Genomic DNA, 41,773 nt, shown 5'->3' on the forward strand with positions numbered 1-41,773 from the left:
GAATAGCGCCCAATCGCCGGGTTCTCCGCCCCGCGTCTCTCGGCCGTTTTCAAAAGTGTAGGTTTCGCCCCCAGGGTCCGGATTTCCCTGCTTGCTGGGAATCTACAGGGAATTTGCCAACGGCCGGTGCCTCGACAGGCATCGCCCGCCGGGGGAAGCGCAACACCTTCAATGCCTTGAGAAGCTAATTCCCTACAGCCCGAACAGGGAATTTTCCCCGGTTCAGCGCGGAAGCTGCAGGGAATTCATCGGCGCCCAGCAGGGAGCCAGAATCGCCGCCCCGCTGGGCGCGGCGATCGTCAGCCGACGGCGTCGAACAGCCGCCGCTGCTCGTCCCAGTCCAGCGGCAGCGGCTGGCGCGTCAGACCGGCCAGCGTGATCGCCGGCGGCTGCCGGCCTTCAAGGATCGCCGCCGTCAGATCCGGCGCGAGCCAGGCGAGCGGCAGCAGCTTGGCAGCGTAGTGATTGCAGAGGCCATGGCGGATCGCGAGGTCCCGCGTCGACGCCGCCTCGCCGTTGGCGAGCAGCTCGGCCCAGCGCCGGGCCAGGCAGACCGCCCGCACCAGAGCGCGATCGATCCGTGCCTTGGAGAGCGAGGCCCCTTGCGGAGCTTCGATCAACACCGCGCCCTGCCGGCGCTTCAACCGGATCGCCACCGCGACCTCACAGCCGTCGTCCCCATCGCTGCCGGCGGCCACCTCGCTGATCACCGCTTCAGGACGCAGCGTCATGACGATCCGGTCCTCGCCCACCGTCACCCGCAGGAGCGCTGTGCGGGTGCGATCCTCTATCGCCGCATCCGGCTCCCACCCCCGGGCCAGAAGCGGGCTGACGCGATCGACGACAAAGCTGTCCAGCACGCCCATGGCGAGCCTGGGCAGGCTCCCGGCCGTCCGCCGCTTATCGCGCAGATCCACGGCGTAATACCGATAGCGCCTGTCGCCGCGCTTGGTGTGGATCGCCCGCATGGCGTTGCCGCGATCGTCGAAGGCCAACTCGCGCAGCATCACGTCCGCCTCCGTGCGCGGCGATTGCGGATGATCGGGACAGTTGGCGGCCAGCTTCGCCTGGACCGCCGCCCACGTCGCCTCGTCGATGATCGGCGCATGGGCGTCAGGATAAAGCCGGTCGCGGTGCCGGATGGCCCCGCGGTACACGGGGTTGCTCAGCAGGTGATAGAGCGCGCCGCGGCTGAACTCGCCGCCGCCGACGAGCTGACCCTGCTTGCTGACCCAGCGCTTGGAGACCACGCCTCGGGCCCGCAGATCCGGCTCGAGCGCCGTGACCGATCCCAGTTCCAGGTAGCGGCCAAAGATGTGGCGGACGACGTCGGCTTCGCCGCTGTTGATCACCAGCTTGCGGTCGACCCCGTCGTAGCCCAGCGGCGGCCGGCCGCCCATCCACATGCCCTTGGCCTTCGAGGCCGCGATCTTGTCGCGGATGCGCTCGCCGGTCACCTCGCGCTCGAACTGGGCGAACGAGAGCAGCACGTTCAGGGTCAGCCGCCCCATGCTGGTGGTGGTGTTGAACGCCTGGGTCACCGACACGAAGCTGACGCCGCGCGCGTCGAACAGCTCGACCATGCGCGCAAAGTCGCTGAGCGCGCGGGTGAGCCGATCGACCTTGTAGACGACGACGATGTCGATGAGGTCGCGCTGGATGTCGGCGAGAAGCGCCTGGAGGCCCGGCCGCTCCATCGATCCGCCGGAGAAGCCGCCGTCATCATAGGCCATGGGGAGCGCGCTCCACCCCTCCCCGGCTTGCGACAGGACATAAGCCTCGCAGGCTTCGCGCTGGGCATGCAGGCTGTTGAACCCCTGCTCCAACCCCTCCTCGCTGGATTTGCGGGTGTAGATCGCGCAGCGCAGGACCTTGCTCATGCCGCCCTCGCCGGCCGGGGCTTGAGGCCGAAGAAGACGTGGCCGTTCCACTTCGTGCCGGTGATCCGGCGCGCGACCTGAGAGAGCGAGCCAAAGGTCTGGCCCTGATAGATGAAGCCGTCGGCGGCGACCGCGACCTCATGGCGGACCCCGCCCCATTCCCGGATCAGCGACGCGCCGTGCGCCAGGTTCGGCCCGGCGACCGGCGTGAACTTGCGGTCAGCGCTGAAACGATCGGCATAGTCCCTGGCCTTGCGTCGCACCGGCGCAGGCAGGTCGCCGAAGGCCGCGGTCTGGATCTTGTGGGCCATGGCCCGCGCCAGCAGGTCACGCGACCGAAACCGCGGCGGCTCCCCCCACTTTCGCCGCCACTCCGCCCGCAGCGCCTCCAGCTCGAGGAAGCCGAGCGCCCGCACCTCCTCGGCGATGCGGGCCTCGAGCGCGGCCTGAGCCACCGGCCGGCTCAAGCCGCCGCACCCGCGGCCCGGTACACCCGCACGCCACCGACCTTCTCCGAGGTGACGGCGATCCCGCGTTGCTTCTTCAGAGCGCCGGAGATCGCGCCGCGCACCGAGTGGACCTGCCATCCGGTGGCGGCGGAGAGCTGATCGATCGTGGCACCTCCAGGCCGCTGCAGCAGGGCGATCAACGTCCCGAGCTTGCCGCCAGGCCCCTTGAGGTTGGAGGCCGGAGCCTGGGGCGGTGCGAGTGCAGAGGCCAGCACGATCGTCGCCGCCGGCGTAGGCGCCAGGGGCGTCTCGCCTGCCAGCAGTGCCCGCCCCGCCGTGGTGACTATGACGCGCCCAGGCCCGTCGGCGGTCGGGACCCGCATCATCAGGCCGCGGCGCACCAGGCCGGCCACGGTCCGGGCGTCGCCCTCGAAGGTGTCGGCGGCGCCGTCCTCGACGGCCGCCGCCCGGGTCAGGACGGCGCGTTGGCCGTCGGTGAGGTGGGGTTGGGTCATAAGGGCTCCTTTCTCAGGGCGGCGGGAGACGCCCGCCGCTACCGAGAAAGGCCCCGACCGGGGCTGTGCGCGTCTCCGCGCCGGACCGTTACCGCTCTGCCGGCAATTGAAGTCCAGCGGAATATCGGGCGCCCGAACGCCTTTCTGGACGACTGGACTTTCCGGCCGACCAGAGCGCCACAGCACCCATGCCGAGACGCCCGCCGCCCCCCTCCCAGGACGAGATTCTGACCCGCCTTTGGGCCGTGCTGGAAGCGGCGCTGGCGATGGCGACGGAAAAAGCTGCGGCAGACCGCCGCAGGGAAATCGAGGTTCTGTGCCGGAAAGCGGCGGCTTTGGCCCGCGACTTGGGCGAAGATCCTGAATAACTTATTGTTTTATTAGACCTTCGAGGCGCGCGTCATTGACGCCTATCGGAAACTGCAGCGCCCTTAATTCCTACCATTTTTATAGGTGTTAAACACGTGATGGCCGCCATGGGGGTCAGCTGAACCCCCTCGGGACAGCTGGCGGGAACACGACGCCTGCTGACAGGCGCCCCCGCCGGCTCCCCATCGGAGCATCTATATGTCTCTCATCTATAATGTGCGTTTGATCTCGAAGCGCCTGCGCAACTCCCCTTACGCCTTCGCGGCCTACTTCCTGGACCAGCTCTACGGCGTCCGCCTGACGGACGGCGTGCTGGACCGCGTGCAGGCCGAGCTCATCGCCCACCGCGCGACGACGCACGGCCGCCGCGACATCATCAACGCCCCGCCGTCGGCGGGGGCGTTCATGGAGGTCGTCGTCCAGCCGGCCTGGCGCCTTGGTTGGAACCCCAGCATCCAGATCGAGGTGATCACCCCGCCCGCCATGGCGGACCTGACGCGGACCCTGATCGAGCATCCGGACTACGCTCAGATCTTCCCTGAGGTGAAGCTGGCGCCGACGGATGATCCGTCGGTGCTGCAAACCACGGCTGGCGGCCGCATCGTCTACCGCACGCTGGAAGAGCGCTCCGTTGACCGTCGCACCAAGCTGCTGGTGATCGACACCCCGCAGGCCCAGGCCGACGTCGCGACGCAAGCCGCCCGCGACGCCTCCTTCGCCCTGATCGAAGCGGCCTGCGCCAAGGTCCCGGCGATCGGCTCGATCGTGCTGGTCACCCATCGGCTGCATCCGGACGACGCGACCGCCCGCCTGCAAGGTCAGAAGCGGTACACGACCTGGCGCTTCCCGGTCATCGCCCAGGAGGACGTCATCTTCCAGCTGGGCGAGCGGGGCGTGAAGTTCTTCACGGGCAAGCTGCTCGATCCTGTGGCGTGGCCCCAGATGCGGATCGCCATGCTGCGCCACCAGCTGCCGCCGGCGGTCTTCGCCGCCCACTATTTGCAGGCGCCGTTGGACCCGTCTGACGACGACGAGTCCTAACCCCGGTCGTCGGCCTGGGCGGCCCTGCGCCGTCCAGGCCCGGCTCGTCCCTTCCCCATCCCTTCATTTATCCGGCCGCGGCGGGCCTCCGTCGCGGCTGGCGGAACTCCGAACGCCCATGCCCAACACCCTGCAAATCGACTACCGAAAGCTGGCCGAGCTCTCCGGCCTGGATCAGACGCTCCGCGTCCATAACCGCGCCCAGCAGCGCAAGATCGCCGCCTTCACCCGCGCCTATGGTCCGCTGCGGCCGATCCTCATCGACCCCGCCGGCCGCATCGTCGACGGCGTCGCCCTCGCCCAAGCCCTGCAGCAGCAGGGCTACGACGAGGTCCCGGTCGTCGTCGTCCACGGCCGCAGTCCCGAGGAGCTGCGCCTGATCCGCCTGGGCCTGAACCGCCTGGCGGAGGACGCCGCCTGGAACAAGGCCGCGCTGGCCTCGGAGTTCCGCGAGCTGCTAGCGCTCAGCTTCGACGTCGAACTGGCCGGCTTCGACGCCGTCGAGATCGACATGGCGCTGGCCATCGAGGACGAGACCGGCTCCGGCGAAGTCGAGGACGCGCCGCCGGCTCCCCGGGCAGGAGCCACGGTCGCGCAGTCGGGCGACCTCTGGCTACTCGGCGAGCACCGGCTGGTCTGCGGCGACGCCCGCGACGCCGCCGCGCTCGCGCGCCTGATGGGCGAGGACCGGGCGCGGATGGTGTTCACGGATCCGCCCTATAATGTCGCGATCGACGGCTTCGTCGCCGGCCGCGGCCGCCATCGCGAGTTCGAGATGGCCTCGGGCGAGATGACCGAGGACGAGTTCGTCGCCTTCCTGACCCAGGCGCTGTCGGCGCTGACGCCGCACCTGGTCGACGGCGCGATCCTCGACGTCTGCATGGACTGGCGCCACTCCGCCGAGGTGCTGGCGGCGATCGCTGCGGCGGGCCTGACGCTGATGAACCTCTGCGTCTGGGCCAAGACCAACGCCGGCATGGGGACCTTCTACCGCTCGCAGCACGAGCTGGTCTGGATCGCCAAGCACGGCTCGGCGCCGCACACCAACACCTTCGAGCTCGGCCAGAAGGGCCGCTCGCGCTCCAACCTCTGGACCTACCGCGGCATGAACGCCGTGGGCGGCGAGCGCGACGAGCTGATCAAGCTACATCCGACGGTGAAGCCCGCGGCCCTGGTCGCCGACGCCATCAAGGACGTCTCCAGCCGCGGCGAGATCGTGCTCGATCCCTTCCTGGGCTCCGGCACCACCTTGATCGCGGCCGAGCGCACCGGCCGGCGGGGGTACGGCCTGGAGCTCGACCTGGCCTACGCCGACGTGATCTTGCGCCGCTATCTGGCCGAGACCGGGCGCATGCCCATCCTGGCGGACACCAGCGTGCGCTTCGATGCGCGTGAAGAAGCCCTCCTCGCCATGGAGCCCGTCCATGACGAAGCCTAAGGGCGACTACGCGGTCGGCTACGGCCGGCCGCCCCAGGCCAGCCGCTTCAAGTCCGGCCAGTCGGGCAACCCCAAGGGCCGGCCGAAGGGGACCAAGAACCTGGCCACGGACCTCACCGAGGAGCTTGGCGAGACCATCCGCATCCGCGAGGGCGAGCGGCAGCTCACCGTCTCCAAGCAGCGGGCTATGCTGAAGGCGCTGGTGGCCAAGGCCCTGAAAGGCGATGCGCGGGCCGCCAGCCTGCTCATCGCCCTGGTCGCCAAGGCGACGGAGGAGACGCCCGGGCCTGCGGCGGAGGCCCAGGCCCCGCTCGCCGAGGCGGACCGGCAGATCCTCGACGACTTCCTCGCGCGCGCGGCCGCGCGCGAGGCGCCGGCCGCGTCCGTGCCCGGGGTAAGCGACGAGACTGAGGGCAAGGCATGACCTCGCCCTACTCCCAGGACACCCTCGACGCCCTGCTGCGCGAGGATCTCTACGCCTTCACCCTAAAGGCGTTCGAATACCTGGAAGGCCAGCCGCCCCGCCCCGGCCGGCACATCGAGCTATTCGCCGCGGAGATGCAGTTGGCGGCAGAGGGTCAGACCTCGCGGCTGATGATCAATGCGCCGCCGCGGTCCCTGAAGAGCTTTGTCACGGTCGTGGCGACGACCGCCTGGATGCTGGGCCGCAGGCCGAGCTTCAAGGCGATGATCATCACCCACGCTGAGACCCTCGGCCTGACCCACACCGAGGCGATCCGCAAGCTCTTGGCCGCCGACTGGTATCAGCGGGTCTTCCAGCAGACCCGGCTGGACCCCGCGCACAACCGCGCCGGCGACTTCAAGACCACGGCAGGCGGCCACGTCTTCGCCCGTTCCCTTGAGGCCGGGGTGACGGGCCACGGCGCCGACTGGATCATCATCGACGATCCGCACGACGCCGGCGAGGTGCAGTCCGCCGCCGCCCGCCAGCGGGCCTATGACCTGGTGGTGCAGAAGTTCATGTCGCGCCTGAACAGCCAGGCCGAGGGCGTGATCGTGCTGGTGATGCAGCGCATGCATCCCGACGACCTCGCCAGCCGCCTGCAGGCCGCCGGCGAGTTCAAGGTCATCTGCCTGCCGCTGGTGGCCGAGCAGCCCCAGACCTTCGACATCGGCGGCGTGCCCTGGGTGCGTCCCGCGAGCCATGTGCTGGACACGGGGCACTACGGCGAGGGCGGCGTCGAGGCGCTGCGCCGGCGGATCCCGGCCTTCGTCTGGCTCTCGCAGTACCAGCAGGCGCCCGTCGGCGCCGGCGAGGGCGTGCTAGAGGAGCGGCACTTCACGCCTTATGAGATTCTGCCGAACCTGCCGTTCGAGACCTACTTGAGCTTCGATCTGGCCGGCGGCGGGCTCGGCGAGACCAACTCCTACAGCGCCTGCGCGGTCGTCCACCGCTACAACCACAACCTCTACATCTCGCAGATCTGGCGCGGTCGGCTCGACTACGAGGCCCTGAAGGCGAAAGCCATTGAGCTCATCAATCAGCACCCCCAGGCGCGCGTCTTGGTCGAGGACGCCGCCCTGGGCGTGGCGCTGATCTCCTCGCTGCAATCCATCGGCGTGCGGCTGGTGCGTATCCCCAAGCCCAGCCAGTCGAAGCTGGATCGCTTGCTGTCGGTGTTCGAGGTGTTTGCCGAACGCCGCGTCCACCTGCCCGTCCACGAGCCGTGGCGCCGCGCCTTCATCGAGGAGGCGCTGCAGTTCCCGAACGGGCCGCACGACGACCAGGTTGACACCGTCGTGCAGCTGCTGCGCTGGTTCAAGGAGGGCAAGAACAGCCCGCCGGCGAACTTCTGCCTGGGCGGCGTCGCGCCGACCCGCCTGCCCGGCTCAGCCGCGTTGCGGCAGTCCCCCCGGCAGGTCGCGCCCAACCGCATGCCGCGGCCGGGCTACGGCCCGCTGCGCGGGCGGCCGCGGTGGTGAGGTCGGCCGCGCCCGGGGGTGTGCTGGGCGGTCACGTCAGCCCTGGTTCGTGGCGATGAGCAGGGTGACGTTATCCGGCGCGCCCCGGTCGCGCGTGAGGCGCAGGAGGTCGCGGGCCGCCACAACGTCATCGCGCCCGGCTTGCAGCACCGCCTCGAGCTCGGCGTCGTCGACCACGTCCGTCAACCCGTCCGAGCACAGGAGAATGCGGTCGCCGGGCCCCCAGGGGGCGACGCCGGAGGCCGGGACCACCTCGGTCAAATGGTCGGCGCCGCCGAGAGCCTGGGTCAGCGCCGAGCCAATGGCGTGGTCCACCGAGAGCCTGCGCAGGCCGGAGCGGGTCACCAGGTAGATCCGGCTGTCGCCGGCATTGACCCAGAGCACCTCGGCCGCGCTGGCGACCGCAGCGGCGATCGTCGTGCCCATCCCGCGGAGCTCGGGGACCCGGTCGGCGGCTTCATAGATTCTGCGGTTCGCGGCCTGCACAAGCGCCGTAACGGCTTCCCGATCGGCCAGGTCCGCAGCCTGCGCCTCCAGGATGCGCACCGCTAGGTCGCTCGCGACCTCGCCGCCTGCATGGCCGCCTATGCCGTCGGCGACGAGCAGGACATGGCGACGGCGGACCCAGGTCTTCGCCGCCAGGGCGCCCACCCGTTCGCCGTTCACCGAGGCGACATCCTCGTTCGGGCGCCGAACCAGGCCGACCCAGCTGACTCCCGCCGCGCTCAGCCGAAAAGACCGATGCCGCGCGCGACGATTCGGTTTGGTCCCAGGACCATTTTGCAGGGTCATGTCTCGCGCTCACCTCCGGCTTCAGGAGGCCCACCTAGTCCCCCCAATAGGTGGAGCGGCTGCTCGAAGTTCCGGCCCGCGCTGCCGGCGTGGCGCGCGACGTTCGCCCGCCCCGCCGATCATCGCCGCCCGTGCTGCGGCAGCGCAGGCCGAGGCTGTCGTCGCTATGGCTTCAGGAGTTCGTAGCCGGGCACCGCCAGCGCCCCGGCCAGCCGCTCGATGTTGTCGATCGAGACGTTCCGCTCCGCCCGCTCGATGGCTCCGATGTAGGTCCGGTGCAGCCCGCAGTCGTCGGCGAAGGCCTCCTGGCTCAGCCCCTTGGCCTTGCGCAGCCGGCGGACGTTCGCGGCCACCACCCGCCGAAGCTCCCCGATCTGCGCGCCCGACATGGGGCGATGGTTCGAATGGTGATGACTTTACGGCTACAGCCGTTAAGTAGCATTTCGTTTAAAATCGGAGGCGGCATGAAGTCCCAGCACAACGAGACGTCGGGTCCATCGAACGAGCACGCGCCTACGCCCAGCGAGGTACGCACCGCAGGCACGGTCGCGGTCGGCTACCTCCTCGCGTCCTGGGCGGTCGAGACCTGGCCCCTGATCGGCGCGAGCTCGGCCGGCGCAGGCCTGAACCCGGTCCTGGCGGCCTACGGCGCCCTTGGCGTCTTCTTTGTCTGGCTGGGGGTAGAGATCTGGATCTCGCAGCGGACCTGGGCGGTGCTGCTGGTCTTCGGTCAGACCACCCTCTTCACGCTCTGGGATTTCCTGAGCTTCCTCCAGGGGAAACAAAGCAAGTGGTGGGTGCTGGGCGGCGTGGCGGGCGCCTATTACGCCTTCCAAGCGCTGAAGGGCGCGCGGCGGCTAAAGGCCGAGCGGCGCAGGCTCGCCGTCCGCCAGGACGGACCGCCCCGGGGGCTAGGACCGACGGCGGCGGAGACGGTTCGCGGCCACCTGCATGTCGTCCTAGCCGGGGTACTCCTCATCGCCGCCGCGTCAGGACTCAGCGCCTGCAGCAACAAGGACGGTGCGGCGAACAACGCCGCGACGGCGGTGGAGGGCCTCGGCGTCCCGCCGGACCTGGCGTCCGCCTGCATCTTCTCCGCCGCGCCTGCGGGCTATCCGTCGATCTTCGGGGCGAGCCTGACGAACCTCGTGCAGGCCATGACAAAGCCGAACGCCACCCTCTCCTGGGAGAAGAGCGCGGCGGGCTACATCCTGCGCCAGACCGTCGCCGACCAGCTCTCGGGGACCACGACGGTGAACTCGATTTCCCTGCGTCCCATCGATGAGGCCCAGACCAAGGCCTGGCTCAGGGGCGTGACCGACAATCCGTTCCAATGCGGCCCCAAGGGCCTCTACGCCGACCGCTCGATCATCGCCGGCCGGGAGCTCGACGCCGCATCGACCTGGTCGCTCCTGACTGAGGTGATCAACACTTTACCGTCGAAGCCGACGCCGCCGGCGCAGGCTGCAGGACCGACCGCCGCGCCAGCCTCAGCGGCGATCTCGGCGAGCGAGTTCCCGAAGGACCTCGACGCCATCTACGTGCCCGCCGACAAGACCGTCGCCGGCGTCGTGCGCATGGCGCTGGACGTCTGCCATCGCACCGGGACCGACGACGCGCCGGCCTCCTTCCAGGTGATGAACGAATGGGCCGGCGCCAAGATTGAGCTTTATGACCTCGCCGTAGCGCACGGCTATAAGATGAGCCCCGCCGACCAGACCTGCTACCGCGACGGCAAGGAGCAGTTGCAGCAGGCGGCCCAGGACCAGCAACTCCCCGACGGGGCCGACGCCAACACCCCGGCCCGCCCGGGGCCGCAGTAGGCGCGCCCTGGGGCGACAAATTACGCCTGGTTCACGGCGTAGCTGGCGGCGTCTCGTCGAGGACGACGAGCGCCGCCTCTCTGGCGACTTCCAGATCCGTGCCGTCCGTGGCCGCGACGATCTTCGCGCCAAGCAAGTGCGGCGACGCCACTGTGTCGGCGAGGGCGCGGAGGCGCACCAGCACCTTCGCAGCTTCACGATAAGCCTCGGCGATGCGCCAGCGATGACATGCTGAACCAGGAACTCCCGGCAATCGTCGAGCAACTTCGTCACCCCGTCGGCCTTGGCCTTCCCGAAGACGATCCGGCGCCCCTCGATCATGACCAGGTCCATGGCGAGCGCGGGATTGCGGCGCCCCCAGGGCGGCAGTTCCGTCTCCACGTCGATGACGTTGGCGTTCCTGGCGACCAGGTCGTCGATCAGCCGCTGTTCCGGGCCGGCATAGCCACCGTCGATCAGGCGGATCCACGCCCGCAAGGTGCTCAGCCCCTCGTAGGGGACGTCGTCATAGAGGCTCCGAACCCGCGACTCGCGGAAATAGCCATAAAGCCGACCGCCGCAGCCCCGGCCTTCCTCGCTGAAGTACTTGGCCGGGACGTGGCCGCGCAACTCGCCGTGGGCGACCTCGTAGGTTCGTCGCGGACCAGGAGGCCGGCAAGTTTCTTAGTGAACCGGACAGAATTACGTCCAATTCTGACGTAGGAAAGCTCCAAGATTTGTGTCGCACAAGGAAGGCGGACCGCATGCGTCTACGCGTGATCGACATCGAAACCACCGGCGCTCAGCCACAGGAAATCATCGAAATCGGCACGGTCGACGTCGTCGCGCACGAGGGTACCTGGCGCGTGGAGGCACCCCGTTCGCGGCTGTTCCGCCCACAAGGCGCGATCTCGGTGCACGCCATGGCCATCCACCATCTGACTCCAGATGACCTCGCTGTCGCCGACGCGCCCTGCACGGACGCCACCCTGATCGAAGCCGTCAGATCCTCGCCTGCGCCGGATGCGCTTGTGGCCCACAACGCCTCGTTCGAAAGCCAGTACATCTCGAGGAACGTCACCGGCCCCCTCGCCTGGATCTGCACCATGAGAGCGGCGCGACACGCCTGGCCGGACGCACCTGGCCATTCAAACCAAGTGCTGCGCTATTGGCGTGGTCTCAGGCTCGACCCGCAGCTTGCGATGCCGCCGCACCGGGCTGCGCCGGACGCCTGGGTGACGGCCCACATCCTCATCGAGCTACTGCAGCAGGCCTCGGTGGAAGATCTGCTGGCCTGGAGCAAGGCCGCTCGCCCACTCCAGCGGATTCCGTTCGGAAAATATAAGGGGAGGGACTGGTCCGCTCCTCCCGTCCACTATCTCAAATGGCTGGTCGAAGAGCCCGAAATGGAACGCGAAGTTGTGGACCGCGCCCAAGCTGAGCTGCAGATGCGGGCGCTCCCTTCCCGGCCCGTGCAGGCGTCGCCCCTCTGATCTTCTTGCCTGATGGGAGCCCACGGAAAATCGCGATGCGCCGCCAATTCTCTGACGCTGAACGACTGGAGCGTGCGAGCTTGCGCGTCGCCCAACACATCCGCGGCCTTTATGAAGAGAAGGGCAGTTCGGATACGCGGCTGCTCGAAGCCTTGCTGTTGCCGGACGAGCTAACTGTCATGGGCCGTTCGAAGGCCTGGAGCGGCGGAGGTCGACGAGAACACGTCGTCCCGCGGCGAGTCGTCATTGAGCATTGCCACAACATGATTGAAGCGGGGGAGAAGGACGCGGCTGTCGCCGCGTTCATCCGTGAGCACGTCAAGATCGTCCTGATTACGAAGGATGAGGCGGCACGGCTCGATTCCAGCGCTCAGCTTGGGTTGCGGCAGACGATGCCAGCGGGATGGCAGGTGGGAGACGACGTCTACGCTCGGCTGCACGCCGCCGGCATTGAGTGGACGCCGGCTTCGGCAGACCATGAGTACCTGAAGCCCGACCACGCGCGGTCTTAACGCTTCGGCGTGCAGCTCGCGCACTCGCCCCCGGGAGGGCACCCCGGACTTTCCGGATGCAGCTTTCACCAGCACCTCGGTGCCGCGCGGGGCTATAGATAGGATGGCACGGACCACCAGGGACTGCAGCAGAGCAATATCGACGACATGAAAGCCCAAGTATGACGCCGACGTGGACAGATTACTGCAGCAATGAAGGATTCGCCGGCCCTTTCGAGAATCAAATTCTCTACGCCATGTGTCGCGACCACCCCGGCCATGACAGCTCTTATGTTGCTGCGGGCAAAGTGACAGCCATTGGCCGCATCTACGCCGCCTCTCCAGCGCGGGGCGCAGGTAAACCTATGACCGACACCCCGCTCGTAAGAACCATCGGGGAGTATCTCGCGAATTCGAAGTTGGACGAGATGCTGGCGAGCATAGATTTTGGCAGTCGGTTCTCGCCGGAGATTCTGGAGTCCGTAGTGAGTGCCCACGGCTACTTGGTCAGCGAAATCGTCGCAGCCACCCGTTCCTGGTCACGCGAGGCGCAGGACGGGAATTGGAGGCCCCGGAACCACGATTCTTTCGCCTCAAAGTATCTTCACTTCCATCGCCCGAACGCGTTCCCGATCATGGATAAGTTCGCCAGGGCCGGACTCAAATGCGTTGGTCAGACGGGGAACGTTTCGACCTACGCAGGTTTCTGCGACGCGTTTGCCCAATACGCGCAAACGCAAGGAGACGATTGGACGCCGCGCAGCCTTGATACGGTCCTGGTCGCGCGCGGACGAAAACATGAAGCGAGGGGGGAGAAGAATTGCGAGGAATGCAAGAAGCCCAAAGGGCATCGAACAAGAGCCGGCCTCGCTGAGATCTACGCGCCAGCCGCCACCACGACCGGATCTGACCCAGTGTAGCGGATGGGACCTGACGCCAGCCTGCCGATCGAGCTGAGTTGGGCCATCGAGCGGACGGAGTCGTTCTGCTGACCCGCAGCTTCCTGCGACCAAACCTGTCGCAGCACTCCTCTAAGCTCTCTCCCGAACCTTCGCCAAACGAGGTGCCTATGAAGCTCGTCTTCGGCCTGAACGCCGACGCTAGAACCTATCCGGACTTCCCTGGCGCAGGCCAAGGGGTCGTCAACGCGTCCGTCGCCGGGCCCGCGGGACTTGCGCAGGCGCTGGAAGTCCAGCTTGGCCTGACCGAGCCGTCGGCCAGCCAGACCGTCCGCATCGCCGCCTATGTGAAGAAGCTTCGCGAAGCGATTGCTGAGCGACCGAGCGCGTTCTACGCCGCCTCCTTCGCCCGTGATCCCTGGGCCACCGCCCGCCTACTCCTGGGCTGGCGCGACGAGCTCACCCTGGCCGGTTGGCGCGGCGAGTCCGTCGGCGCGCCGCGCCTCGACGATATGGCTCTCGCCGAACACGCTGGCGGCGCTCTTGCGCGCGGTATGGCGGACCGCGTTCGGCGCCTGATGGACGTGCTCGAGAGCCGTCCGAAGCTTGAACTCTGCGCGCTTGAGTTGATCGAGCCGATCGACCTTCTACCCCACGCCTGGAGGGCCGTCATCGGCGCGCTGGCGCAGTGCGGCGTCACCGTGCGCCAGCTCCCCGCCGCGCCCCTTGCGCCCGACGGCGATTTGGGCCGGCTGCAGGCCTTCCTCTCTGGCCAGGCGCCACAGCCGCTCACTGGAGACGGCAGTCTGACGCTTCTCGAAGCCGACACCGCACTCATGGCGGCCGAAGCCGTGGCCGAATGGCTGGTCGCCGGCGGTGAAGGCGCACTCGATGGCACCGTCATCCTCTGCCCGGATAACGACTCCGCCCTCTTGGATCAGGCGTTCCGCTCGCGGGGGCTGCCCGCGCTCGGGCAGTCGGCCTCATCGCCCTGGCGCGGCGCGCTTCAAATCCTGCCGCTGGTGTTCGCGATCGCTTGGCGGCCGTTCAATCCCAAGCCGCTCCTCGACCTCCTTCTCTTGCCACGACCGCCGATCGGGCGTTTCGCGGCCGGGCGCCTCGCCAATGCCCTGAGCCGCGAACCGGGCCTGGGCGGCGCGAACTGGGCCAAGGCTTGGACCGCGATCGAAGACAACCTCGCCAAGCGGTTCGAGGGCGCGGCGGACGCCGAGGAGCAGGTGCGCAAGCGCCTTTCCCGCTGGCGGCGATGGACCGAGGGCGGTCTCTTCGATCGCAAGGAGGGGATGAGCCAGGCTGACGCCCGCGCCATCGCGGCACGCGTATCGGAGTGGGCGATCCAGGCGGACGCTGGGGGGGGCGATCCGCTGCTTCTCAAGCTCGCCAGCGCGGCCAGCGCTCTCATGGAGGCGATCGGCGAGCTGGGTGAGGCACAGCTTCCGGGCCTCCTCCTCGACCGCATGATCGCCGAGGCCATGGGCGAAGGAACCCGCAATCCGGGCCACATCGCCGAGGCCGGGGCTCTGCGCTCAGTGCAAGCCGCCGCCAATGTCTGGCGGCCCGCCCGCAACATCGTCTGGTGGGGGTTCGTCGGCCCTGGTCCGAAGATCCCTCCGTCGCCCTGGGACCAGTCCGAACTCGCCAGGCTGAAGGCTGCAGGCTGCGAGCTCGATCCGCCCAAGCTCGCCGCCGAGCGGCTGAGCTGGAGCTACGCCAACGCCGCCCACATGGCGACTTCGCGCCTCATCTTCGTCAGGCCCGCGCTCTCGGCCGACCAGGAGACGGTGAGCCATCTGCTGGCCCACCAGCTCCAGCCGCTTTTCCGAAAGGGCGGTGAGGCCGTTCGCTGGCGCGCCGAGCAACTCCTCGAGCAACCGCAATCCATATTGGCGGGCCGAACCCTCGCTCGACGGGCCACGCACGACCTTCGCCCGCCGCAGCCGCAGCCGACCTGGGCCCTTCCGGAAGGGCTCGTCGCACGGTTGGCGGAACGTCAAGAAAGCCCCACCACGCTCGAGCATTTGTTGGACTGCCAGCTGCGCTGGCTGCTGCGCGACGTCGCCTATCTGTCAGGCGGCAGCGTGGGCGACATTCCGAACCCCAATCAGCTCATCGGCAACGTCGCCCACGAGATCGCCAACCGGGTGCTTCAGCCCGGCCCATTCAAGGATGCGAAGACCGTCGCGGCCGAGGCTGCGGCGCTCTTCGAAGATGTCGTGACGGCGATCGCCGCCCCGCTGCTTCAGCCGGAGTTCGCGGGCGACCTGACCCGCGCCCGCGCTCAGGTGCCTGCGGCGCTCTCGCAGCTTGCAGCAACGCTTGGCCGGCGCGGCTACGCCGTCGTGGGGACCGAGCTCGCCCGCTCATCCGACCTCGGTGACGGGCTCAAGATCCGCGGGCGCATCGACCTCCTCGTGGAGAATGATCGCGGCCCGGCCGTCGTCGACCTCAAATGGACGCGCAGTCCGAAGCATCGGCGCGAGGAGTTGATCGCCGGCCGTTCCGTGCAGCTCTCGGCCTATGGCGCAATCGCCGACCCTGACGCCGGCGCACCGGCACCTGGCGCATACTACCTGCTGAGCCAACGTCGCATGCTGGCCGACGCCCAAAGCGGCCTCTCCGACGAGCCCCTCGAAGCCAAGCGCGGTCTGCCGGAAACATGGGATGCCGTCCGCGCCGGGTGGAGCGCCTGGCGCAAAGAAGCCGAGGCCGGCCGGGGGTTCGCCATGGGCCTGCGCCCTCCCATGCCTGCCGAGCTCAACGAGCTCGGTTTCGGACCGGGCGATGAGCCCTGCAAATACTGCGAAATGACCGCGCTTTGCCGCGTCGGCGCGCTGGAGATTTGAAGATGAGCAAGGCCCACATCCAGTGCGTCGTGGCCTCAGCCGGCGCCGGCAAGACGACCCGCATCGTCGGTGAAATCGCATTTGAAGTGACCGACCGTGAGCCCGAGGAGCTTATGGCCACCACCTTCACGGTGAAGGCCGCCGACGAGCTCATCGAACGCTCGCGCGCCAAGCTCTTTGGGGATGGCCAGGCCGAGAAGGCCTCCCGACTCTTGGGCGCCCGCTTCGGCACCGTGAACTCGATCTGCGGCCAGATCGCCGCGGAGTTCGCGCTCGACCTCGGCCGCTCGCCTCAGACCGAGGTGATCGCCGAGACTTCCGTCGGCCGGGTGTTCGCCGCGGCCGCTGACCAGGCGATCCAGGCTCACGCGCCCGAGCTGAATGACCTCGCAGAGGCTTTCGGGCAGTTCGACCCAAAGCGGAACGGCAAGGGTTTGGATTGGCAGTCCGACGTCCAACGCATTATCGAGCTCGCCCGCGCCAACGGGCTTTCGGTCGATGACCTTCGGTCGAACGGTGAGCGGTCTGCGGAAGGCTTCCTCGCCTTGCTACCCGCCCCCGCTGATCAGAGCTCGACAGAGACCGTGCACCGCGAGCTGAAGGCTGCAATTGCGGCCGCGGTCGCCAATGCGCCAGCGAAGCCGAGCACCACCGTCGGCGGGACCTTGAGCGCGGTGCGCCTGGCGCACGCCAAGCTGCAACGCGGCGAGCGCCTGAACTGGCCGGAATGGGTCCGGCTTTCGAAGGCGGCCTATGCGAAGAAGGACGGCCAAGCCTTCACCGACGCACTGGATCAGGTGAAGGCTTGGGCGCTCCGCTATTGGGAGCATCCACAGCTCCGGGCCGAGTGTGAGCGCTTCATCAAAGGCGTCTTCGCCTGCGCGGCGGACGCGCTGGAGGCCTATCAGGAGTTCAAGGCCGAGCGGGGCCTCGTCGACTTCACCGACCAGGAGACCCTTGCGCTCGAGGTTCTGGACAATGCCCAGACGCGGGCCCGGCTCGCGGAGCGCGTGCGGCGCGTCTTCGTCGACGAATTCCAGGACTCCAGCCCGCTGCAGGTGGCGATCTTCACCGCGCTCGCCGAAGCGGTGGAGGCGAGCACGTGGGTGGGCGATCCGAAGCAAGCCATCTACGGCTTCCGCAACGCCGACAGCGCGCTGACCCAGGCCGCATTCCAGGGCGTCATGGCCCTGAGGGATGGGCCACCCGAGGTGCTCGCGACCTCCTATCGCAGCCGCCGCGGCGTCATCGACCTGGTGAACGCCGCCTTCAAGCCGGCCTTCGAAGCCATGGGCCTGCCGGAAGAGGAGCACGCGTTCAAAGCCGTCGATCGCAAGGACGATCGATTCGACCATTCGCCGCTCGCCGTGTGGGAGCTGGAAGGCGCGCAGGCCAAGCGGGTTCAGGCGCTGGCCTGCGCCATCCGCGACACGCTTGCGAGCGCAGCGGAGTGGCTGGTCGAGGATCGGAAGACCGGCGCGATGCGTCCGGTTCGCCCCGGCGACATCGCCGTCCTCTGCCGGCGCAATCAGGACGTCGCGGCGATCGCCGACGCCCTGACCGCCCGAGGGATCAAGGTCGGCGTCGAGCGTGAAGGCCTGGCCCAGACCGCCCACGTGCAGCTGATCGCCGCGGCGCTACGTTGGACGGCGGATGCGACGGACCGCCTGGCGCTCGCTGAGCTCGCTCGCTTCTTCGGATCAACTGAGGACTCTGACGCCTGGCTGCAGGCGTTGGGCGCCGAAGCGCCCGACGCCGCGCTCGCCGAGGTCGTGCCGATCGCAGCGCCGCTTGCTGCGCTTCGAGAACAGATCCTGGCGCTGACGCCCGCCGAGCTCATCGACGCCATCATGGGGATCCCCGAGGTGATGGCGCTCGTGGAGAGCTGGGGCGACTGTGCGGTTCGGCTCGACGACCTCGAGGCGCTCCGGGGTTTCGCCCGCGCCTACGAAACCGAGTGTACGGGATCTGGCGCGCCGGCGACGGCCTCCGGCCTGAGCCTGGCCCTGAAGAGCGCCAATCCGCTGCGGCCGCCCAGCCTGCAGCCCGACGTGGTGCAGGTGCTGACCTACCATCGCGCCAAAGGGCTGGAGTGGCCGCTCGTGGTCCTGCTCGACCTCCACCGATCTCCCCAACCTCGCCTCTTCGAGGCGGTGGCGGAGGCGGACGGCGAGATCGATTGGCGCAAACCGCTCGCCAATCGCTGGATCCGCTACTGGCACTGGCCCTTCGGATCCCAGCCCGAGGACCGGCTCACCCAGGCGGCGCTCGCCTCCGACGTCGGCCAAGTGGCGACCGTGAGAGCGCGCGAGGAGGAAACGCGCCTGCTTTACGTGGGCATGACGCGGGCGCGCGACTACCTCGTCTTCGCGCGCGCCGCGAACGAGTCCGACAAATGGCTGCGCGTGCTTGACGCCGGCCTCGACGCCGAGCCCCGCATGCGCCTCGGCGGCGGAACAGATGCGCCCATTATTGTGGGCGGCGTCTCCTTCCCGGCGCGACACAGCGTCTTCGAGGGCGATGACGCCGCGACTGCGGCAACGGCGGCGACGCCGACTTTCGTGCGTCTGGCCGGCAGCGCGCCCGCCGCGCGATCGCCTCTGTTCCGCACGCCCAGCCGCGAAGCGGCCCAATCCGAATACACGGTCCTCGAACGGATCGAGATCGGGCCGCGCATTCCGCTGGCCGGCTCGCCGGACATGCTCCGGGTCGGCGAGGCCGTGCACGCGATCCTCGCCGTCGATGATTTGTCGACGCCGCTCGCAGCACGGCTCGAGCGCGCCCAAGGCACGCTCGATCGATGGGGCGTGACGGAGGTCGAGGCCCGGCACGTCTGCGAGGCGTCCGAACGCCTGGCCGTCGCCATCGAGGGACGCTGGCCGGGCGCCCGACGCCTGCACGAGGCGCCGGTGCACGCCCGGCTCGGTGACCAACTCGTCGTCGGCCGCATCGATCTGCTGATCGAAAGCAAGGCCGGCTACGCCATCATCGACCACAAGAGCTTCCCCGGATCGCGCGACCGTTGGGCCGACCAAGCGGTCGGCTACGGGGCTCAGCTCGATCTCTATGCTCAGGCGGTCACTGCGGCGACGGGCGCTGCGTGCGACGAGCTCTTCATCCACATGCCGCTCGTGGGCGCGCTCCTGCGCGTCGGCCGCAAGTCGGGCTCGGCGTCCGGCGAAGCCCTCGTGGCCTGAGGGACGTCGGGGGAACCACCATGACCTGGTTTGAACGACTGACCGGCTTCGCCGAAAGCTCGTACGAAGCGACCCGCCAGAAGCTGGCCGTGGAGGGCGATCGCCTTCGCTCGCAGGTGAATGGCGCCGCCTACCACATCGGCTCTTTGGAGCTCGCCTCGCTTGGCGAGCTGCGGGAGCGGGCTTTGCGACTGTCCCGCGCCAGCGGCCAGCTGGCTGTCCGAAATGTTTCCGGCGACGTTCGCAAGATGCACCAGGCGAAGGAGCATGCGGGCGCGCTCTTCCAAGTCGCCTCGCAGTTCAACCTGCTGGAGATGGTCGGGCCGGACGTGTCGCCGGAAGACGGCGTCACCCGCTATGCCTATGACGCCACCCAAGGGCCAGCCTGCGCCATCGCCGCAGGCGCCGCCACCATCTACCGCAACTATTTCGCGCCTGTGGGCGGCGAGCTTGGCCAGACCGCGCGCCGCCAGCTCGACGGACTGGCCAGCATGGGCGCGGCGCTGTCGCATGCGCTCGATCGCCCGCGCGACGAGCTGTGGACGATGCAGAACGGCTACGCGCTCTGCACGCGGTCGGGCCTAGGTGCGATCTCTGAGCATCTCGCGGCGCTGGACGAGACCAATCTCGACCGGCTTCGGTCGCGGCTGCAGATCGGGCTTCATTGGGACGTCCAGGCCACCGAGCACCCCGGCCCTGAGGTTCAGCTGGTCTCACAGGCGTTCTGCTCAGCCCTGCCCGTCGCCTATGGCGTGCGACCGGCGGAGCTCTGGGGTCCGTTTGCTAAGCTCGTCCTCGAAGCGGCCTACGAGGCGACGCTTTGGGCGGCGCTCCTCAACGCGAAGCGTGGCGCATCCAAAACCGTGCTGCTGACCCGGCTCGGCGGCGGCGCCTTCGGCAATCGGGACGCCTGGATTGATGAAGCGATGTATCGCGCCTTGGACCTCTTCCGAGGCCAGAACCTAGAGGTTCGCTTGGTCAGCTACGGCGCGCCGCCCTCCTCCTCGCTCGAGCTCGAGGCGCGCTTTCAGCGATGAGAGCCGCCCTCGACGTCCATCACTGTCGCTGGCGCTTGCGACCTTCCTCTCGCGGCTGAGCGTGCCGCACCCTCAGGGAGCCCAAGTTTGACGATCAAGACCCATCAGCAGGGGAGTTTGGACGGCCTGTGCGGCGTCTATTCGGTCCACAATGCGTTGCGCCAGCTGCTCGGAGCTCGCACCGACGAAGCTTTCGATCAGCGCCTGTTCCGAGCCGTCCTGCGCGCGGTTCCGCGAAGCGCTTATCCGGAAGTTCTTTGGCGCGGCATGGATTTGGACCAACTCCTCCGCGTCAGCGGCCGAGCCTGCGATTATCTACTCGAGAAACACAGGATCGAGATTGCAGCCGAGCGTCCGTTCGCTCGCCGCCGATTCAGGTTCGTTCGCGACTATCTCGACGCATTGGACGAGATCGCGTCCACGGAGTTTGTCAGCTTCATTCTGGGGCTCGAATGGCTCCGAGACGGCGGCGGACACTGGAGCGTTTACCGCGGCCGCGAAGGCGGGAAGCTGCGCCTTTATGATAGCGATCGAATGCATAGCCTGAACGTGCAGTCGCTGACGCTGAGCGACACGCGCGCCAACAAGCTCTGCCCGCAGGAGACCGTGATGTTCCGCCTGCTATCGGTCGATGGCGAAGCGCTCGCCTGAAAAATTCGGGTATTGCCAAGGCGTGGCTGGTCTCTAGGATAAACTTAAGGTCGGTCCTCTGGGGCCGCCGGGTGGGGGCTTACGAAATGGCGGCTGACGGAGCACGACCCTATCGTTCGTGGTCCACCGAGGAGATCGAACAGCATCTCTGGGCCTTCAGAAAGGACGAAGGTGAGCTCGAGCTCGCCCTGGACGAGCTCTCGCTCCGCAAGACGGCGAGCGCCCAGGCGCTGGCCGAGAAGCTGCGAAGGCTGAAGAAGGCTCAGCGCGCCGAGGCGTCGAAGGAGCGGGTGGACGCCCTGCATCCTGAGACCCGCCGCTTCATGCTGAACACGCTCGAGAAGCTCCGCGACAAGCTCATCGATATCAGCAAGCGCAATCCGCTCATCGCCTTCAAGCATAGCGAGCGCGGCGCCACCTTCGTACGTGTCGTGGACGAGCTCCCCAACGAGCTCTGCAAGTCGCTGCAAGCCGGCGGCATGGGCTTCGATCCCCTGCCCAATCCAGATCAGGAGCCGGCCGACCAGACGACACCGGCCTTCAAGCTCGCCATGGAGAAGGCCAGGCTCACTGACCAGGCCTATCTCGAGGGCCTTGCGAAGCTGGGCGCCGACGTCAAGGACGAAGAGGCGGCCCAAAAGCTCGAGCAAGATCTGATAGCGCGGGTGCGCGAAAGCCTCGGGCTGCCGAAGCTCGCGGCAGGCAAGAAGCTGGACATCGAGGCCTTCGCACGCGCCAACGGCTTCAATCCGAGCTTCGATCTCCCCTCACCCGACGCGACAGGGACCCACTTTTCAGACAAGGCGATCCGCGTGCTCTACACGCGCGATCGCCTCGAAGCGCGGTTGCGCACGATCTATGACCGCTACCGGGGCCATGCCGCGGACCTCGGCATCCACACTCTCCAGATCGCATTCGGCTTCATCGAGTGGCGCGAGGCCGACGGTGAGAAGGTCGCCCACCACGCGCCCCTTCTGCTCATGCCGGTTCACCTGCGGCGCGAGGTGAAAGGCGGACGTTACGTCTACACGCTAGGCGGCGACGACGAGAACCTGGTGGTCAACATGGCGCTGCAGGAGATGCTGCGCCGGAATTTCGGCGTGGTTCTGCCCGCAGTCTCTGAGGACGACACTCCCGAGGACTACTTCGGTCGGGTTCAGGAGCTGTTCGACAAGGCTCAAGCCAAGCTCGCGATCCGCCGCTTCGTGACCATCGCCGTGCTGCCGTTTCCGAACATGGCGGTGTGGCAGGACCTCGACGCCGCGAGCTGGCCGGGCCAGGGCCTGCTTGCTCATCCGCACCTACAGCAATTGCTCGGAGCCACCGGCGGGGCAGCCGGCGGGAGCGCTTTTCCTCAAGACTACGACGTCGAGGCGCTTCCCGACGCTGAGGTCCCTCCGCTCGTGCTGCCAGCGGATGTTTCGCAGCACTCTGCGCTGATCGATGTCGCGGCCAGCCGCTCGCTTGCCGTTGAAGGCCCTCCGGGCACCGGCAAGTCACAGACGATCGCGAACATGATCGCCGGCGCGCTGGACCGTGGCCGTCGCGTGCTGTTCGTTGCTGAAAAGCGCGCAGCCCTGGAAGTCGTGGCGCGTAGGCTCGAGGCCCTTGGGTTCGGGCCTTTGATGCTTGAGCTACATTCCGAAAGATCGACGAAAGCTCAAGTCATCGAGAGCTTGGACCAGCGCCTCAACTCGTCCGCGCCCCGGAACGGCGGCAAGCTCGATCAGACCCGGCGCGACATTGCTGAGCGGCGGCGGCTTCTGAAGCTCTACAGATCGCTGCTGCGCCAGCGGGTCGGCGCGCTCGAGCAGCCTGTGAACGCGCTGATCTGGCGCGAAATGGCTTTGCGAGGGCGGCTGGAGAGCATCGTTGACCGCAGCATCTGGGCGAGCCGCGCCCCGTACGCCGCGGAGGTCGATGAGCTCGGGCTCCTGCGTCGCCGAGAGATTCTGAACGCCGTCGAGGGCACGGCCGAAGCGATCCTTGGGTCATTTGGCGGCTTCGACGGATCTCGCTGGCGCGCCGCGCGCAAAGCGCCCGCCCAGCCGATCGGCCAAGACCAAGCGAGAGAGGATCTGCGATCTGCGCTCTCCGCCTTGGAGCAGTTGACACGATCTGCCGAGCGCCTTCAGCAGGTCTGCGGGGCGTCTGAACCGCCGCGAATTGGCGAGCTTCACGAATGGTCCCAAGCCGCGGAAGCCCTGCCCGACCCGTCCGGGCTCGAGAATAAGCGTCTTCGCGCGTGCCTCGACGCCCCGGAAAAGGTCCGGCAGGTGATCGAACAGCTCCTCCTGTGGCGTGAAAAGCGCACCGAGCTTGAGGGCGCGCACCCGGACCCCACGAAGGCCGACATCGGTCAAATCCGCGTCGCCGAGGCTGCCTTCGCCCGCGCCAAGCACGAGGGCAGGAGCTGCGCAGACGCCCGCGCGTCCTTCGCCGCGGGCCAGGCACATCTGGCCACGATCGGCGAGCTTGCGGCCTTCGTCGAGGATGTTCGCGAGAAGCTGGCTCCAGGATGTGCAGGCACGGCTCAGCACCTCCGCGCTCTGTGCTTGGCGCTCGCCGACTTCGTCGAGCTCGACGATGATACGCTTGCGCTTCGCTCCCCTGCCCTTCTGGACGAGACCGCCCGCCGTCGCCTCGGCGAAGGTCGTGAGTTGGCCGAGAAGCTTCGCGCGCAAGAGCAAGAGGTCGCTCGGTTCTGCGACCTCACGCGTCTGTCCGGTCTGAACGTTGCGGATTTGGAGCAGGCGGCAAAGACCTGCGACACCACGGCTGCGCTGCTGCGCCCGTTCTCCGGCGCCTATCGCGCGGCGCTGGCCCAAGCTCGCGCTGTCGGCGCTAATCCGAAGGCTGGCTCCACAGAGCTCGCCGCTGGGTTCTCTGCGGCAGCTGCATTGCTGCGGGGTCTGGAGGAATTCCGCGCGAACGCTCGGTTTACGACGCTGTTTCCGGCAGGCGCTTGGGACGGCCATCGCACTGATTTCGCTGGGGCGGCAAAGCTCGAGAGCGTGATCGCGAGCATCAATGAGAAGCTTGAGACCGCAGGACTGAACGCGTCGACGGAACGGCTAATTTCGCAACCCGCCCGACAGATCAGGCGCCTGGCCGAACAAGCACGCCAGCAACAACATGCGCTCGACCGACTCGAGGAGGTCGGCGCCCACGGCGAAGCCTTCTCCGACGTGAAAGCTCGCCTCGAACTGGAGCTCGCGGCCCTTCAGGAGGCGATCCGCGCGGTTGAGAGCGCCCGCCTCGACGAGGCGGTGAAAATCGGCCCGCAAGATCGGCCATCATCGTCCTTTGAAGCGCTGCAGGACGCCGGCAGGGCCGTCGATCAGCTCAAACTTGAGCTCGCCTGGTTCGACGGCGCGTCGGAGGCCGTGGATCGCCTTCGAGAGCACCTGGAGCTAGGCCAACGCGTTCTTGAGCTCGGCTTACCACAGCCGCTCGCGGCTTCGCTTGCCGCGGCCGCAGCGCCGGTCGAATTCATCCAGACTTTGCGCAAGGAAGGCGCAGAGGGCGTCGCCTCCCTCGACGGCTTCGACGCAGCTTGGGACGGCTTCCGCCAGGCTTACGAGGTTGACGAAGCCCTATTCTTCGGAGCCGCCATCGATAACCTCGGCGCCGCGGACCTGGAACAGGCGCTGCAGGATGCGATCGCCGACGAAACAGGTCTGAGGCTTTTCGCGGATTTCGGGCGCTATCTTCGTGCGGCGGAAGACGAGGGCGTCCGTTGGCTCGTCGATGCAATCATGGGCTCGGGCAAGCCGTTGGTCAGCCTGGCGGACGCCTACGAGCTGGCGCTCATTCGGACCCTACTCCAGCAGCTCTTCCAGTCCGATGGCTCTATGTTCGAGCGTCTCGGCGGGACCCAGCTTGCCGACGCCAGCAACCGGTTCGTCGACCTCGACAAGCTGCTCTCCGAGCTTGAGGCCGTTCGGATCATTTCAGAGCGGTACGCGGACAAGGCGCCAATCGGCGAAGGGTCGGGCCCGCGAGGCGGCTGGACAGACATGTGCTTGATCGAGAACGAGGTCTCGAAATCCAAGCGCCATATCCCTATCCGCGATCTCGTCAAACGCGCCCACAGCGCGCTTCAGGCGATCAAGCCTGTCTGGCTCATGTCGCCCACCTCGGTGGCTCAGTTCGTGCCGCCTGGGACCGCTGACTTCGATCTCGTCCTCATCGACGAAGCCTCGCAGATGACGCCGGAGATGGCGGTCGGTGCGCTTGGTAGGGGCAAGCAGATCATAGTGGTCGGAGACCCGAAGCAGCTTCCCCCGACCAACTTCTTCCGAAACCGCTCCGAAAGTGTCGAAGATGACGAGGACGACGACAGCTTCGATGTCGACAACGAGTCGATCCTCGATCTCGCGTTTTCTCGCCTCAACTATCGGCGTCGGCTGAAATGGCACTATCGCAGCCAGCACGCCGACCTCATCCAGTTCTCGAACCGACAATTCTATGAAAGCGAGCTCGTGGTATTCCCGAGCCCCGTCACCTCGGATGACTTCCTGGGCGTCAAGAGCCGCTTCGTCGGTGGTGTTTACGAGGGACGGGTCAACGCAAAGGAGGCCGAAGAGGTCATCGAAGCGCTGGTCGGCCTCATCTATGCGCGTCCCGAGCTCACGTTTGGCGTCGTCACGATGAACACCCAGCAGCGCGAGCTCATCATGCAGGAGTTCGATCGCATTCGGGCGGAGAACAAGGTCGTCGCCGACTACGTCCAGCAACGCGAAAACACGGTCGATGAGCTGTTCATCAAGAACCTCGAGAACGTGCAGGGCGAAGAACGAGACATCATCCTGGTCTCGACCCTCTACGGCCCGCCTCCCACCGGCGGGCGTGTGCTCCAGCGCTTCGGGCTCTTCACGCGGAAGGACGGCCATCGCCGGCTGAACGTGCTCGTCACGCGCGCTCGCATGGCCACCTTGGTCTTCACCTCACTTCGCCCCACCGACGTCGTGGTCACGGAGACGTCGTCCCAAGGCGTCCGCTCATTTCGCGAGTACCTCGCCTATGCGGAGGGAGCAGCCTTCGTCGATGACGAGACCGGCGGAATCCCCGACAGCGACTTCGAGGAATATGTCGCCGAGCGCATTCGCGCGAACGGCTACCAGGTGGTCCCGCAGGTCGGCGTGGAGGGCTTCCGGATCGACCTTGGGATCAAGCACCCGGCCTACCCGTCCGGCTTCCTTGCAGGCGTCGAATGCGACGGAGCGACGTACCACTCCGGCCTAAGCGTCCGTGATCGCGACCGAATTCGTCAGGATGTCCTCGAGCGGCTCGGCTGGCGCATCTATCGGGTCTGGTCGACGGACTGGTTCAACGACCCCGAGCGTGAGACCACCAAGCTCATTGCGTGGCTTGATCGTCTTCGGGAGAAGGCCGAGGCCTCCGCTGCGAGCCGGCGTGCGCGGGAAACCGAGCCGCTGAGCGCCAAACCCGCCGCCAAGCGGGTTGAGCCGCCGCCGCCAACGCCGGTGACGAAGAAGCCGACTGAGCAGCTACTTCCGTTGGAGCCGGTGGCGCAGAGGCCGAATGAACAGCTTCTTCCACTGGAGCCGGCGTCGAAGCCCGCGCCATCTTCGGCGCCAGAGGCCGCGCCGCGCGCGCCCTCTGGCAAGCGGCACGCGGTCGACGGCATCGAGTTCTACGAGGAGATGCCGGGATATTTCGAAGTCTGGATCGATGGCGCGGCGCGCGGCAGCGTCGAGCGGCTGACGACCGCGATGAGCGCCGCGAAGGTCTACGCTGGGGCGTTCCAGGCCCAGAAGCCTCAGTTCGAGGTCACGCGCTATTGGGACGAAAGCACGTTCATCTGCGATGACATCTACGTGGCGGTACGGAAGCTGGCGTCGAACTATCGCGAGCTTGCGCGTGTTGAGGCGTAGATCGAACTGGGCTTCAAACGCCGCCTTCGCGCGGGGACCTCAGACTTCCGACAGCGCTCCGGACGCCAAAGGGTCTTGGCTCGGGAATTGCCGGTGGCGCGCCAGGGCGGTTTCGAGCTGCTTGACCATCACATCCCTCAATCTTTGAGGCCGGAGCACCTCGAGCTTGTCGCCCCAGGTGAAGAGGTGCCATGAAAGCTCGAGCATTCCACTGGCCGCGAACCGCACGATCACGGATCCGTCGCTCTCCTGATGGACGTCCTGCGTGGGGTGGAAGCGCCAGCGTAACGCGTCTTCGACGCCTTCGCCGGTGATCCGCAGAACCACGTCCTCGACGTCATCCTGGTAGATCCCAAACGAACGCGCGGCGTAGTCCTGCAGGCTGAACTGCGAGGGCGGAACGCCTGGCTCGTCGAGCACCTCGATCTCCGCGATCCTGTCCAGCCGCCAATTCCTGGGCTGGAGCGCGCCCACCTCGCCAGCGACCAGGTAGTTCATTCGGCTGAACATCAGCCCGAAGGGAATGACGGTCCGCCGCTCGCCCGGCGTACGGCCGCCCATGTAGCGGAACGACACCGCCTTCATCGCGGTAAGGGCGTGGCGCAGGTGTCCGATCAGGTTCTCGTCTTCGAATGGCCGCGGGCCCGCTTGAACAGCGATCGCCTCGGCCCTGACGAGCGCCTCGACGTCGGGTGCGAGCTTGCGCAGCGCCTTCGCCTTGGTCGCCGCCCGAACCTTCCGCTCGAGGCACTCCAAAACGGCCGCGCGCGGCAGAGCGCCTGCTGCCCTGAGCTGCGCCGCAGCCTTCGAGAGCTCAAGCAGCTCTTCCGTCGTCGGCGCCTGAGAGAAGCCATCTAGCCCATTCGGGATACGGAAGCGCTTCGTCGGAGGATCCGGCACCTCTTCCAGTTGCGGAAAGACCTGGCCCAAAGCGTCACGCATCCGCTCCGCCGTTCGCCGGCTCACACCTGCAACCTGCGCCATCTCGTCCAGCGTCAAGCCCTCGGCACTCGACGCGAGGTGACGCGCGAGTTCGACGAGTTCGGCCAGCTTCTCCAACCGCATGTGGCCCCCACGACCAAACCTGGCGTAGCGGCATCCTATCCATCCGGTCCTTAACAACTAGATGGAGATCGACCGTGGCCGTACTCGCCCTTTCCAAGCACGCCGCCATCCGCGCGAACCAACGCGGGATCACCCACCAGATGATCGAGGACGTCCTGTCCAACGCCGACGTGGAGGCGCCTGTCGGCGGCGGCTGCACGGTCTTGCGGGTCAGCAAGCAGCGCCTGCGGGATCGCACCCTGAAGGGTCACGTGACCACTCGGCCTGAGAAGCTTGCGTCCTTGGCTCTGGTCTGGAGCGACGAGGCCGCGGAGGTCGTGACGCTCCTTGTGGACCACGGCGGGGCCAAGGGCCGGCGCTATCGCGCGCGCCACTGAAGGTCGTATGGTGACGCTATGAACTCGACCGTATTCATGATCGACAATGCAGGCGGCCTCACCGAGCTCAGCCATGCGGAATACGATTCCGAGGACCTCTTCCAGAAGCTCCTCGCCGAGCACCCTGCCCTGCTCGGGAGCGCCGGCGGGCCGACAGGCCGACTGCTTCTGGTGCGGCGTGAAGCGCCTGTGCCTGAAGCGCAAGACGGCCCGGGCCGATGGTCCTTGGACCACCTCTTCCTTGATGGCGACGGCGTCCCGGTTCTCGTCGAGGTCAAACGCGCCACCGACACGCGGGCCCGCCGCGAGGTCGTGGCCCAGATGCTCGATTATGCCGCGAACGGCGTGGCCTACTGGCCTGTCGATCAAATTATCGAGGCTTTCAATGCGACAGTGACCAAGACAGGCGGCGAGCCCGATCAGCGGCTCGCCGAATTTCTCGGAGACCAGGAGCCCGACTCCTTCTGGCGGCAGGTCGACGCGAATCTGCGCTCGGGTCGCGTCCGCATGGTCTTCGTGGCCGATCGCATCCAGCAGGAGCTGCGCCGGATCGTGGAGTTCCTCAACGAGCAGATGCGGCCCGCCGAGGTGCTGGCGATCGAGGTGGCGCAGTTCACGGCGGCCGGCGGCGTTCGCCTGCTCACGCCTAAGCTCATCGGGGCGACGGAACGCGCCGTGAGCGCCAAGGCGGTTACGCCCCCGAAGCCGCCGATCGACGAAGCCGGTTGGATCGAGAGCCTGCGGGAGCTGAAGGGCGGCGCCGCGGCGGCCAACGCCGGCAAGTTGCTCGATTGGTTCAAGGCGCGCGGGTTCCTTACGGGGGTGACCGACTCCCAGGACGCCATGTTCGCGCGGCTGGTCCGTCCGGATGGGAAGCCGACCTGGCCCTTCTTCATCCGTCGGAGCTCCGGCAAGGTGGAGACCGCGCTGCAGTACCTGCAGGACAACCCAGCCTTCGCGACCGAGGAGGTCCGGTTGGACCTCCTGGCCAAGCTCAAGGCGCTGCCTGGCGTGAACATCACTACGACCAAGTCGACGGGGTGGCCCGGCGTGCCGCTCGTGGATCTCTCCCGCGACGCGGTGTGGGCGGGTTTCGCGGCGATCGCCGAAGAGGTCCAGGCTCGATCCAGCGCGGCGGGCTGAGCCATGGCTTTCAGCACCCACATCGGTTTCGTCAACGACAACGGCCAGGAGGTGCTGGGCCCTACAGGGCTGGACGGCACCGACCATGGCCAGAAGATCTACGTCCTCAAGTGCCAGCACTGTACGCACGAATACGGGGCGAACGGGACCGACATCGCGCTCCGCCGCTGCCCTTCGTGCCAGGGCGGACGACCAGGCTTTACAGTTACCGCGGCTGACGTCATCGCAAGCTCGGCTTCTGAGGCGTCGAACGCCCAGCGCAATCCGAATTGGACCCGCGACGAGCTCATCCTGGCGCTGGATCTCTATTTCGATCAGCCGATCATCGACGAGGCGAGCGCCGAAGTCCGCGATCTGTCAGCCCTTCTGAACCGCTACTGGGCGGTGCGCGGCCTGGAGCGGGAGACCCTACGCAACCCGACCGGCGTGGCGATGAAACTCGGCAACTTCCAAAGCCTCGATCCGGCGCGTCAGGCGCGGGGGCGTAAGGGGTTGGCCCACGGCGGACGTCTGGAGAAGGAAATCTGGGCGGAGTTCGCTGAGAACCGCGCGCACCTGAAGGCCACGGCCGCTGCGATCCGCTCGGCGCTCGAACAAAGCCCTAACGAGCTCAGGCTCTCCGAGGTCGACGAGGAGCACGAAGCCGCCGAAGGCGCCGTGCTCACGCGGCTTCACCAATTACGCGAGCGCGACGCTGGGCTGGCGCGCAAGCGCAAGGAGCAGGCCCTGAAGCTCCATGGTCGTCTCGTCTGCGAAGCCTGCGGCTTCGACTTCGCCCGTGCCTACGGCGAACGTGGCGAGGGTTACATCGAGGTGCACCACACCAAGCCGCTGGAGACCTTGCGGCCCGGAGCGCGGACCAAGCTCAGCGAGCTCGCCGTGCTTTGCGCCAACTGCCATCGCATGGTTCACGCCAAGCGCCCGTGGCTCGCCATGGAGGACCTGATCGCCTTGGTCCGGGCGAGCGACGACGCCGGGGTCGTCGCCAGGGAGGATGAGGACCGACGGCTGCCCCCGAAATAGTCCCGCAGCTCAGGCGGATTGGCCCAGTTTCGCCTTCGCGATCAGGCGCTTAGGCAATGCACCACGCGATGCTAGGGCGCTTGGCCTGAATGTGGGTGCCGTGAGCCGCGATGTCTTACTCGGAACGCGACGTCGGCTTCATCGTCCCCCTGGCGCTCACTGTCCCCTCGAGGCCGAGCCTAGCGGTTGCAGCCTCCCCTGCCCTGCCTTCTACTGAGCGCCTCTAGGGGAGCGGCCGAGTCGCAATTTCATGCACGTTGAGAAGCCAAATCTCTCCTCCGTTATCGAGGAGGCTGCGGTGAACTTCGCGGAAGCGCTCAGCGCTGCCGCGAAAAAGGCCGCGACGGAAGCCGACATCCGCAGCGCGGCTGACCGGGAACTCCTTAAAGTCGAAGAAGCGGCAGACATAAAATTAGAGGCCCGCCACGAATTTACGGTGGCCAGCGGTAGAGTTGACTCGGTCTATGACCGCGTAATCGTTGAATACAAAAACCCGGCGAGCGCATCTGATCGGATCGGGAAGACCCTTGAGGATGGAGGCACAAGCAAACTTCTAGCTCAAATCAAGAGCCGCTTCGCCGACCTCAACGCAGAGCATGGGCAGCCTATTGACTCCCTGTTCGGCGTTGGCCTGGATGGAAATCGAATTCTTTTCGTCCGCTATCGCGATGGCGCTTGGATTACCGAAGCGCCGGTTCCATTGACTCCCGCCTCGGCCACACGACTGCTCTGGGCCTTATTCAATCTCGGGTCTGGAGGCCGTCCCTTCTCTGCTGCGTACCTCGCCAGGGATTTCGGCGGCAGTTCTCCTGCGGCCGGTGGCATGGTCCGAGCGTTGTATGCCGCCATCAAGGGTAGTGCAGATCCGAAGGCGCAAACCCTCTTCGCCGAATGGAGGTCCCTATTCGGAATTGTCTGCGGATATGAAGCGCTATCGTCGAACGCTGAAGTGAACCGCTTGGCCACGCTCTATGGCATGGCCACGAATGAGATTGACTTCGACTCACTCCTGTTCTGCGCTCACACTTACTATGCGCTCGTGATGAAATTGCTCTCGGCGGAGATCGTCGGCGTCTATCACGGTCTGCCATCAGTTACGCAGAAAATACTGAGAACGCCCTCGACCGAGAGTCTCAAGCGTGAGCTGGCCGACCTCGAAGCCGGCGGGATTTTCCAACACATCGGCATTCGAAATTTCCTCGAAGGCGATCTTTTCTCTTGGTATCTCAAGCCCTGGACACCGGACCTTGAAGGAGCCATCCGATTACTCGTTCGCGAATTCGATCACTATAATCTTGGATCCATCTCAGACAGCCCAGCCGAAAGTCAAGATTTACTAAAAGACCTCTACATGGCGCTTCTTCCCCGAGAAGTTCGCCATAGCCTCGGCGAGTACTACACACCCGATTGGGTAGCGGATTTAACGCTCGACCAACTCGCCTACAGTGGCGAGTACAAACTCCGCGTCCTCGATCCCGCCTGTGGCTCAGGTACATTTCTCATCCGGGCGATCGCAAGAATCCGGCAGCGGTTCGCACAAAGCCCAGAATCCTTGCCCGGTGCAGAGAAGGGTTTGCTGAATGTAATTCTGAGAAATATCGTCGGATTTGATATAAATCCGCTCGCCGTTCTCGCGAGTCGAACCAATTTTCTGATTGCCGTGCGCGACCTTCTGAAATTCGGGGGCGAGGTGGAGCTACCGATTTTCCTCGCCGACTCCGTCTCCACCCCCACAGAATATGAAGACTTGTTCACGAGCGCGTCCCCGGTGGCCCGTGTGCCCTGCGCTGCAACAAAGCCGCCATTCCTGTTAGTCCCGCGCGAAGTTGGCGACAGCGTCACCACCGTCAATCAGTTCACGCAGGCGATCGAGCACGCACTCAAAGTCGGCCTAAGCACCGAAGAGTTCCTTAGTGACTTGTCTCAAACCGGCGTCCGTATGCGCGAGCCTAAGTTGTTTGCAGAGCTATACGAGAGTATGGTCAAACTTCGCGATCAGGGCCGGGACGGTATATGGGCGCGGATCATCAAGAATTCTTTCGCCCCTCTCTTCGTAGGGCGGTTTGACCTTGTGGTCGGCAACCCGCCTTGGGTCAATTGGGAAAGTCTATCGCCCGAGTATCGGAAGGTTAGCTTTGAAGCGTGGGAACATTATCGGCTGACCGGGCCCCTTCCAGGCAAAAGGCGTCAAAGTAGCTCTGCCACAAAGACCGACGTCTGCATCCTCATGACGTATGTTTCAGCAGACAAATACTTGGTGGACGGCGGCCAGATTGGATTCGTGCTCCCACGAACCATTTTCCAATCCGAGACCGGGGGCTGGCATTTCCGGCAGTTCGCGTTGCCATCGAAGAAGCCGCTCGCGGTCCAAGTGGTGCAAGATATCGACCCGCTCAAGCCGTTCCGGGGACAGGCGACCAATACGTCCTGTGTCGCAATCTTCAAGCGGGGTGCGAAGACCAGGTATCCCGTAGGGTGGAACCAGTGGCGCTGCGTGAAAGCGGGCAAGCGCGCTGCCGTGACACTGGACGAGGTGAAGAGCACTTCAAAAATCCGCAAGCTCCGGGCCGAGCCAATCGACGTAAACCAAGCTCAGTCACCTTGGATCGTGGGCACAAAGAGAACGCTGACATTACTACGTGCCGCGCTCGGCCGGTCGCCTTATGCGTCGGCGGTGCGCGAAGGCTTGAACACACGGGGCGCGAATGGGGTATTCTTCGTCCACGCAGAGCTGCTCGGCCCGCGGATCATGGTCACCAACTTGGCGCGGGAGGGTCGCAACGACAAAGTCGAAGTCGAGACCTTACCCATCGAACCCGAATATCTTTACCCACTATTGCGGGGCGAAGATGTCGCGCCCTTCAAAGCCACTCCCAAAAGCTACATCGTAGTCCCCCACGACGCGAGCGATCCTGTTGCTCCAGTGCAATTCGCCAAGCTTCCAAAGCTGACGCGAGAATTTCTTGCCGCCTTCCGCCCCGTCCTGAGGGCGCGGAAGAAATTCCGGAACTTCGACCCGGCGAATGGCGAATGGCACGGGCTTTACAGCGTGCTCGGCGCAACCTTCAGCCCTTTCAAAGTCGTTTGGCGAGAGATGGCCACGGGTGGTGGCGTGATTGCCGCTGCCGTCGGCTCCAGCGCCTTGCCAAATGGAACCGCCAAGGTCGTGCTGCCGGATCACAAGTTGACCATCATTCCGTGCGAGACGGAAGAAGAGGCCGACTATGTCGCCGGATTCCTAAATGCCGATGTCACGAACCTCATCGTCCGGTCCTATGCTGTAGCTACAGGTATCTCGACACACATATTGGATCGCGTAGGCTTGCCTCGCTTTTCCGCCAAGAGCGTACTTCACCGGGAACTGGCTAGTTTAGCGCGAAAGGCGCGCCAGCGATCAGTTAGCGATAATGAGCGCGCACGGATGTCGGCAATCACTGCCGAGTTACTTGGGATGTCGCATGAGGATGCTGCAGGTGTGACCTCAGAGCTGGCTAAACTGTAACCCAACGTTACGGCCACAACAGAGCCCGCTTCGTCTGCGGGCGCGCGCAACTCGATCGTCGGGCAATCGGGCGAGCACCGTTTCGCAAGCCGGGAATAGTCCCGGACTAAAGGCGCGGAGCGGGTACTTGGCTACGCTTGATCAGCGGGTTGGGAGGCGCCGCCAAACGGTTGCAGATCGCTTGGCGCCCTCAGCCAATCCGGAAAGCTTGTCCGAGGGGTACGGAGCGGGCGCTTTGCGCGCTGCCCTCGCCAAGCGAGAGCGCCGCGAGCTGCGCCAGAATAGCTCGCACCGAGTTGACCCGCGCGCACAAAGGTTCAAAGCGGGCCCCCATTCGATGCGGCCGGTCAGAAGTGGCCCATCACTGCGGGGGTGACGTGATGGTGTGGACGACCTCCACCCAACCGGGTTCGCTGATGTGTCGTCGATAGGGACGTCATGTGTGGACGACCTCCAAGACGCAAGGGTGAAATTGACGTTCGGCGCTCGGTCGAGTGCAGTCATGTGTTCGGCCTGTTGCTGCAGCGGTCGAGGCTGCTGGCCTTGATGAAGTCCGCGGACTGGCTCCCTGATCACGTCAACGCGCTCGAAGCGCTCTGACCCCCTGGGTTTCACCCGTCCCCGGCTGCGGCCGGTTCGTCATCACGTCTCATCACTCTGGCGTCTACGGCTCGGATCCCGGATGGGATCGTCGCCGATCACTAAGCCGCCGCAGGTGTGTATATCTCCTGCCGGGCCATGAGCACCCACGCGATCCGCGCCATTTTGTTCGCCAGCGCCACGGCGGCAGCCTTAGGTTTCTTGCGCTCGAGCATGCCTCGGATCCAGGCGCCGCCTACGCCGCGCTGGCGGGCCATACGGAGCACGGCTGTCGCTCCAACCACGAGCAGGCGTCGCAGATAACCATCGCCCATCTTGCTGATCCCGGCCTGCCGCTCCTTGCCGCCGCTGCTATGAGCGCGAGGCGTGAGACCGAGCCAGGCGGCGAACTGGCGCCCCGATCGGAAGAGGGTGGGGTCGGGCGCACTGGCGGCCATGGCGCTCGCGGTGATCGGCCCAATGCCTGGGATAGTGGCGAGCCGCCGGCTGGTGGCGTCCTGCCGATGCCAGGCAAGGATCTGATGCTCCAGTCGTTCAATCTCCGCCCGGAGCGTCTCCAGCTGCCTTGCGAGGCCCTGGAGCGCGGCCTGCGCCAGCTCGGGCAACCGATCCTGCTCCAGGATCAGTGACCGCAACGCCGCCTGAACGCCTGCGGAGCCCTGCGCTGAGACGATCCCGAACTCACCCAGGTGACCCCGGAGGGCGTTGATCAGCATGGTCCTCTGGCGCACCAGGAGATCGCGGGTCTTGTGCAGCATCAATATCGCTTGCTGGGCCTCGGTCTTCACAGCGACGAAACGCATGGTTGGCCGGGTGACGGCCTCGGTGATCGCCTCTGCGTCGGCGGCGTCCGTCTTGCCGCGCTTCACATAGGCCTTCACGTAGGCTGGCGGCATCAGCCGCACCTCATGGCCGACCGCCGTCAGCTGCCGGCCCCAGTAATGAGCTGACGCACAGGCCTCAATCCCGACCAGACAAGGCGACAACGCTTCGAAGAAGGGCAAAACCTGGTTGCGACGCAGCTGCTTGCGCACGACCACGACGCCTGCCGCGTCGATCCCGTGCACCTGAAAGACGTTCTTCGCCAGATCCAACCCGACGACGGCGACCTCTTGCATAATCCGCTCCCTAGACATGACGTCCCTATCGACGACACATCAGCGAACCCGGTTGGGTGGAGGTCGTCCACACCATCACGTCAGGGGCCGCAGAGGTGCGCCACCGCCCGCCTAGGTGGGCGTATTCTTCGCCAGCCACGCCAGCTTATCTGCTAATTTGGTCACTTCCGCGAGCTCGTGATCGTTGAGCGTTGGGAAGAGCTTCTCAGCAAGGTCACAGCGCCTCTCAAAGGAACGCGCCGCCGGGAAGGCCACGTGCTGCGAAAGCGTCTCTGCGAGCTTCTCAAGACGGAAACGGGTCTCCCGCTCGGCATTCTCACGAACCTCTTCAAACGCTTCCCGCGCTTCGGCCGCCAGCGCGTCGAGCTGCTCCTCGAATTCTTCAGCCCAAGGAGCCGTCACGGTGACCGAGTGCAGCACACCGTCGGCCATCACGGCGGCGGCGATCATGTCGATCTCTCCATTGCGCCGTCGCATCCGCTGCCGCAGCGCTTTGAGCTCGGGACTGAGCTCGGAAAGACTAGCCTCGAGCGTGTCTTCCTCTAGATCGATGGCCGCCTCGATCGCCCCATCTACGTCGAAGGACGTCTCGAAGAAATAGACGATGCGGGGTGAGGTAGCTTTGATCACCGCGATGAACTCGTCGAGTTCAAGGGACGCCACAAGAGTTCCGCCGGCCTCGGCCTGTCGAGGAAGCGTGTTGAGCACCAGGCTTGCTGCGTCGGCAGCAACCTTACGAACGCGCTCGGCCACATCAGTGAGACTGTCACTCATTGGAGATTCCTTCCTTCAACCCGCTGTCCGCGCGAGAACGCGACTGCCGCGTAGGTCCTTCCGGACCTCGAAGCCGGCGGGGATCTGCTGCTTTACCGCTTCGACGTGGCTGATGACGCCAACCGCTCGGTCGCGCCCAACCAGCTGGCGTAGCGTATCGAGGGCCATGTCGAGGGTCTCATCGTCGAGGTGACCAAAGCCCTCATCGATGAAGATCGCGTCCAGCTTCACGCCACCCGACTCGGCCTGGACCACGTCCGAGAGCCCAAGCGCCAGCGACAAGGACGCTAAGAACCCCTCTCCTCCGGAGAGCGTGTGGGCGTCGCGCGTCTGGTCCGTGTGCGCGTCGAGCACCACGATGTCCAGGCCGGCCCGCGAGCGGCGGTCGCCGACATCCCGCTTCCGGAGCAGCCGAAATCTGCCCATCGACATACGCTCGAACCGCTGATTGGCCGCCTCGAGCACCGCGTCGAATGTCGCAGCGATCGCGTAGTCCCTTAGCGCGATATTAGAGGCGTTGCGCCCTTCGCTGAGCTCCGCGAGCTTGCCGATCGCACCGTAGCGCTCGCTCAAGGTCTCAAGCGTGGCAACCTCCCCCGCGACATGATCAAGGGCCGCGCTGACCCGGGCCTGCTCGTTTTCAGCCTGACCGAGCGAACGCTCCGCCTCGGCGCACGCCGTCTCTGCACCTTGGCAAGCCGTCTCAAGCGATGGGAGGTCTGGCCGCTGTAGACCCTCGATTGCTGCGCGTGTTCGCGTGAGCTCCGCGCGCGCCGCAGCCACCGCATCTTCGTGCGCCCGAATGGTCGCGACGAACTCGTCGTGCTGCAGCACGTCCTCCTTGGCTTCAGCGAAGGCGTCCCGGGTGAGGCCAAACCGAGCCAGCGCCTGATCGAACTCCGCTTCGCGCTTCTTCAAGGCGTCAGATGCCGAGCGCAACGTCTGCTCAGCCTGTTGGTGCTCGAGGGTTGCGCGCTGCAGCGTATCGTGCGCGAGCCGCTCCGCCTGCACCGCCTCCTGATGATGACGCTGTAACTCAACGTCATGATCGACTGCGGCCAGCCGGGCGCGCTCCAGGGCCTCGACGTCTCTAAGGGTTTCCGGAACATCGCGCAGCGCGCCGTCGAGACGGGCCGCGGCCTCGGTCGCCCGCGTTTCGGCCGTGGTGAGTGATGAGCGGCCCTTGTTCTCCGCCTGAGTCGCCTCGGCGAGGGCCTGCTCCACCTTGAGGATCACACCATCCGCCTCACGCAGCTCCTCCTCGGCCGTCGCAAGATCGAGGTCGGCTTCCAGGCTAGCGCGCTCGGCGGCGATGTCCTCCAGCCGTCGAGCCGGCGCCGGCGCATCGGCCAGCCTCGCCTCTGCGTCAGCTAGCCGACCCTGCAGCGCGGCGGCCGCTTGGCTGGCCTTGCGCTCTTCGCCATCTGCGTCGGCCCACGCACGACGAACGGCTTCGAGCGCCGCATCGGCCTCTGCCGCAGCGCCACCTTCGTGCGCCAGGGTCGGGTGGTCCGTCGAACCGCAGACCGGACAGGCTTCGCCCTCGTGCAGCTGTGCTGCGAGCCGTCCCGCAAGCGCCGCCGTCACCGAGGCTTCAGCTTGGCTAACGCCCTCAAGGGCCTCCGCCACCAGCGCCTTGTGACGTTGGGATTGGCTTTGCGCCTCCGTTAGCTGCGTCTTCAGCCCAGCAACCAGGGAGGCGACACTCGCGTGGGATGCCGCAGCCGCTTCTTCCTGGCGAAGGACGGTGAGCTTAGTGTCCCCCTCCCTCGCACTTCTCTCCTGATCGCGCGCCGCCGTGAGGCGGGCTCGCGCCGCGTCACGCTCCGCCTCCACTCGGGTTCGCGCTTCCGTGACCTCAGTGAAGCCCTCCCGCGCCTTGGCCGCGGCCTCCGCCTCCGTATCTGCGGCCGCTCGCAGGGGCGACGCCGCCTCCAGGCGACGTTTGATTTCGGAGAGACGGGCCACCTCTGCGGCGGCGCTGCGACGCTCGGGTTCGGCCGCTTGGGAGGCCAGGAGCTTGGTCTCGGCCTCCTTGTGCGCGCTTACAGCCGTGTCCAGTGCGACTGCCTTTTCGGAGCATGCCTTGTCAGCGTCTTTGAGGGTCGCTTCGCACTCCTCGAACCGGTCGTGCGGATTTTGACAGGCGCGCGCCTTCTCGGCGACAGCTACCCGCGCCGCGAGCTTGGCTATTTCGTCGGCTCCTGCCTCCAGTTCGGCCGAGGATGCCGTCGCGGTTTCGTGTTGCGCAAAGCGGTCCGCCGCGGCGCGACCGGCCTGCAGGGCGGCTTGGGCGGAATCCCGCCGTTCCCGCGCCGCATCGCGCGACGACGCCCCCGCCGTCACCTGCTCTGCGATCTCAACCAGTCGCCCCCGGAGCGCATCCACCGAGTCCACCCCTTCCGCCCCAAGCCGGGTCTCGATCCTCGTCCGGCCCTGAAGAATCTGGGCCCGGAGCTCGGATGTTTGGGCCTTGAGGCGCTCGACGAAGCGCTCATAGACGCTGACGTCGAACAAGCCGCGCAGCACTTCGGATCGCCGGGTGCTCGGCGCGGTGAGGAGTTCGCGGAACTGTCCCTGCGGCAGGAGGACGACCTGGCGGAACTGATCCGCCGTATACCCGAGAATGGCCGCCAGCCGCTCGCCGACGGCCTCGACCCTCCGCTCCTCGAGCACCACCCCGGGATTTTCGGCTGAGATCTCGTCGAGCGGGAGGTCCGTGACTTCATAGAGCGCAGCCCAGTGGACTCGCTCCACAGAGCCAGCGCCGCGCTTGGCCTTCACAGTCTGCCGCGGCTTGCGGACAACATGGTAGATCCGCGCTCCGACCTCGAAGACGAGGCTCACCTCCGTCTCGAGTTCCGGCGTTGCGTGTTGGGATCGAAGCTCCTCCCCCTGCCGCTCGCGACCGGAGGATTCGCCGAAAAGAGCAAAGCAGAGGCCATCGAGGATGGTCGTCTTCCCCGCGCCCGTCTGGCCGTAGATGCCGAAAACGCGGCTATCCAAAGCGTCGCGGAAATCCACCACCTCCCGTCCGGCGAAGGGTCCGAAGGCTTGCAGCGTAAGGCGCAAGGGTCTCATGCCGCTTCCTCCTCGAAGCGCACTTCGGCCAGCGTGGCGTTGATGAGTTCGCTCTCTGTCCCGGAAGGCGCGTCGCCGGTGACCGACTGCAGAAAGCTCGCGATCATCATTTCGGGGTCGCGGCGATCAGCCGACGCCGCTGGCGCCTCGTTCGGGGCCGCGTTGCCGGTCCTTTGGCGTTCGAGCTGCAGGACGAAGGGGTAGACCTGCCTCAGCTGTCCCATCGCGTCCACGAGCGCGCCCTCGTCAGTGACGACAGCTTTGACGAGCGCGTTTCGCTGCGGATCAGGCTCGGCCCGGCCCTGTTCCAGGAGGTCTGCCAGATGTCCGGTGACGATGCGCAGAGATCTCCTTGGCGAGAGCGGAACGGCTTCGACCGCAGTCGTCCCCTTTGCGTCCAGTTCGACAAGCGAGAGCGATTTTTCCTCGCCCGCTTCGTCGAAGCCGAAGCCCATCCAAGATCCTGAGTAGCGGATCTGCGGCGTCCCTACCGATTGAGGCCGATGAAGATGACCGAGCGCGACGTAGGCCGCCCGCTCGAACGTCCCGGCCGGTACAGTTTCAAGCCCGCCAATCTGAGCTAGCGGCCGCTCGCTGTCGGTGCTGCGCGCACCGTCGACGAAGCCGTGGGCGCAAACGACCCAGCGCGCGCCTGTCGGGACGCACCGGTGCGCCTCGGCGATCTGCGCCCTCAGCACGTCCGCGGGGCTGGCGAGGTCCGGCGCGCCGAACGCCTCGCGGGCGGCGAAGATTTCTGAGAACGGCAACGCAGAGATGGCGACCTGACCGTGGCGGTCCTCCAAGACGAGCGGCTCCGGCCCATCCGAAAGGGGGCCACGGACTAAGACCCGCCGCGGGTCGTGTAGCGCTGAGCCGAAGCTGATGCGCTCGGGCGCGTCATGGTTGCCCGCGAGGACGACGATCGCGGCGTCCGTGTCCAGGTACACGCGGCGCAGAAAATCGCTGAACAGCCCGATGGCCTCACGCCGTGGGTTGGGGCGATCAAAGATGTCCCCGGAGATGATCAGGGCCTCGGCCCCGCTCTCCTTCAAGATCTCGAACACCTGGTCGGCAAGGTGCGCCTGGTCCTCCAGGAGGCTCTCCTGCGAGAGCGTCCGGCCAATGTGCCAGTCCGATGTATGAAGCAGCCGCACGCGAGAGCCTTTCTGTCTTCAGCCTCAGGTTTGGCGCGAGTCGCGTCGCGCCCTCCATCCAGAGGCTGACATGCATCGGCGTCAGATTTGGACGTAGATCTGCCGCAGCCGGGTGGACCGACCGAAGGACGTTCGGCGGGAGGCGCAGCCACTGGGCGCTCGCCTAAGTTGTTCGGCGTCGGCGTGGACCGTTGTGCAGGCCCGAAGTAATTCCGAGCCACGAGCCGGAGCCTGGCTTTGCTACAGTTGATCAGGCGCTTGGCGGCGCCGCCAAGCGATTGCAGATCGCTTATTCAGAGGCCGCCGCAGAAGCTCGGTCATCGGCTGGACCTCGCCCAGACCAGCTACCGCGGGGCGATGGGCAAGCTGCACACCGGCAATGGCAATCTCGTCTGTTAAGCCGAGAAGCTCCGCGAGCTCGGAGCCAGGACCGCAAAATCACTGCCGAAAGAAGTGATTATCGACGAAAGCCTGGAGCAAGACGTAGACACGGGCCCAACGGCCTTCTGATCAACAACCCGAGCGACTCCTGCGACAGTTCGGATCCGACGGCCATCGCGGCTGAAGGTGTGGTCTAGATGGAAGAGTCGGCATTTCACAGCTACCTCGCTACACGCCTCAGTGCTCGGGCAGCGCACAGTTACGTCTCCAATTGCCGCCGGGTGCAGCGCGTCCTGGGTATTGATCTGGACACAGCGGATCTGTCGGACATCGGGCTATCGAATATCCGTCTGCGCCTGGAGCGCGAGCAGCCCGCAACGGGCATGACGCCAGGCAGCCTCTCCGACTGCATCAGCGCAATTCGCAGCTACGCCGCGTATCTGCTTTCGCGAGCTGGAGCGGGAGTTGCGCAGAGCACGCGCACAGCCGGTGCATTGCCGGCGCACCCACGCGAGCCGGCGCGCAAAAACGACTCCGCTTCACTGGTCGAGGCGCCCGCGCGACCTTCATTCATCGGGGCCGCAAGCATCCGCGAGCTGCTGGTCCTGCACGGGCAAATCATGGACGAGCTTCGCGAACGAGAGATCGTCCGCACCGGTAATGGACCCGTGGGCGACTATGCGGAAGTTCTGTTCTCCCGCGCGTTCGGGTGGCGACTGGAGCCGAATTCCGCAGCTGGCTACGACGCCACCGATGGCGCCGGTGTTCGGTATCAAATCAAGGCTCGCCGCGT

30 protein-coding genes are annotated in these 41,773 nt (G+C 66.3%); 19 read left to right on the forward strand and 11 right to left on the reverse strand.

All coding sequences use genetic code 11. From position 1 onward, the window contains the following. Nucleotides 1-299 precede the first annotated feature (299 nt). The 3 genes from ACE3TA_RS21655 to ACE3TA_RS21665 are packed head-to-tail and all read right to left on the reverse strand — an operon-like array spanning nt 300 to nt 2,844. A complete protein-coding gene (locus tag ACE3TA_RS21655) occupies nt 300-1,880 on the reverse strand; it encodes a recombinase family protein (RefSeq protein ID WP_374576411.1) in 1,581 nt (526 codons plus the stop codon). Then, a complete protein-coding gene (locus ACE3TA_RS21660) occupies nt 1,877-2,347 on the reverse strand; it encodes a DUF2924 domain-containing protein (protein ID WP_374576412.1) in 471 nt (156 codons plus the stop codon). Before ACE3TA_RS21660 ends, ACE3TA_RS21655 begins: the two co-directional genes overlap by 4 nt. Then, nucleotides 2,344-2,844 (reverse strand): DUF3489 domain-containing protein, encoded by a 501-nt coding sequence (locus ACE3TA_RS21665; protein WP_374576413.1) that lies wholly within the window; start codon nt 2,842-2,844, stop codon nt 2,344-2,346. The genes ACE3TA_RS21660 and ACE3TA_RS21665 overlap by 4 nt, the downstream gene beginning before the upstream one ends. A 567-nt stretch (nt 2,845-3,411) precedes the next feature. On the opposite strand from ACE3TA_RS21665, the gene ACE3TA_RS21670 reads away from it, so the two are divergent. The 4 genes from ACE3TA_RS21670 (at nt 3,412) to terL (ending at nt 7,636) form a co-directional block, all read left to right on the forward strand. Next, nucleotides 3,412-4,254: a hypothetical protein gene (locus ACE3TA_RS21670; protein ID WP_374576414.1), complete on the forward strand. Its 843-nt coding sequence runs from the start codon at nt 3,412-3,414 to the stop codon at nt 4,252-4,254. Between the two features lie 118 nt (nt 4,255-4,372). Then, entirely contained in the window at nt 4,373-5,692 is a 1,320-nt protein-coding gene (locus ACE3TA_RS21675) for a DNA modification methylase (protein WP_374576415.1), read from the forward strand. Beyond that, nucleotides 5,679-6,116: a DUF5681 domain-containing protein gene (locus ACE3TA_RS21680; protein ID WP_374576416.1), complete on the forward strand. Its 438-nt coding sequence runs from the start codon at nt 5,679-5,681 to the stop codon at nt 6,114-6,116. Before ACE3TA_RS21675 ends, ACE3TA_RS21680 begins: the two co-directional genes overlap by 14 nt. Further along, entirely contained in the window at nt 6,113-7,636 is a 1,524-nt protein-coding gene (gene terL / locus ACE3TA_RS21685; protein WP_374576417.1) for a phage terminase large subunit, read from the forward strand. Before ACE3TA_RS21680 ends, terL begins: the two co-directional genes overlap by 4 nt. A 36-nt stretch (nt 7,637-7,672) precedes the next feature. Here terL and ACE3TA_RS21690 read toward each other — a convergent pair whose 3' ends face one another. Further along, nucleotides 7,673-8,428: a PP2C family serine/threonine-protein phosphatase gene (locus tag ACE3TA_RS21690; protein WP_374576418.1), complete on the reverse strand. Its 756-nt coding sequence runs from the start codon at nt 8,426-8,428 to the stop codon at nt 7,673-7,675. A gap of 164 nt (nt 8,429-8,592) precedes the next feature. Beyond that, nucleotides 8,593-8,817, reverse strand: coding sequence for a helix-turn-helix domain-containing protein (locus ACE3TA_RS21695; protein WP_374576419.1), 225 nt, complete (start codon nt 8,815-8,817; stop codon nt 8,593-8,595). 75 nt (nt 8,818-8,892) lie between these two features. On the opposite strand from ACE3TA_RS21695, the gene ACE3TA_RS21700 reads away from it, so the two are divergent. Beyond that, nucleotides 8,893-10,251, forward strand: a complete 1,359-nt coding sequence (locus ACE3TA_RS21700) for a hypothetical protein (RefSeq protein ID WP_374576420.1) — start codon at nt 8,893-8,895, stop codon at nt 10,249-10,251. A gap of 31 nt (nt 10,252-10,282) precedes the next feature. On the opposite strand, the gene ACE3TA_RS21705 is transcribed toward ACE3TA_RS21700, so the two are convergent. Next, the gene (locus ACE3TA_RS21705) at nt 10,283-10,435 is read right to left on the reverse strand and encodes a hypothetical protein (protein WP_374576421.1); all 153 of its coding nucleotides are present in this window, start codon (nt 10,433-10,435) and stop codon (nt 10,283-10,285) included. Nucleotides 10,436-10,479: 44 nt separating this feature from the next. Here ACE3TA_RS21705 and ACE3TA_RS21710 point away from each other — a divergent pair, with 44 nt between their 5' ends. From ACE3TA_RS21710 to ACE3TA_RS21750, 9 genes are all read left to right on the forward strand, one after another. Beyond that, nucleotides 10,480-10,953, forward strand: coding sequence for a hypothetical protein (locus ACE3TA_RS21710; protein ID WP_374576422.1), 474 nt, complete (start codon nt 10,480-10,482; stop codon nt 10,951-10,953). Between the two features lie 53 nt (nt 10,954-11,006). Then, on the forward strand, nt 11,007-11,723 hold the full coding sequence (locus tag ACE3TA_RS21715; protein WP_374576423.1) for an exonuclease domain-containing protein: 717 nt from the start codon (nt 11,007-11,009) through the stop codon (nt 11,721-11,723). Nucleotides 11,724-11,758: 35 nt separating this feature from the next. Next, complete coding sequence (locus tag ACE3TA_RS21720; protein ID WP_374576424.1) at nt 11,759-12,235, forward strand: hypothetical protein; 477 nt, start codon at nt 11,759-11,761, stop codon at nt 12,233-12,235. A gap of 161 nt (nt 12,236-12,396) precedes the next feature. Further along, nucleotides 12,397-13,134 carry a hypothetical protein gene (locus ACE3TA_RS21725; RefSeq protein WP_374576425.1) on the forward strand — a complete coding sequence of 246 codons (738 nt, stop codon included), beginning with the start codon at nt 12,397-12,399 and terminating at the stop codon, nt 13,132-13,134. Between the two features lie 149 nt (nt 13,135-13,283). Next, nucleotides 13,284-15,977, forward strand: coding sequence for a PD-(D/E)XK nuclease family protein (locus ACE3TA_RS21730; protein WP_374576426.1), 2,694 nt, complete (start codon nt 13,284-13,286; stop codon nt 15,975-15,977). Between the two features lie 2 nt (nt 15,978-15,979). After that, nucleotides 15,980-19,174, forward strand: a complete 3,195-nt coding sequence (locus ACE3TA_RS21735; RefSeq protein WP_374576427.1) for a UvrD-helicase domain-containing protein — start codon at nt 15,980-15,982, stop codon at nt 19,172-19,174. 20 nt (nt 19,175-19,194) lie between these two features. Then, on the forward strand, nt 19,195-20,211 hold the full coding sequence (locus ACE3TA_RS21740) for a hypothetical protein (RefSeq protein ID WP_374576428.1): 1,017 nt from the start codon (nt 19,195-19,197) through the stop codon (nt 20,209-20,211). Nucleotides 20,212-20,298: 87 nt separating this feature from the next. Continuing rightward, nucleotides 20,299-20,862, forward strand: a complete 564-nt coding sequence (locus tag ACE3TA_RS21745; RefSeq protein ID WP_374576429.1) for a hypothetical protein — start codon at nt 20,299-20,301, stop codon at nt 20,860-20,862. 86 nt (nt 20,863-20,948) lie between these two features. Next, on the forward strand, nt 20,949-26,762 hold the full coding sequence (locus ACE3TA_RS21750; RefSeq protein WP_374576430.1) for a DUF4011 domain-containing protein: 5,814 nt from the start codon (nt 20,949-20,951) through the stop codon (nt 26,760-26,762). 39 nt (nt 26,763-26,801) lie between these two features. Here the strand turns inward: ACE3TA_RS21750 and ACE3TA_RS21755 are convergent, their stop codons facing one another. After that, nucleotides 26,802-27,827 (reverse strand): helix-turn-helix transcriptional regulator, encoded by a 1,026-nt coding sequence (locus ACE3TA_RS21755; protein WP_374576431.1) that lies wholly within the window; start codon nt 27,825-27,827, stop codon nt 26,802-26,804. Between the two features lie 74 nt (nt 27,828-27,901). Here ACE3TA_RS21755 and ACE3TA_RS21760 point away from each other — a divergent pair, with 74 nt between their 5' ends. From ACE3TA_RS21760 to ACE3TA_RS21775, 4 genes are all read left to right on the forward strand, one after another. Beyond that, nucleotides 27,902-28,204, forward strand: coding sequence for a DUF4258 domain-containing protein (locus ACE3TA_RS21760; protein ID WP_374576432.1), 303 nt, complete (start codon nt 27,902-27,904; stop codon nt 28,202-28,204). Between the two features lie 18 nt (nt 28,205-28,222). Next, the gene (locus tag ACE3TA_RS21765; protein WP_374576433.1) at nt 28,223-29,347 is read left to right on the forward strand and encodes a hypothetical protein; all 1,125 of its coding nucleotides are present in this window, start codon (nt 28,223-28,225) and stop codon (nt 29,345-29,347) included. A gap of 3 nt (nt 29,348-29,350) precedes the next feature. Further along, entirely contained in the window at nt 29,351-30,370 is a 1,020-nt protein-coding gene (locus tag ACE3TA_RS21770; protein WP_374576434.1) for an HNH endonuclease, read from the forward strand. A 250-nt stretch (nt 30,371-30,620) separates the two neighbouring features. Then, nucleotides 30,621-33,872, forward strand: a complete 3,252-nt coding sequence (locus ACE3TA_RS21775; RefSeq protein WP_374576435.1) for an N-6 DNA methylase — start codon at nt 30,621-30,623, stop codon at nt 33,870-33,872. Nucleotides 33,873-34,573: 701 nt separating this feature from the next. Here ACE3TA_RS21775 and ACE3TA_RS21780 read toward each other — a convergent pair. The 4 genes from ACE3TA_RS21780 to ACE3TA_RS21795 all read right to left on the reverse strand — a co-directional run bounded on the left by ACE3TA_RS21780 (nt 34,574) and on the right by ACE3TA_RS21795 (nt 40,599). Further along, a complete protein-coding gene (locus tag ACE3TA_RS21780) occupies nt 34,574-35,590 on the reverse strand; it encodes an IS110 family transposase (protein WP_374576436.1) in 1,017 nt (338 codons plus the stop codon). Between the two features lie 111 nt (nt 35,591-35,701). Further along, a complete protein-coding gene (locus ACE3TA_RS21785) occupies nt 35,702-36,364 on the reverse strand; it encodes a hypothetical protein (RefSeq protein WP_374576437.1) in 663 nt (220 codons plus the stop codon). 15 nt (nt 36,365-36,379) lie between these two features. Beyond that, nucleotides 36,380-39,445 carry an AAA family ATPase gene (locus tag ACE3TA_RS21790; RefSeq protein ID WP_374576438.1) on the reverse strand — a complete coding sequence of 1,022 codons (3,066 nt, stop codon included), beginning with the start codon at nt 39,443-39,445 and terminating at the stop codon, nt 36,380-36,382. Further along, nucleotides 39,442-40,599: an exonuclease SbcCD subunit D gene (locus tag ACE3TA_RS21795; RefSeq protein WP_374576439.1), complete on the reverse strand. Its 1,158-nt coding sequence runs from the start codon at nt 40,597-40,599 to the stop codon at nt 39,442-39,444. Before ACE3TA_RS21795 ends, ACE3TA_RS21790 begins: the two co-directional genes overlap by 4 nt. Nucleotides 40,600-41,177: 578 nt before the next feature. Between ACE3TA_RS21795 and ACE3TA_RS21800 the strand changes: the two genes are divergently transcribed. Continuing rightward, on the forward strand, nt 41,178-41,773 hold a 596-nt coding region (locus ACE3TA_RS21800), incomplete at its 3' end, for a hypothetical protein (RefSeq protein ID WP_374576440.1).

The sequence above is a fragment of the Phenylobacterium sp. genome (genome assembly GCF_041916435.1).
Taxonomy (GTDB): domain Bacteria; phylum Pseudomonadota; class Alphaproteobacteria; order Caulobacterales; family Caulobacteraceae; genus Phenylobacterium.

What these genes read in the sequence shown, in the direction of transcription:
- ACE3TA_RS21785 (WP_374576437.1), bottom strand. Translation starts at nt 36,364, where the DNA reads ATGAGTGACAGTCTCACTGATGTGGCCGAGCGCGTTCGTAAGGTTGCT.
- ACE3TA_RS21655 (WP_374576411.1), bottom strand. Translation starts at nt 1,880, where the DNA reads ATGAGCAAGGTCCTGCGCTGCGCGATCTACACCCGCAAATCCAGCGAG.
- ACE3TA_RS21730 (WP_374576426.1), top strand. Translation starts at nt 13,284, where the DNA reads ATGAAGCTCGTCTTCGGCCTGAACGCCGACGCTAGAACCTATCCGGAC.
- ACE3TA_RS21765 (WP_374576433.1), top strand. Translation starts at nt 28,223, where the DNA reads ATGAACTCGACCGTATTCATGATCGACAATGCAGGCGGCCTCACCGAG.
- terL (WP_374576417.1), top strand. Translation starts at nt 6,113, where the DNA reads ATGACCTCGCCCTACTCCCAGGACACCCTCGACGCCCTGCTGCGCGAG.
- ACE3TA_RS21695 (WP_374576419.1), bottom strand. Translation starts at nt 8,817, where the DNA reads ATGTCGGGCGCGCAGATCGGGGAGCTTCGGCGGGTGGTGGCCGCGAAC.
- ACE3TA_RS21680 (WP_374576416.1), top strand. Translation starts at nt 5,679, where the DNA reads ATGACGAAGCCTAAGGGCGACTACGCGGTCGGCTACGGCCGGCCGCCC.
- ACE3TA_RS21720 (WP_374576424.1), top strand. Translation starts at nt 11,759, where the DNA reads ATGCGCCGCCAATTCTCTGACGCTGAACGACTGGAGCGTGCGAGCTTG.
- ACE3TA_RS21670 (WP_374576414.1), top strand. Translation starts at nt 3,412, where the DNA reads ATGTCTCTCATCTATAATGTGCGTTTGATCTCGAAGCGCCTGCGCAAC.
- ACE3TA_RS21770 (WP_374576434.1), top strand. Translation starts at nt 29,351, where the DNA reads ATGGCTTTCAGCACCCACATCGGTTTCGTCAACGACAACGGCCAGGAG.
- ACE3TA_RS21735 (WP_374576427.1), top strand. Translation starts at nt 15,980, where the DNA reads ATGAGCAAGGCCCACATCCAGTGCGTCGTGGCCTCAGCCGGCGCCGGC.
- ACE3TA_RS21750 (WP_374576430.1), top strand. Translation starts at nt 20,949, where the DNA reads ATGGCGGCTGACGGAGCACGACCCTATCGTTCGTGGTCCACCGAGGAG.
- ACE3TA_RS21710 (WP_374576422.1), top strand. Translation starts at nt 10,480, where the DNA reads ATGCTGAACCAGGAACTCCCGGCAATCGTCGAGCAACTTCGTCACCCC.
- ACE3TA_RS21775 (WP_374576435.1), top strand. Translation starts at nt 30,621, where the DNA reads ATGCACGTTGAGAAGCCAAATCTCTCCTCCGTTATCGAGGAGGCTGCG.
- ACE3TA_RS21780 (WP_374576436.1), bottom strand. Translation starts at nt 35,590, where the DNA reads ATGCAAGAGGTCGCCGTCGTCGGGTTGGATCTGGCGAAGAACGTCTTT.
- ACE3TA_RS21700 (WP_374576420.1), top strand. Translation starts at nt 8,893, where the DNA reads ATGAAGTCCCAGCACAACGAGACGTCGGGTCCATCGAACGAGCACGCG.
- ACE3TA_RS21665 (WP_374576413.1), bottom strand. Translation starts at nt 2,844, where the DNA reads ATGACCCAACCCCACCTCACCGACGGCCAACGCGCCGTCCTGACCCGG.
- ACE3TA_RS21690 (WP_374576418.1), bottom strand. Translation starts at nt 8,428, where the DNA reads ATGACCCTGCAAAATGGTCCTGGGACCAAACCGAATCGTCGCGCGCGG.
- ACE3TA_RS21790 (WP_374576438.1), bottom strand. Translation starts at nt 39,445, where the DNA reads ATGAGACCCTTGCGCCTTACGCTGCAAGCCTTCGGACCCTTCGCCGGA.
- ACE3TA_RS21675 (WP_374576415.1), top strand. Translation starts at nt 4,373, where the DNA reads ATGCCCAACACCCTGCAAATCGACTACCGAAAGCTGGCCGAGCTCTCC.
- ACE3TA_RS21740 (WP_374576428.1), top strand. Translation starts at nt 19,195, where the DNA reads ATGACCTGGTTTGAACGACTGACCGGCTTCGCCGAAAGCTCGTACGAA.
- ACE3TA_RS21755 (WP_374576431.1), bottom strand. Translation starts at nt 27,827, where the DNA reads ATGCGGTTGGAGAAGCTGGCCGAACTCGTCGAACTCGCGCGTCACCTC.
- ACE3TA_RS21725 (WP_374576425.1), top strand. Translation starts at nt 12,397, where the DNA reads ATGACGCCGACGTGGACAGATTACTGCAGCAATGAAGGATTCGCCGGC.